A 56,089-nucleotide genomic window follows, 5' to 3' on the forward strand; every position below is an offset into this window, starting at 1 on the left:
TCCGGCTGCGGACCAAGGTCACCCGGGGAGCCGGCAGCGCGGCCGCCGCCCTCGCGATGGTCTTCAAGCTCGTCGAATCCGCCCAGGCCCGCTGGTGGGCCGTGAACGCACCCCACCTCGTCGCCCTCGTCCGCGCCGGAGCCCACTTCGAACGCGGCCACCTCGTCGAACGCCCCGAGACTCACGCAGCCTGAACAACCTCAACTGATCCACAGGTCTTGACTATTACTCGCCCAACCCCACCGGCCCCAACAGCCCTGCTGGCCCAGGGCCTTACGAGCCATCCGTTCCTGGCTCACCCCCGCCATCACCCTCAACCGATGGTGGCAGGCCTGGACGGACACAGACCCACCCTCCGAACTCCAGGCCCTGACCGACGCAGTCACCACCGGACACGGCATTGACCTTTACCTCCGGATTTAACGAACTACCGGTAGCCGGTTGCGGGAGAAAGCCGGGGACCGGAAGGGTGCCGAGAACCTCTATCGGGAGGCTGCCAACCACGGCAGCACCGAAGCCCTCTTCCCCTTGGCTGTTTTGCGGGAGCAGGCAGGGGACAGAGAGGGCGCGGAGAACCTCTACCGGCAGGCCGCGGACAACGGCATGTCCGACGCCCTGCCCCGCGTGGTCACGCTGCGGGAGAGAGCGGGGGACCGGGAAGGCGCTGAGAACCTTGCCCGTCAGCTTGCAGACGACGGCAACCCCGAGGGGATGAGCCGCCTGGGCCGCTTGTGGGAGGAGGCCGGGGACCGGGCGAGTGCCGAAAACCTCTACCGGCAGGCCGCCGAACGCGACAGTAGCTTCGCCCTGAACTTCCTGGCCATCCTGCGGGAGCAGACAGGGGACCCGAAGGATGCAGAGAATTTCGCCCGGCTGGCAGCCGACCTCGGCAGCCCCGACACTCTCTACCGCCTGGGCCGGCTGCGGGAGAAGGCAGGGAATCGGAAAGGGGCCGAGAACCTCTACCGCCAGGTCGCCGACCGCGGCCACGCACGCGACATGCCTCCGGGAAACTCAGCCTTCGATGCATGGTGGCCCGATGGTCTGGACCCAGATGGACAGCCCACACCGCCATGGCAGTGATCGCCAGTTGTGACACAGGCCAGACAGCCGCCGCATCAAGACGAACCGGCGCGGTCGGGACATGGCACTCACCAGTCGTCGCGGGCCGGGTTCGCGCATTGGTCGGGGGCTCGCGCCACCCGGTGGCGCTGCTCGCTTGGATCGGGCAGGTGGGGCGGGTGGACAATGTCTGGGTGGAGGCGTTGGAGACGACGGCACAGGTTCGGGCGCGGATGAGCCTGCAAAAGAGCCGGAATACCCAGGTGGAGCTGGCATTGCGTCGTGCGTTGCATGCGGCGGGCCTGCGGTTTCGGGTGCATAGGCGGCCGGTGAAGGGGGTGCGTCGGGAGGCGGACATCGTGTTCGGGCCGGCGCGGGTGGCGGTGTTCGTGGATGGCTGTTTCTGGCATGGATGTCCGGAGCATGGCACCTGGCCGCGGCGGAATGCGGATTTTTGGCGGACCAAGATCGAGGGGAATCGGGTACGGGACGCGGACACCGATGAGCGGCTCGGACAGGCCGGGTGGCTGGCGGTGCGGGTGTGGGAGCACGAGTCGCCGTGGGAGGCGGCGGAGCGGGTGCGTGCGGTGGTGGAAGAGCGGCGCCGACGGCGTTGAGGCCCTTCTGCCGGAGTGGGGTGGGGCGGGTTGCCTCGCCCCACTCCAGCGGGGGCTTACATGAGGTCGTGGAAGTATCCGGGCACCGTGCCGGTCGGTGTGCCTACGAGCATGGCCCGGTCGAGGAGGCTGTTGTTGGTTTCGCAGCTGGTCTCGGGCAGCAGGACGCAGGCGTGGCAGGCGGCGAGGTTGACGTTGTCGACGCCGGTGGCCTCGGACTCCATGCACAGCGGGTCGTTGGAGCACCAGGCGGTGCGGGCGAGGGCGGCCTTGAGGGTGTGGGCCAGGCGGTCGGGTTCGCCCTGGGCGACAATGCCGCCGAGGCTGCCGGCCGAGTCGCTGGTGGCGGTGTAGAGCAGCAGGCCCGCCATGTTGTCGTCGCAGTACAGGCGCTCGCGCAGGGCGGATGTCGGGTAGCCGCCGTCCAGGCTCCACTCGTTGATCAGAATGTGTGCGAGGGTGTGGAGCAGGAGATAGCGCGGGGAGACGGGTGAGTCGATTTCTTCCGCGTCCTGCTGCTCCCCTCCTGCGGTCTTGGACGCACAGGTGCGGCGCCTGAGAAGCGTCAGGTGATTGTCGCGAATGCGCCGCGCGCGGGCGATCACCGTCTCATCGGTCTCCCAAGAACGCAGCCTGTTCTCGTCCAGGCGCAGGAACACGCCCTCGCCGATCACCTCCACGGCCGGAAGCCAGTCGATGTCGTCGGACAGGGTCAGCGGCGCCATGCGGTGGGCGGGATCCGCCTCGGAGGGCAAGTCACCGCGCATGAACGACGCCAGGGCCCGCACCTCGCGTAGCCGCTTGACCAGCATGGTGTCGCGCAGCCCCAGTGGTTGCAGCACGGCCGGGGAGCCCAATGGCTTTTCGCATACGAAGGGCTGCCATTCGGCCGTGTACCGCTCGGGGTTGCCGCGGACCAGCCGGATGTACTCCTCCTGCCGCAGCGCGCTGCGGGCCTTCGGTGTGGGAGTGTCGTCCTGGTCGGCCGCTACATCGTCGTCCTCGATGGCCTGGACGAGATGGATGATGTCTTCTGCCGTCGCGTTGACGCTCTTGAGCAGGGCGGCGTGGTTCTTGGCGAACCAGCGGATGGTGTCCTCGGATGCGCCGAGGAGTTTGTGCTTCTCCACCAGCTTGTGCAGGCCCTCGCCCCACGGCGGGATGGACAAGGCGCTGGCGACGAGGGGATGCCATACGGCGGAGGAGCCTCGCTGCATGGCCCGCGGTGCCTGGTCGCACCCTTCGGGGGGCACCTCCTTCAACCACGGGCGGCCGCCCTCGCAGCGGATGCCGAGATCTTTCAGGACGCGGCTGCGGAAGGCGCCCTCCATGGATACGTCCGGCACGCCGCAGCTGCAGGAGACGACGACCGACCGCAAGGATGCGGTGCTGCCGTTGGTGCCCAAGGAGAGGGTGCCGCCGCACAGGCCGCCTGTGTGGCCGCTGCCGCGGTGGACCCACCGCCAGTACGGAAAGTCCGAGATGTGGCCGTTGTTGCATGCCAGGACGAAGCGGGAGGGCACGAGGTCCTCCTCGCACGTCCCGCAACGCGCTATACGGGGCGGGGAGTTGAATTTGTAGAACGGCTGGAGCGTGGCGCACTTGGGGCACGAGTACATGTTCGGGAACCGGCGGACGTGCACCCCGTCCGTTGCTCGGTCCGGGTCTGGGGCGGGCGGCTGGCGGAAGGAGCGCACCTTCAGCAGGCGGGCCAGGCGACGCTCCAGGACCTCGGGGGCTTGGGAGACGTCCCAGGAGTCGAGTCCGGCGACGATGAACGACTCGTTGTCCACGGCGATCATCGCACCGACACCATAGGTCGTCACCATCTGGGAGCGTCGTACGCCGCCGAGCTTGCGGGGGCGGACGACGGCGGCGCCGGTGCCGCGTCGGCGGCGCGGGGGAGGGGGCGGGGTCATGGTGGTCAGTGCTCCAGGAAGAGGGTGGATTCGGCGTCGACGTCGCGAAGGCTCCACAGGGTGGACCAGCCAGCCGTTTCGGGGTCCTCGTCGTCGAAGCCGGCGAGGAGGGCGGGTTGGTGGGTGCCGCGCTTGGCTTCGTAGACCAGCTCGGGGTGGTCGGCTGCCTCGTTGAGCCACCATTGCACGAACTGGTCGAAGCTCTGGGCCGTCGCCTTGCGCTCGAGATCGTTGACCGCGTTGACGCGGGCGAGGATGCACGGGCGGACGAGGGCGTTGAGATCGTCGACGAATCCCGCGATGTGGGCGGCCGCCTCGTTGGGGCGAGCGGCGGGCAACAGCAGTCGGGCCAGGGCGACGACGACGGCGTGCAGTCCTCGGTCGCGGGCGCGTGAGGAGAAGGGGGTGACGCTGGTCGACTCCACCTCGCGGTACAGGGCTGAGTGGAAGGCGGGGAAGCTCTCGTAGTGCGAACGGTCCCGGGAGCGAGCCGAGTTGTACATGACCGCGACCAGGCCGGGGTGGCGGCGGCCGACGCGGCTGGTGGCCTGGATGTATTCTGCGGTGGTCTGTGGCTGGCCCATGACTGCCATCAGGCCGAGCCGGTCGATGTCGACCCCGACGGAGATCATGTTCGTGGCGAGCAGCACGTCCAGCGTGTCCGCTTCGGGCAACTGTCGTTCCAGTTGGCGTAGATGACGGGGGATGGCGCTGGAGTCGGCCCGGCTGCTGAGCTCGATCAGTTGGGAGGCGAGGCGGGGTGTGGCCGAGGCGCGGGCGCCGAGCAGTTCCAGGCGGTCTTGGACGTCGTCGAGGACCTGCAGCTCGGCGGCCGACAGCAGACGCAGGCTGTTGAAGTAGCCCACCAGGGTCCAGTATGCGTCCTTGACCTTCGGATCGGCGTCGGTGCGGGCGGCGGCGTCCAGCAGGGCGGCGTAGGTGCGCACCAGGAGAGTTGCCTGGCTGGTGCTCGGGGTGAGCAGCCCGATGTAGCGGCGGGATGCCTTGTCCTTGCGTGGGGTCTCGACGGCGAACCAGGAGTCGCGTGCGTCCAGGCCAGCGGGCGGGAACTGGGCCGTGCGACGGTCGAACAGGGCTCCGACCTGCTCGGTGGCCCGGCGGATGGTTGCCGTCGATGCCACCACCTTGGGCTTGTCCGCCAGTACGTCCACGGCCGTCTCGTACAAGCCGGTCAACGTCCCCAGCGGGCCGGAGATCAGGTGCAGTTCGTCCTGGACGATCAGCTCCGGCGGGCGCGGACCGCCCGGCTCGTCCCGGTTGAACAGCGCGGCCGTGGCCGGGCGCCACGGCATCGAGGCGAACTTGTCGACGGTTGCGATGACAAGGGTGGGATGCGCGTCGTAGATCGCCTCGTCGACCAGGTGGACGGGCAGTCCGGCATCGGTGTGGAAGGCGCAGCTCGTACTCGGGCATCGCACGATCATGCGGTGGGTGCTTGCGCGGACCTCGTAGTCGAAGGCGGTCAGCGGCTGACCGCACCACGGGCAGGCCTGCAGCTGGACCGGGTTCTCCTTTTGCAGGGACTTGCCCGGCTCGCGGCACAGCTTGTCCAGGCGATCCTGGGCACTGTCCAAATCGTTGGGGGTGGCCGACTTGCCCACCCACATGCCCAGCGAGATGGGCTCGATGCCCAACTGCGCCTCGTGCTCGGCGCGCACCTGCTCCATCGCGCAGATCAGTGCAGCGGCCCGCTCGAACTGCTGGAGCGTGAGCAGACGCAGGGTGTAGCGCATCACCACGGTCACCCCGCCACCGCGCGCCCCGTCGCGCAGTCGGCGCCAGAACGTGGTGAACGCGATCAGCCCGAGGTAGGCCTCGGTCTTGCCGCCGCCGGTGGGAAACCACAGCAAGTCCGCGACCTCGCGGTCCTCATGGTTGGGATCGACGATGCCCTCAAGGCACAGCAGCATGAACGCGATCTGAAAGGGACGCCACCTGCCTTTCTCGACCTGCGGTTGACCCCTTCTGCCCTGCTTGATCCAGGCCGTGCGCGCCCGCTGCTGCGCCATCGCCTGGTTCGCCCACCGAAAGGCGGCAAAGACATTCGGCTTGCGGTCGTCGCTGAGCAAGGCCACACCGCGCCGCATCCGCCCCAACGCCAGGCGGCACAGCTCCAGTTGTTGCCGCGCCGCCGCCTCGTGGGGTGTGCCGGCCAGGGCGCGGGCTTCTTCTTCGCGCGCCTCGATCCACTCCTGATACCCCTGAAGCAGGCGGGTGAGGGCAGCCACCACGTCCTCTTGTGTTCCCTGGCCCAGGCCGTGCATGGTCAGCGCCCGGTCGTCGATGTGCGGGTTGGAGTCGGTGAGCAGCACGTCGTGCGTGGGCACGAACTCGGTGCGCACCGATGCGACTGCGGCTCGCTTGGGCAGGGGGGTGCGCAGCGGCGGCGCCTGCCAGTCCCAGGCGACCGATGTGCCGTGGCCGGTGGCGAAGACGGGGGCGTGGCGATGCAGAAGTCGGCTGAGGGCCTGCTCGTCGTCGACCGGGCCGCGGCGGGCGGGGCGCTCCACGAAGGGACGGGTGCCCTCCGCGCCGTGGACGCTGACCTCCGGCTGGAAGAAGCAGTAGGCGTCCTGCAGATCGAACTCGCTGGCCGTCAGCGTGTTCACCACCGTCACTGTGACCGTCACCGTGCCCTCGACAGCTGGGCGCACCAGAGCCCGCCATTCCAGGCCGTCGTACAGCTTGCCCTTGATGGAACCGGGCCATCGCACGTCGAACTCGCCCGGCTCGCACACCAGCACCTCGCGACGCCAGCGCTCCTTTTGCCGTTCGGTGCTGCGGGCCTCGCTACGGCGCGGCTCGATCCGGTGGCCGGCCTCGTCCTCGGGAACGTAGCGGGCCGCCGTGACCGTGACCGTCACCTGCGGGGACTCCGTCGCATCGACGGCGAAGGTCAAGCCCATGGAGGAGGGCTTGCGCAGATTGGCCAGCGCGATGCCCAGGTCGGTGGCGCCCTGCTCGACGTCGTCGCCAGCAACGACGTCGGGCGGGGTGTCGACGCCGTCCTCCTCGTCGAGCGTCAGGGGCCGCTGCGCATCGATGTCGTCGGCGGAGGGCTGGGGGAAGAGGACGCCGATCGGATAGGCGGTGATCGGCGCGTCGTCGGTTAGGACCTCCTGTTCGGTCCCGTGCGGGCCGAGCAGGTCCTTGCGCAGCGCGGCGCGCAGGTCGGAACGCAGGTGGTAGTGCGCCGTGTGCGGCGACGGTGCGGTCACGGGTGGTGGTGTCCTTCCGGGACGGATTCGGCGTGGGTCCAGTCGAAGCGGCCCAAGCCGCACAGGCGCGGGGCGAGCCAGACGCCCCTGTCGCCCAGGCCCAGGCGCTCGGTGAGAGCGGGGAAGCCGGCGACACTCTCCACGGTGTCGATGCGCAGTCCGGTGACGCGGCACGGCCACCGCTCGACCTTCCACCCCGCATTGATCTTCAAAAGGCGCCACAGGTCGTGGCGGAAACGCTCGGAGACGACTCCGATCGGCTGGCCATCGTGGAAGATCCCATACGGCGGGGTCTCGACATCGGATGCGGGCAGGTCGTGGAGTCGGCGCAGCTCCACCGCGTCCCCGCCGTGCACCCGCTCGCGCAGGTACTGATGGAGGGCCGGGGGGTCGCTGACCGGATCGTCGGCGCCCGCGGGCGTGGCGCGGCACACGTCCAGATCGCCCGCCTCAATTCCGGAGCGCGCGTAGGACTGTCGGCCGCCGACGTACCACCGATCGGTGGGCTTGTGCTTGCGCATCATCCAGGTGTGCGGGCGGGCGAGCCGGTAGACGTCGTCGCGCGGCCGGGTCATCGCCACGTACAGCAGACGCGCCTCGGCCGGCGGGTCCGCGTGCTCCCCGCGCCATTCCGACGGCGCGGGCGGCTCGACGATCAGGACACGGTCGAACTCCAGACCCTTGGCCCGGTGCACGGTGGAAATGACGAGTGGATGGAAAGGGGGTGCGGTCAGTTCGTCGGGCAGCCGGCCCTCGGCAACGGCGCGGCGCAGCGCCTCGAGGTCGAGGGTGCCTCGGGGACCGGCGGCGCAGCGCCGCAGCGCATGCCACGTGCGCGACGCATCCCAGGCGGGCGCAAGCACGGCCAGGTCGCGGAAACGGTCCTCGGTCAGCTGGGCGGCGCTGGTCGCCAGCAGCAGCTGGGACACCCACGCCGGTGTGGGACGCGAGCGGGGCGAGCGCTGGATATGGTGATCCACCCCCAGCGTGTGCAGCCGTTCCGACAAGTGCAGGACCTGGCCGTTGTCACGGCACAGGATCGCGGTGGTGCCCTCGAATTGCCGCAACGAGGCCAGGGTGAACGCATCATCAAGGGGGCCGAAGTCGGGGACGAGGGCGAGGTCGGAGCGCAGCTGCGCATACACCGCCTCAGCTTCCTTCGCCGCCTCGCCCCTCTCGGCCGGCAGGGTCTGCAGTCGCGGCCCGTACGGCAATGCGATACGGGCCTCTTTGGTGCGGGCGCGGAAGTTGTCGGCGAGGGTCACTTCGACCAGATCGTCGCCGAACGAAACGCGCACCCAGCGGAAGAAGAGATTCGTCTCGTTCGCACGCTCGTCGGGGTCGGCGACCTGGAAGCCGTAGATCGCCTGCGCGGCGTCGCCGACCACGGTGAAACCGCAGTTGTCCGCGTACCGGTCGAGAAGCGCCTCGACCATGTCGCGGCGCACGCCCACGAGGTCCTGCACCTCGTCGATGACGACGTGCGCGGGCACCCCCTGCTCCGAGGCATCCAGCACGCCCCGCTCGATCGCCTCGGTGGCCATCGCGATGCGCTGGTCGAAGCTGGTGCCGCCCAGGTCGTCACGCTGGGGGTTTTCCAGCAGCAGCACGGACAGCGCCCAGCCGTCGAAGGTCTGGGCCCGCACCCGACGAGCGGTGGTGGCGAGCTTGTCGACGCGCTCGCGCAGCTCGCGCACGGCGGCGCGCGAGAAACTCAACACGAGGATCTCACCTGCCAAAAGCTCCTCAGTGCCGGTCAGATGCTCCAGCCGGTAGGTGAGGGTGGTCGTCTTGCCCGCGCCCGCGCCCGCCGTGACGAGCGTCCTGGCATCCCACGGCTTGGTCACGACGGACAGCTGGGCGGGGGTGAGAGAAAGGCCCACCCCTTCCGAGACGGTCACTGCTGTCCCTTCTTCCACAGGTACTCGAACTCGGTGAAGGCAAGACCCGCGTCGTAATTCACGATGTTGTCGCGCACGTCGAGGATCAGGCAAGTGCCCTTGCCACCGTTGCGGGGCCCGCGAAGACCGCGGCCGATCATCTGCTGGTAGCTGTTGGCGCTGTAGACGGGACGGGCGATGACCACTGCCCGCGTCGCCGGCGCGTCGAATCCCTGCGTGAGCACGCCGTAATTGGTGATGACACGGATCTGGCCTCTGCGGAAGGCCTCCACGCGCTTGCGCCGCTCGGCGGTCGGAGTCGCCGAGTCGATCGCCGCCGCCCGGATGCCCCGGTCGCCGAGCTTGGCCGCAAGGAACTTGGCGTGAGAGACGGACGTGGCGAACACCAGCACCGGCCAGTCCTCGGGCATCGCCGCGATCTCGTCCAGGAGCATCTGATTGCGGGCCTCGTCCTCGGCCAGACGTTGCTCGGCACCCTTGGGCAAAAAGCCGTTGAACTGCTCGACGGTGCGCAACTCGTCCGGGCTGAGCTGCATCCGCGCACCGTCCAGCTCCCGGTGCTCGACCTGCGACAACACGCCCAGCTGCTGCAGACTCGGAATCGGCTCGCCCAGGAAGACCCCCTCATCCAGTCGGCGATTGCCGAACCGCTGAGCGAGCTGCCGGGTACGTTCGGCGTCGTTGCGGAACGGGGTGGCGGTCAGACCGACCAGGTGACGGGAGGTCTCCCAACGGGTCAGGCCGAGCTGCTCGAAAATCTTCGTGTACTCGGGCGACGTCGCCACATGCGCCTCGTCGACCAGCGCCAGGGACGCCCCGCGCAACCACGCGTACTCGTCCGTGTGCAGGCACACCCGCAACTTCGCATCGGTCGCCACGACCAGATGCGGGCGGCCGGTGACCGGGGTGGCGGAGTTGCTGCTCCACAGTCGGTCGATGACCAGCGGCTGGTCCGCACCGACCTTCTCCCACACGAACTTCCAGGACTGCACGGCCTGCTCGCACAGCTCCTCGGTCTGCGCGATCCACAGGATCGGCCCCGCCGGGGTGCCCGCCTCGCGGATCCAGCGGATGACGCCCTCGGCCGTGACACGGGTCTTGCCCGCTCCGGTCGGCAGGCTGAGCATGGCCCGCTGCGGCGTCGGCAGCGTCAACAGCTCTGTCAGCTTCGACGCCAGACGCTCCTGGTAGGCGTGCAGAGCGGGGAATTCCGTAGGCCCCTGCGCTTCCTCCCTGGCCGGCGGGGAGGGCACGCGCGTGCCAGCGAAGGAGTCGGGAAAGCCCAGATCGGTCACGAACCGCAGTGCCGAGGCGCTGCCGTCGAAGTAGCGCGGTGCGTTGGCGTACTGGGCGGCGATGTCCTTGGCGTGCACCCGCAGCACCGACTCGTCGTGCGCGTTGTAGGCCATCTCGGCAAGCCGGCGTGCATCGGGCTCACGACCGGTCTCGGAGATCTCGCTGACCAGCAGACCGGTGGGCAACTCCCTCTTGATGTCCTCCTCGTCGATCATCATGGCGATCTTGTCGATGACGCTGTCGCTGCGGCGGATAGCGGCCAGGCGGGCCTGATAGGCGCGGTCGGCCTGGTCCGCCTCGTACTTCTGGATCAAGGCCCGGCACCCGGAGACCCCCATGTGCCAGCCGAACTCGCGGTCGGCGATGACGAGTGCCTCCTCGACCGACAAACGGTCGGGCACCAGCACCGTGTGCTCCTGCCGGGTCCCGTCCAGCGGCTTGGTCCGGCTGCCGTTGGGGGTACGGACGACTTCCTCCAGCTCCGAACAGCGCTGCAACATCAGACCGTTGGCGCGGCTGCCCAGGCGCTGGCGCAGCGGCGGGTACTCGTCGACCAGCGGCACCGGCAGGCCCACCGGCACGACGCGCACCCGCTTCTCGACGACGTCCGAAACCCGCCGCATCCCCCACTCGGTGATCATGAACTCGGCCTGCTCGCGATCGCCTTCGGCGTCGACGAGGAGCGCGGGGTGCTTCTCCCGGATCAGCTCCTCGTACTCGGCGCGCGACAGGGCCACGGCGATCTCGTTGTCCGGGCGCATCTGCCAGTCCTCGCCCACCCGGCAGCGCACCGTCTCCTCGACCACCACCAGTTCCAGGGCGACGCGGATCAACGTGGCGTACGTGCGGCCGACCAGGGCGTCGTCCTCACTGCTCTTGGCCAGCTCCAGAAGGTGGGACCAGCGTCGCGGCGCGACCTCCTCCACCGAGGTCGGCAGTCCCAGACGGCGCGCCTTGTCCTGCTCGAGCTGGGTGGCAACGGGCAGGACGTGCGCGTAGGCGGCAAGCTGCGGGCCGACGGCGTCACACACCGACACCAGTCCCTTGGAGGTGTGCACCGTCCCGCTCCGGCGCAGCAGCCACAGGATGGGGGAGGGGACCCGGGTGCGGGTGCTCACATTGCGGCCGATCTGCCGCGTCCAGGACTCCACGAGCCCGTCGGTCGGCACGGCGTCGAGGAACGCGGCCCTGCCCTCGGACGAAAGACGCTCGAAGAGGTGGAGCGGACCGGCCGTCGGCGAGCCCTCCAGACGCACGGTACTCATCTGTACACGGTGGGCCGTGGAGTCGAGGCTTTCCAGGTACGCCTCGTGCAGGGCGCGGTGGTAGGTCTCGAACCAGGGGTCCTGCTCGGGGTGGTGGCCCCGCGCGGGGCGGTCCTTCATGCCCAGTTCCCGCAGGGTGGAGGCGTCGTGGACGGACAGGTCGACGGCGATCTCCGCGTCCCGAGAGCCGTCCGCTGGTACGACCTTGCCGGGCAGCAGGCAGTCCCTCATGGGACGAAAGGCGCCGGCGACCGTCTTGACGTGCAGGATCTCGTCGTGCTTCGGCACCTTCGCACGGATGGTCAGCACCTGCGCGCTGCCGCCGGCGCTGCGCAGCAACTCCCAAAAACGGGCCCACGAGTCGGCGGTGTAGCCGGCGAAGCCCTGGTCGAGCACGCTCTCGAACCGGCCGCGGCTGTCCGCGTCGCGGATCCCCACACGGTCCAGGTGCAGGAGCAGGGACGGGTCGGAGGCGATCCGCTCGTCGACGTACACCAGGTCATCGGGCAGGCCGTCGATGCCGGAGTTGCGAAAGACGCTGCCCGCAACGGGCGCGACGAAACCGTGCCCGGCGGTCAGGACGATCCGCGCCCGGCGGGCATCCTGCGTCTGGTCGGACGGCAGCTTGTCCAGGAGCTGGGACAGCAGACGGATCGCGGCGGCGGAGGCCTCGACGGTGCCGTCCTCGACCAGCGCCTCCAGCCAGTCGCGCACCGACTCCACCGGCCTGTCCGCGGCGGTCAGGAAGTGGGTCAGCTTGCCCCGACGCCCACCCACCTCCACGGAGTGGTGCACCCAGTTACGGGGACGACGGGGATACGCACGCCACAGCTCCAGAGCCTCCTTCGGCAGCCCCTCGGGGTGGATACGCAGCTCGGCCGGGATGCGCAACGTGCCGTCCTGGTCGGGCAGGGACGGGTTCTGGGCCGTCAACCTCCACACGAGTTCGGTCAGTCGGGCACACGCCCAGTTCGGCGACTCCTTGGTGCGGCCGGGCAGCAGCGGGAGGTAGGCCGCCGGGTCCTCGGGCTCGGCCAGCTCCGGCAGGGAGCCGACCACCAGGTTGGCCGCGACCCGGAGCAGCTCCTCGTTGAGTGCGCTGCCGGTGAGCAGGTTCTGCCGGTCCTCGTTGGTCTTCCAAGCCGCGTTGAGCGCACCGCTGAGCGTGGTGGCGTACTTGGTCGGGAAGAACGACCAAAACCATCCGCGCTCGTTGGGAACCTGCCGGATGCCCTGGTCGTTGACCTTGTACTCGGGTACCGCCCAGGAGACGTCGATGGTGACGCGGGCGTGCAGTTCACCGGCGGCGTTACGGGACTCGTCCGTCACCTGGTGCGGCACCATGAAGACACGGAACCTCTCCACCTGGGCGGGGGAGCCGCCGCGCGCCTCACGGACGGTGTGCAAGGCACCGTCGTGCTCCACGGTGATCTCGCGGCGCACCTTCGGCATCACGCGGACGTCCTCCAGCACCACCGTGCCCACATGATGGGAGAAGAGCTGGAACAGACGCGGGAACTCCTCGCGGGCGCCGTCGTTGCGTCCCCGGCCCGCCTGATGGATGTCCAGGCCCAACCGCTCCGCCGCGCCCGGCAGCAGGGGCAGCCGTACGACGGTCGTGGCCCAGGTCAGCAGCGCGCGCAGGCGCTCGTCGCGGGCGCACTCCCCTTCCACGTCCAGGCGCCGGGCCAGGCGGAGCACCGGGGTTTCGCCGACCGTGTCCACCGGCGCGAGTCCCCGCTCGGCGCGTCCCTTGTTGACGGCGGCGAGGATTTCGGCCGCCGACCAGTCCGCGTCGAATCCGAACGACCCGGAGGTGCTGAAGAACTGCGGGGTGCGCGTCACCGACAGGACGGACTTCACGCCCACCCCGAAGCGGCCGATCTGCCCGCCTCGCTTGCGGGAGACGCCCATGCGCAAGATGGTGTCCGCGCCGTCCGGCGTGATCGGGGTTCCCTCGTTCGCGCAGTACAGGTGGTGCTCGGTGAGGATCACGTGGATTTTGCCCCCCTGCTGCTCGCGCAGTTCGTCCGCGGCGTTCTGCACCAGCTCGAAGAGCTGCCGGTCCCCGTATCCGCCCTGGTGGATGCGGCGCTCGCCGTTGGCGTCCTCCTCGACACGGTCGGGATTGAAGGCGTAGGTGCCCAGGGCGAGCTCGGTGAGCTCGGCGATCTTCGTCAGGACGGCTCTGTCCGCGTGACTGTTCACGAAGGTGTGTACTCCTCGAAGACGGCTGGCGACCCCGGCACCGACGGTCGACCACGAAGCGGGCCTTGGGCCGGGTGCCGGAAAGGTGTACGAGACGGCGGCCCGAGCCCTTGTGGGCCGGGGGAGCGCTCGGCTCGGGCGCACTGCCGTGCGCTTGTGGTTGCGTGAAGCGTCGGGTCTGCGGTAGTTACGCGAGCGCGAAGCGGCCCGACGGTCGTCGAAGTGGTCCTGCGAGGAATCGATGGTTGTGCACGAGTAAGGCCCCCCTTAGCCGTGTTTTGGCATTCCGACAAAAGCGGTGCACCACTAGGGCTTCCCCAAGCCCGATCGGGGTGCTCTCCTCGTCGTCGGCGGGACGCTATACCCGTGTGGCCTGCGATGTCCAGTCGCTTCGGGCAACTTCTGAGGTCCCGTCAACTGGCAGTGGCGTTGTCAGTGGCGCCTGCTATAGGGGCCACCGGCAGGGCCGTCGTCTATTGGTTTTTGACACGCGGGTGGATGTCAAAGACGCCTGGTAGCATCCCCGGCATGCCCGCATCGGGATGAGCCGACGAGACCGACGGAGGTCGACCCACCGCCATGACAGGGCAACAGGCAGAAGCGTTCGGGCCGTGGCTCGGACGGCAACTGCGGCGCGCGGGCCTGTCGCAGGCCCAGCTCGCCGTTGAGCTGGGCAAGACACGCGCCGCGGTCTCCGCGTGGATCACCGGACGCGCCGAGCCACGCGAGGACGTCAAGGCGCACATTGCGCAGATCCTCGGCACCGATCTGGCCTCCCTGGTGACCAGGACGGCCGACGTCCCCCTCGACCTGCCCCTGGTATGGCAGCACCGGCCGGCCCACGCCGACGGCGGCCGCGAATACGGCAATGTCGCCGCCTTCGCCTTCGACGCCGACCTGTCCGTCCTCGCGCGCGAGGCCACGCAGAACTCACTCGACGAACGCTTCGAGGCACAACAGCCGGTGCGCGTGCACTACATGCTCCACGAACTTAGCGGCGACCACTTGGACGCCTTCCTCAAGGCCGTGCACTGGGACGAGCTGAGCGCGCACTACGAGCAGGCCGCCGCCGGTGGACAGAAAGTCTCCCGCGGGCTGCGCGCCGCGCTCAATGAACTGGCGGACAGCCGCTCCCTTTTGCTGTTGCGCATCGATGACTACAACGCTTTTGGCCTGACAGGCCCCGAATACGGCGATGGCCGCTACGCCGCGGTCGTGCGCCGTACCCTCGACTCGCACAAGACCGCTGGAGGTCGCGCCGGCGGTTCGTACGGGTTGGGCAAAGCCACGCTCTGGGCCACCAGCCGCTTCGGCCTCGTCCTCGTGAACTCCACGCTCGGCGAGGCACATGAGGGCCGCACTCACCGCCGCGTCGTGGGGCGTCTGGACCTGCCGTGGCACACCCTCGACGGCGAGGCCTATGCGGGACCCGCATGGTTCGGTGAGCCCGAGACCGACCCCGAACGTAAAGACGTCGCCCGATCCTGGTGGGCCGACGAGTCCACCGTGCGCGACCTGCATTTGGAGCGCATAAGTGACGAGCCCGGCACGTCGTTCCTCGTGGTGGGCGCTCACGACGCCTCGGGGGATGCGGAGACGCTGCAGGAGATGCACGACAAGTGCGTGCGCTCCCTCGCCGACGGTTTCTGGGCCGCGATGATCGGTGGGCGCGACGCCGGCCCCCTGCTGGAGGCCCGCGTCACCACGCTGCGCAACGGACAGGTGGTCATACCCGAAGAGCGCGTCGACCCTCACGCTCACCATCCGGCCCTCGCCCGCGCCCTGCAGGCCTACCTCGACAGTGAGACCGTTCCCGAACTCACCGCCGGTGATCACGTCGCCCACGCCGAGGTTCCCCTCATCGTCACCCCTCTCAAACGCACCGGCCGCGCCCGTGACAAAGGCCGCGAACACCTGGCCGTCCTGCTGCTCACCCCGGCCGACGACGCCGACGAGCGCTTCAACCGCATCGTGTGCATGCGCGGCAACCGCATGACGATCACCGAACAGCGGCCCCGCGACCTGCCGCTGGGCACCATGCCGTTCCAGGCCGTCCTTTTGGCCGGCTACGCCACCGGCCGCACTGGCGAGGACGTCGACCTGGCGGAGGCGTTCCTGCGGGCCTCCGAACCGCCCGAGCACGACCGCTGGGACCGCACCGAGGAACTCACCACCAGCTACGAGCGCGGCGCGCTCAGCCGCATCAAAGAATTCCGTCACGGCATCGACAAGGCGGCACGCTCCCTCGCCGTCCGTCGCGAGGCCACCCGCAGCGGCGGACCGAGCGTCCTGCGTGAACTGCTCACCCTCGAGACCGACACCACCGCGGGCGCCGGCCCACGCCGCACGCAGTCCTTCCCCACGGTGCGCACCCTCAGCGCCCACCTGGAAGACACCGGGGCCTGGAACGTCACGGTTACCCTCAAACTCCCCGACGCCGACGACCCCTGGCTGCTCACCCCCGTCGCCAAATTCGACGTACGCTCCGGCGGCAGGCCGACCATCGACTGGTCGCTGCTGGTCGGCTCGGAAAGCTGCCGCGCCGAAGGCGGCCACATCATGGTCGAACCCGGCGTGCGCACCGCCGTCTTCACCGGCGTGACCGACCCCGCCACCCACCCCGTCAAGGGCGCCTTCGCACGCCTGGCCGTCGACATCCTCCAGCCCCGCAAAGGCGCCGCGTGAAATCCGTCTTCCCCTACCCGACCCTGTTTGGCGACATCGCCTTCGACATCACTGCCGTCACCGTGGACGGCACCCCGCTGCCGTACGCTCAGGTGTCGACGAGCGAACGCACCGTCGCCCTGCACCGATCAGGCCGCAAACACTGGACGCGGGCCACGCTCCACCTCAAGGCCCGCCTCCCCGAGCCCGAGCTCGCCGAGGGGCCCTTCACAGACCTCACCTGCCTGGCCGTCCTCACTGAAAAGGCCACCAACACGCGCACCACCGCCCGCCTGGCCCGCACGCCCGGCGGCGACTGGCACGGCACCATCGACCTCGGCAAAGACCACCACCTGCGCCACGCCACGCTCACCGTGCACGCCATCGCCACTGTCGAGGGTGTAGCCGGCCGACTGGTCGGCTCCGCCGAACAGGACTGGTATGTGGACCTGCGCGAGTCCACCCCCATCCGACGCCGGGAGATCGACATCGTCGAGGTGGACTTCCGCGACGGCCCGCACGAGTGGCTGCGCCCCTTCCACGAGGCACCCTGGATCGTCGAGACCAGCGCCGACACCCCGACCGTCTACCTCAACACCACCGCCGTCGAAGGCCTGATGGAGGTCCTGACCGCCAAGGGGGGCACCACGGCCGAACGCGTGCTGCGCGACATGACCGCCAGCCACATCGCCCAGGACGCCTGGACGGCCATGTTCCACACCGCCATCAGCGACCTCGACGTCGACGAGGACGGCACCCCGGTCATGCCCACGGGCTGGCGTGAGGCTGTCGTTCGCACGATGCTCCCCGATGTCCTGCCCGGCCGCCAACCCACCGACGCCCTCTACGACATCAACGAGCGCCGCACCCAGGGATTCGGGTGGTCCCAACTGCAGAGCGCGATCCAGTACGCGGCCGGAAAACGCAGCCGCGTCACCAAGAAACTGACCAACGCGGTGCGCACCGTCGACCGTACGGACAAGGGCGGGAACTGATGCCCCGAGCCACCCCCCACGACATCCCCCCGGTGCTCGGCCTGCTCCCCGACGCGGTCGTGGCCAAATACCTCAGCCACGCCATTCAATCCGGGCAGGAGACACCGCCTCAGGTCGCCCTGCGCAAGGCCGCCACCCTGCTGCCCCCCACCGAGGCACGCCGGCACACCGCCCCCCTCCGGCAGCTGCTGGAGGAGGCGATGCGACGCTTCGACGACCAGCGCACCGCTGCCGATGCCTGGCTCGCCCCCCGCCTGCACGCCACCCTGCGCCTGACCCGGGCCGAGGCCGCCGACGGCTGGCTGTGGAACTACCTCGCCCTGCTCGTCGCACCGGACTACGTCCTCTGGCGCCACCAGGGCACCGAAACCACCGCCACCTCCCGCTTCAGCGGCGCGCACTACACCCAGGCCTTCTCTCGTCTGTGGTGGGCGGCGGAACTCTTCCGCGACGGCGCCGACTACCGCCCGGTGGAAACCGCCTGCCGCGTGCAGGACGTCCTGAACACCACCCTGCGGCTGGACGTCATCGACCACCGCCCCACCGCTCTGGCGATTGTGCGGATCCTCGACCGCCTGATCGCCGACGGCATCCCACGCCCGGGCGATCACGTCAACGCGCTGTCCTCCGCCGTCAACACCGCAGGCAGCACCCTCGTCTACGACGTCCTGGCACCCGACCCCGGGGGAGAGGGGGAAGCCGTCCTGGACTGGATCGCCGAGGCCCAGGACGCCCCGGCTGTACCCTTTGAGCGGCTGCCGGACGGGCCCGACGACGGACGCGTGAGCGCACAGTCCGTGGACACCCTCGTCGCCCTGTTCGACAAACTTCTGGCCGAGGCCCCCAGGAGACAGCGGTCAACCCTGCGACCGGCGGACCCCAGCGTCATCCCGTAGCAGGCGACCGAGGCCCAGCGCCCCGGCATGTGATCAACCTGCCGTGCCCGGTGCTTGCTCCGTGCCGGAAGACGCGGGAGGCGTCCAGTTCTCCAAGCGCTTCCACACCTCCCGGCCAGGTGGCTCGAGCCCGAGCGCAGCGCTGAGGATGTGCACGCCCAGCCGCGGCGGGATGGCGTTCCCGATCTGCTGGGCGATGGCGCCGCCGCGCCACGGGTACGCCCGGGGGAACGACTGGAGTTGGCCCGCCTCCTGATGGGTGAAGCGGCCGATGTCCCTGCCGTCCCGGGTCTGCAACCGGTTCCGGGAAATCTTCCCCGTGACCGTGGCCGACGGGGTCGTCGCCTCGCGCCGGCCGCGCGCTTTGGGATCCCCGCCGGTCCCGTAGTTCGACACGACCACGAAGTGGTCCTTGCGCCCCAGGGCCTTGCCCATCGATACCCATGGCTCAAGTTCCGGGGCACCCACGGAGGCCGCAACGCCCTTGCGGTAACGACGGTGGGTGGGCTCGGGAAAACGTGGACGCTCACCCAGACGCGCCAGGAGCACGGCCCGGCGGCGGGTCTGCGGCACCCCGTACTCCTCTGTGTGGAGCACGAAGGCGCGCCGAGGCGGCTTGGCCGGTCGGCGCGCACCGGTGACCTCGCCCAAAAGCAGCTGGCCATCCTCCTCCGGCGTCGCCGGCTCGACCCGGGGGAACTGGTAGCCGATCCGTTCGAGAACTTCGCCCATCGCCTCCCAGACGGGAAGCACGGCGGGCACCTGCTCCAAGACGATGGCCTCGTACGGCTGCTCCCGGAAATGGGCCTCCAGCGCCCATTTCAGCGGCTGCAGAACCAGCGCGGTTCGCTCGTCGTCGAAGCCCTCGGCCTCCTTCATGACCAGGTCGAGGCCTTCGACGTCCTCTGCCTTGCCCAGCTTGTCCACCAGCGACAACACCAGGTCCAGTGCTCGGCGCCCGGCGCCCGAGCCGGCCACGGTGAAGGTCTGGCACGGTGGCCCGCCCGCCAGCACGGTCGCCTCGCGCACCTCCTCGCTGTTCGGGCCATAGTCACGAACATCGCCGTGCACGGTGAGCAGGTCGGCGGCCTGCCGCGTCTCGAAGGCGTCGTCGTCCCACTCGATGCCAATGGCCTCCTGATCGAGGATCTTGGCGGCCATGTCCAGACCTCCGGGGCCCGCGAACAAGTCCACGATACGCAAAGGTGCAGATGAGGACTGGTGAGGCTGTGCGGCGGTCATGATCTGGGAGTGTATAGCGACCCGACCGGCGGCGGAGCCGCACCTGCTCACCGAGCCACGAGGGCGGCCCGGATCGACAGCCCCAGAGCCTCGGCGAGCGGAGGCGGGGTCGCGTTGCCCACCTGCCGGTAGCGGGCGGTCTTGCGCCCCATGATCTTCCAGTCGTCGGGAAAGCCCTGCAGCAGGGCGACCTGCTCCACGGTGAGCGCCATCATGCCCTTGCGCCCCAATGCGGGGTCCCAGTGGAAGTCCGGCCCCGGCACGGCATCCGCGATCGTGCCGCCGTCCACGCCCATGCGCGCCCACGCCCGCTTGGAACCCGTCATGCCGAGATCGGGGCCACCGCGCTCCCACGACCCCCCGACGATGGTCGGGGCCAGACGGTCGGCCTGCGCGGCCCACTCGGCCGCACCGTCCCATCCGCCAGCGGCCATCGACTCACCCAACGCCATTCCCACCGTGAGCGGCGGGTCGAGCAGGCGCTCGGGGGTGCGAAAGCGGCCCAGAGCGTCGCCCTTGAACGCAACAAGCACCCCCACCTCCCGGTCCTGCGGAACACCGTAGTCGGCTGCGTTCAGGACGAACCACGCGTGCTCGTAGCCGAGATGCCCCAGCTCCTGCTGCACGAAGTCACGCAACGGCGCATACGCGTCCTTGGTCACCACATCCGGCACGTTCTCCACCAACACAGCCCGCGGCTGCACCCCGTACACCAGCTCGATGGCCGCCTTGAACAGGCCCAGTTCGATGGCACTACCGCGTGAGCGGTTAACCGCTGCGGTTCCCTTGACTCGGGGAAGCCCGCCGGCGAGGAGGTCGACGTCGTACACCTGCTGCTCTTCCGCGGGATCGAAGGCCATGAGATCGACGGCCCTTACGTCCCATTCAGGGCGATTTGCGCGGAGTGTTTCGCAGGCCACCGGTCGGTCGTCCAAGAGCAGCACCGGGTCGAAACCCGCACGTTCCAGACCGAGCGCGAGTCCCCCCGCGCCGGCACAGATCTCCAACGAACGCAGGCGCGGGACGAGACGGTCGGCACGATGCTGCTGTGGCGGTGCCGGCTTCTCGACATCGTCGAACCCTGCCATCGTCATGCCGCGTGCACCTCTCCAGACCAAACATAGGGATCTTGGCGGACGGTGCCGAGACTAGCCCGACACCCTCGGCGAGTGGCGCGGCCATGTGCCACAGGTCCGACGCACCATGCAATCCCGCCCTGGCCGACCGGCGGCGGAACAGGACACAGTCAGAGTGGAAGACTGGCTCCATGCTGCGCGAACCCTCCGAAGTGGAGATCGACGAAAACGGCCGAGCCGAGATCCCCATGGGCATCCTGGTCGAGGCTGGCCTGACCCCCGGTACCCGAGTCCTTGCCTACAGTGCCGGTGACGGCCGCATCGTGCTGCGCCGCGCCGAGGACGCGTTGGCGGAGTTGGCCGAAACCGGGAATCTGACCTGAACCAAGACCTCTCCGGGCACTCTCCTCGCGCAGCAGGCTTCGGTGCGATGACCCGCCCGGGTGCGAGGTCCGGGCGGTTGCGCGCACGTGCGCAGACGGAGGGCGCAAGAGCACGAGGGGTGGCATCCGCAGCGCACCACATCGCCAGACCTGCGACCACTCCCACGTGCCTGAGTCACCATCCGCGGAGGGTGACGTCCTCCTTGCTTCCCTCACGAGCACGTGGACGGGTTTTCCAAACTTGCAGCCTTCCCGGTCCCACTCGGTGATCAGGTGGGTGACGACGAGGGCGGCGGCGTGCTGGGCGCCCTCGGCCGGGTGAGCGCTCGTGATCGTCCCCCGCCACCGTTCGGGGTCGTCGCCGTAGGAGTGCCGGCCTGCCGAGCCGCGCGGCTCATCCACGCGGTACACCCAGTTGGTCTCGGTGCTCATGGCGCCGATCCTGTCACCTGGGAGTTCCCTGTGCCGTTTCGGGTCCGCCCCCCTGGCAGAGCGCGGGTCGACCGGCTACGACAATTGCCCCGACGTGTCCGAGATGCGGGACGGCACCTTCGTCGTCATCGGGAAGGTCGTGCTCGCCGACCACGACCCGGCTGCGCGGTCACCGTTTTGCTCCCATCCCGTCGTCGGCAACGGGAGCGAGGAACGGGCTCGGGGTTCCGTGGCAGGAGACGAGCAGGTCCTCTCGAGCGCGTGTGCAGGCCACGAACAGCAGGCTCAGTTCGGTGGCGATGTCTTCCTGGTGTTGTTGCGGGTCGACGGCGATGGGGGTGATCGCGGCACGCATCGGCACAATGCCCTCGCTGACGCCCAGCACGGCGACGCAGCGGAACTCCAGTCCCTTCATCCGGTGCATCGTCGCGATGCGTACCCCTGCTCCGGGTGCCGAGCTGCCCAGGACGTGCGTGAGGAGGCTGGCCCGCTCCAACGCGGTCGCCACGTCCCGGCCCAGCTGGATGAAGCGCACGGCCACGGCGATGTCCTCGGGGGCCACCCCCGAAGCCGTCCACTCGGCGATCCGGGCGACGGCCGCGGCGATCTCCTCGGCCTTGGAAGGGTGCGGCGCGAGGGTGGGGCGGCGACCGTGCAGAGTGGAGCGGTAGCCGGCCAGCGAGGCGTCGTCGTCGACCGAGTCGACGGGAATACCGGTGAGCAGGGACGAGGCCCAGTCCAGGATCTCGTGCGTCGTCCGGTAGTTGATTCGCAACCGGTGGGAACGCCCGGTGATCGAGATGCCCAGGGACCGCAGCGACACCTTGTTGCCGTAGATGCGCTGATGGGCATCGCCCGCGATGAACAGGTCGTCGCGACCCTCCGGTACGAGCGCACGCAGAAAGCGCCACTGGGCCGGGTGGAGGTCCTGTGCCTCGTCCACGATCACGTGACGGAATGGCGGTTCCGCCTGGTCGGTCAGGCGGCTGGTGGCTTCCGCGCAGATCTGCAGGAAGGTCCGCTCGCCCAACTGGTGCAGTTGCTGTTCGAACGCTTCGATGGCGCGCCACGCCTGCAGTCGTTGGATGGGCGGCAGGGCCGTGCCGCGTCCGTGGCGGGGGGCCTTGAGGTAGGCCTCGGGGTTGCGCAGGTCCTGGGCCAGGACGACATGGCGCCACTCCTGGTCCAAGAACACGTCGGCGAAGTTGAGGTCCAGCCGCCGGATGATGCGGGCCCAGCGGGCTTTGATCTCCTTTTGGTCGGTGACCAGCTTGACGGGGCTGCCGCCGTGCGTGCCGCGCACGACGTCGTAGGCCAGCGCGTCCACGTTGATCACGGTGATCTTCGCACGCAGCCGGTCGTCGGCAATCAACAGGCCCAGGCAGCGCTCCAGTTCCACCGCCAGCGCCCGGGTGTAGGTGGTGAGCAGGATGCAGCCGTCCGGCGCGTCGGCCGGCAGCCGCCGAGCCAGGTGCAAGGCGCGGTGCAGGGCGACCACCGTCTTCCCGGTGCCCGGGCCCCCGAGAACCTGGGCGGGACCGCGGTAGGACTCCTGGTAGGCGATCCGGTACTGGCTGGGGTGTAGGAACACGCGCCAGGCATCGAAGGGCCTCTCCAAGATCTCGCGCAGCTCCTCCGTGCCCGACACCAGGGCGATGCGGCCGCGCGCGTGGGTCATGGCCGCATCCAGGGGATCGGCCGCCTTGTCGGTCGCATCCCGGGACGCCGTCGCATACACCTGCACCACCTCGCGGTCCACGGCCTCGGGGGACATCCCGCTGGCCAGCCCGAGCAGGACGTCGTACTGCTGCTCGGGAAGGACCCGATGCAAGGCCTCCAAGTGAGCCTCGTCGGGGATGAGCCGAACAATGGGGATGATCTCGGCGTCGACGCCGAGGCTGCGCAACACCTTGTCCGGGTAGGCCGACTCCGCGAACAGCCGCGTGCCGTCCTGCCGTGTCGCCGCCCACAGTTCGGTGGTCGCCCGCTCCAGGGCCACGTCGTCACGCATCTCGATGCCCTGACTGGCCGCGTTCACGGAGGCGCGATGGTTTGCCGCCCAATGGTTGGCCTTGTCGTGCGGCAACACCTTCAGCAGCAGGTAGCCATCCCCCTGATCGGATTTGAGGACGACACCGCGCCAAAAGTCGGTGATCCGGATGGTGCGCAGGCGCGGATCGCGCTGGTGCGTCAGTTTCTCCAGGTGGAGCCCGGCGTGCGTGGCGGCGGCGAACTTCTCGAACACCTCGAAAACGCGTTTTTGCACGTGCTTTTCGAGTCCCGCGAATTCCATCAGGAAGTCGCGGTGTATGCCGAGCCGCGCCATGACGCCCCCCGTACCCTCACCGTCGATAGTGGCGATCACTGTACTGACCATCCGGGTGGCACGAGGAGGAGGGCCCCGGCCTGGGCAGAGGTGAGGCCCTGGCCTAGCCGCTGGGAGCTCAAGCTGCCTTGGGGGTGCGGGCTCGGCCGGCGACCGCAGTCGCTTCCGCACCCCACCGAGGCGGCGTACGCGAAGGCAGGGACGATGAGGTCTCGCTGGCGAGGCCCTCCAAGGCCAGGGGTCCGATCCACCCGACCGGCGTGAAGTGCTCGCCGGTTTTGGCGCACCTACGGTCACTCTTGTCGTGCGTTGTGCCGGCTCTTCGACGACGCGGTACCGGGCATCCGTCCGTCCGCCGTGACGGTCGTGGATGCGGTCAGCGGGTTTCCCCGTGCCAGCGGCGCCTCCCGCATGGCCGTGTGTGTCCGTGCCATCCAGCACTTGCCCGCCCCCGGACACATCCTCCTCCTCGACACCGGCGGACAGGTCGTCTTCGCCGCCTCCCACGGCCTCCGGCCGCTGCAGCGCGGCAGCTTCCAGGGCGACATCCCCACCATCGCCCAGGCCCGGGCCGGCCAGGGCCGCGCGCAGGGACGCACCCAAATCCGCTACCGCGACGGCATCCTGGGGCGAGAACTGCACGCGCAGACCGCGCCGATGGACGGCTACCTGGTCGCCGTCCTCGTCACCGACTCGGCGCCCTGGCGCGCCTTTACGCCGCCCACGAAGGACACCGGCCCCCAGGCGCGCGAGTACATCTGCGAACACTGCGACGAGGAGTTCCGCTCCTTCGAACCCGCCTGTTCCGTCTGCGGCGTCCCCCGCTGTCCCGAATGCGACCGCTGGGCCTGCCCGGCGCGCGTGACCGAACGACTGTGCCAGGGATGCTTCATTCGGCATCCGCCCGCGATGTTCGCCGACGGCGCCGACCGCTGCCTCGACTGCTCCTGACGCCCCGCCAGTGCCTTCAGGACACCCTCGTTTCTCTACCCGCGAGTTACGTCGTCCGTCCCGGGCGAATCACCCCACACCGGGGTGACGGGACCCGGCGCCAGCTCCGGGACCCCGTCGGGCAAGGCCGGCAGAAGAAGAATCATGGCCATCCAGATCACCGCGGTACGCCTGTCCGGCGGCACCACGCACCAGCAACATCACTCGCTTGTGGTGGACCAACCCGGCGACCGCCAAGACCGGCGACAACACCCGGGCGGAGATCGTCACCTGGATCGAAGACGAAAAGGGCCAGGCCTACACAAGCGACGCCGGCGGGCACCGGGCGGAGGTCGCCGTGGTGACCCCGCCGCGCCGCGAGAAGTACCTGTAGACCCGCGCCGATGGCGTGTGGACCAACAACCTGCTGGCTCTTCCTCGCCGCTGAGCAGTCCTGCCCCCGGGTGAGCAGAAAGGCGGCCGCCGCCCTTCCTGCTCACCCGGGCGGCGGATCGCGGAAGCGGTGCGGGCCGCCGGAAGGATCGAGCCGGCCACCCACGACGTGGGGCTGACCATGCCCGGCCCGCGGCAGGGGCACGGTCTCCTCGCCCCTGCGGTTCGCGTCCGTCTGTCGGGCGTTCGACATGCTCGAGGACTTCGAGGCGGCGATCACGGAGCTCCTGGAGCAGAGACCGAACACCCTGCCGTCCGATCGCAGCGGCGTTGTCAGTGGCGCGTGGTACATCTGGCCTGAGCAGTGAACTGGTGTGCTTTTCCCGTTAGTTGATCAGTATTGAGCGAAGAGGTAGGACATGGTCGAGACGGAACTTCCAGGGCAGGGGGTGGTGTTCTGGCCGGTGGGCACGGGTGACTCCACCACCATCGTGCTGGGCGGCGACCTGGTGATGCAGGTGGACCTGCGGGACATGAAGGCGGCCGACGAGGACGACGCGGTGGTCGCCGCCGTCATCGACCGTCTGGAGGAGACTCTCCCGCAGCCCGATGGAAAGACGCCCTACCTGGCGGTCTTCGCCCTGACCCACGCGGACAAGGACCACTGCTGCGGGTTCGGTGACCTGCTGGAGAGCTCCGTTCTGATCGGGGAGATCTGGGCGACGCCCCGTCTGTGGCGGGAGCTGTCCGAGGACAAGCCCATGTGCGAGGACGCCCGCCGCTTCCAGGAAGAGGTCGAGCGTCGTGTGGACGCCACCCTGAAAGCCGTCGAGGCCGGCAAGGAGCCCGCGAGCGGGAACCGGGTCCGGATCATCGGATACGACGAGGACCGCAAGGACCACTCCTATGCGAAGCTGCCGGACGAGTACTTCACCTTCCCTGGCGACGTGATCACCAAGGTCGACGGCCGGGACGTCGAGGACCGGTTCGAGGCGTTCGTACACGCACCGTTCAAAGACAACTGCGCCGGCGACCGCAACGACACCTCCCTGGCCCTGCAAGTGCAGTTGAAGGCCGATGACGGCACGGTCGGCCGACTGCTGTTCCTGGGCGACCTTGCCTACCCCATCATCAAGATGATCTTCGAGAACAGTGAAGCCGCAGGCAACTCGGACCGGGTGGACTGGGAGGTGCTGCTCTCTCCGCACCACTGCTCCAAGAAGGTCATGTACGCCGACGACGAGGACGGCAAGGAGGAACTCAAGCAGGACATCCTCGACCGGCTCCAGGCGCATGCCAGCGCGGACGCCCGGGTGATCTCCAGCTCACGGCCCTTCCGCGACAAGGACGACAAGGGTGGCGACCCGCCGCACCTGCTGGCCCGTCACGCCTACGAGTCGATCACCGCCTACCCGGTGCTGTGCACGGGGGAGTACCCCTCCAAGGAGGAGCCCCGCCCGGTGGTCTTCGCTCTGGAGCAGGGCCTGGGCCTCGAACTCGTCGACGTCACCGACCTGGAGAACAAGGCCCAGGTGCTGAAGGCCGCCAGCGGGGGACGTCGGCTGCTGGCCGCGATGGGCACCACTCGCTTCCCGGCCGCCACCTTCACTGCCGCAGCCGGCCTGCCGCACCAGCGCGGCACGGACGCCGCCCGCGCCGGCGTGCAGCAGGCCAGGGGCGACAAGGCCGAACCGGCGGTACAGGTCGGATTCGGTGCCGCGTGAAGGACCGCACCACCCCGGAACTCGCCGAAGGCCAGCAACTTGCCCTCGACCAGCTTCACCGGATTGCCCAGGCGTCCCAGGGATCGGTGGCGGTCACACACGTGGCAGCCTTCGCCGGCCGGCCCGGGTCCGTCGAGGCTCGCATCAGCGTCGGCTGCGCCAACCTGCCGCGCACCCACGGCGGCCTGCGGCTGCGCAGCGTGGAGGCGGTCACGCTGCTTATCTCCCCGGACTTTCCCATCACCGCCCCCACCGTGCAGACAAGACATACCCGCTTCGCGAGTGCCCCGCACGTCAACTGGGGCCGTCACCTGTGCCTGTACCGCTCGACGGCGACCGAGTGGGATCCGGCCGACGGCATGTACGGGTTCATCAACCGCCTCCTGGACTGGTTCGAGGCGGCCGCCGCGGGAGAACTGGATCGTCCCGGCGACCCCCTGCACCCCCCGAACGCCCTGACCGACCACACGGCGGGGCTTCTCGTGATCCGCCGCGACGCGCCCGTCGCACGACCAGACGGGCCATGGCTGGGCGCCGCCGTACTGCACCAGGTCAACGAGACGCGATGCGACGTGGTGGGCTGGCTCGCCGTCGAGGACCTCTGGCCCGAAAGTCCGGAGCAGCTGCGGGAGAGCGCCGCTCTCCCGGCCAGCGCCCGCGCGTTTCTCGCCCCCGCCGTCGTCACCACGAAGCACCTGACGTTCGAATACCCGCTCACCGCGAGGGAACTGGTCGATGCCCTGGCCCGCGACCACCTTACGCCACGCCTGCTGCTGGGGCTGACGGGAATCGTCGCGGACCGCAACCGCACCCTGCTCCACCCCGACGGTGACGCGTCAGACGACGAGGACACTCCAGCGGCGCCGGTGTACCTGCTGCTGGGCACCCCTTCCCGAGGCATCGCCGGCGACGGGCCGCGCCAGACGCACCTGGTGGCCTGGCACCTGCCCGACTTCGCCGACCGACTCGGACGCCTGACCGCCGACACCGCCCTCAGCGACCACCCCCGACTCATCGAACTCGGCGAAGAAGTCATCCAACTCGGCACCGACTGGCTCACCGGGCTACGCACCCGGTGGATGCGTGTCTACGAGGCCCGCCCCGAGGTCACCGTCCGCCGCGACCACAACACCCCGGCAGCCTGGCTGCACGGCAAACGCATCCTTGTCCTGGGAGCCGGCGCACTCGGCGCGCCCGCCGCCGAGTTCTGCACTCGCGCTGGCGCCGCCCACATCACCGTCGTCGACCAGTCTCTCGTGCACCCCGGCATCCTTGCCCGCCAGCCCTACGCGGATGCCGACATCGGCCGTCCCAAGGCCGACGTCCTGGCCGCCCGCTTCAATGAGATCGCCCCGCACGTCACCCGTATCGAGCCCGTCGTCGCCGACATCACCCGCCGCTTCTCCGCCCTTGACGTGCACTCCTTCGACCTCATCCTGGACTGCACCGCCAACCGTGTCGTGCGGGCTTACCTCGAACGTGCCCGCCGCTGCGACGCGAGCGCATGGCCGCACCTGGCCACCGTGATGATCGGCCACCAGGCCACCCGCGGCATCGCCGCACTCTCGCCCCGCTCGGCCACCGGCGCAGGCACCGACGTGCTGCGCCGTACCGCCCTGGCCGCCCGCCAGGATTCCACCTGTGCCCTGGCCGACATGGTCGAGGACTTCTTCCCCACCGAGCCCCGCACCGAGCTCTTCCAGCCCGAACCCGGCTGCTCGGACGCCACCTTCACCGGCTCGGCCGCCGACGTCACCGCCCTGGCCGGGCAGCTCATCACCGGCATCCTCCACGCCCTCAACGCCCCGGACGACCGGCACACCATGGCCGCGCTCACCGTCCGTATGCCCGCCGGTCCCACCGACCCGCAGCCTGCTGGCCCGCGCTGGCTGACCTGGCCCAACGACACCCTCGCGACGGACGAGGCGACCGGCTACGACATCCGCATCGCCCCAGCCGCCCTCGCCGAGATGAGGGCCGAAGCCCGCCGGGGCGCCCGCATCCGCGGCCCGCGCGTCGAAACCGGCGGCATGCTGCTGGGTGCCATCGACGACTCCACCGGCATCATCTACGTCGACGAGGCCACCGGACCGCCCCCGGACTCCCTGCTGTCTGAGGCCTACTTCCAGCACGGCCTGGTCGGCGTCAGCGCCCACCTCGCCGCCCGCCGCACCGCGACCGGCAACATCAGCCGCTTCCTCGGCCTGTGGCACACCCACCCCCACTCGCCGGCACAGCCCAGCGCCACCGACCGCAGGGCCATGGAACTGCTGACCCTGCCCTTGGACGATGCCCCCGCCCGCGCCCTCGTCCTCATCGCTGGCGGACCGCAACCGGTCTGGGACACATGGCTCGCCACCGGCGACGGACCAGACCTCTACGCGCGCCTCGCCACCCGCACCACCGCGGCCACCACCCCACCAGAAGAGACGCTGCCACCCGGCCGTCCCGGCTCGGCCCGGTGGTGGCCCGGCGGCTACGCCACCCGCCCCACCACCGCTGACAGCACCGTGCCCGCCCCACACCGATCGGACGCCCCCCGCCCATGACCCGCACCCTCGGCCTTGCCCTGTCCGGCGGAGGCTCCCGCGCGGCCGCTTTCCACCTCGGCTGCCTACGAGCCCTGCACGATCGCGATCTCCTCGACCGCATCCGTGTCGTATCCGGGATCTCCGGCGGCTCACTCCTCGCCGCCCTGTGGGCCTACGGCCCGCAGGACTTCTCCGACTTCGACGCCCGCACCACCGACCTGCTGCGTTCGGGCCTGCAACTGGACATCGCACGCCAGGTGTTCACCCCCACCGCAGCTGTCCGCAACGTCACTGCGGCCGCCCGGGCCGGCACCCGCCAACTGCTCACCCGCGGCCCCCATGCCACCGTCGCCCGCCCCGCCAACCGCACCGACGCCCTGGCTGCCGTCCTCGCCCACAAGGCGTTCGGCACGACCACCATGGACGACGTCACCCACCCCGGCCTCGATGTCGTCCTCACCGCCACCGACCTGGCCACCACCAACGCCGTCCGTTTCGGGAGCACCCGCAGCGGCTGCTCCCGCTACGGCACCATCATCGAGCCCATCCACATCGCCACTGCCGTGGCTGCTTCCGCGGCGTACCCGGCGCTTCTGCCTGCCTTGGAACGCACCTTCACCTTCGAGCGCCCGGACGGACATCAGCAGCAGCACACCGTCCTGCTCACCGACGGTGGCGTCTACGACAACCTCGGTCTGTCCGTTCTGGAGCCCGGCCGTTCACCGCTCCACACCCAGCACGTTTACGACGTGCCTTTCATCATCTCCTGCGATGCCGGACTCGGAGAACTCACGTTGAAGACGCCGCACTTCATGCTGGGGCGTCTGCGCCGCTCTTTCACCGTAGTCCACCGCAAGGCTCAGGACTCCGCCCGCGCCCGCCTGCACGAATGGGCGCAGAGCGGGCGCATCGATGGTTTCGCCCTCGCCTATCTCGGGATGAAGGACGACCGTCTGCCCGCACCACCCGCCGACCTCGTCCCGCGCACCGCGGTTACCTCCTACCCCACCAACTTCGCCGCCATGGCGCGCAGCGACTTCGAGGCCATCACCACCCGCGGCGAACAGCTCATGCGCACCGTGCTGCCGATGTACCTGCGCTGAGCGCACCGATTGGAACCCCGCACCGAACCGGTGGCAACAGCAGGATTCGAGCTGAGTGCATACGGACATTGGAAAGCAGAGAAGCCAAGCCCATGAATACTGAACAGCCCCACCGGCGCTTTGGTCCTCGCTTTGTCGTCGAGCAAAGGAAGCGCTACAGCAAGCGCCCACCGGAGAACCGGATGCTCTCCTACGACCTGGCAGTTCTGGACGAGTACGAGCCATGGCGCATCTGGCTGGACGAGCAACTCGGTCTCTTGCCGCAGACCACCGCTGAGAACTTCGCCGCGAACCTGTGGCGCGACCAGAACTTCTGGCCCGACATCATCGAGCTCGCTGCCGGCGCAGCGCTGCGCCGACGGGGCTTCAATGTCGAATTTGAGCGGCGGTGGGGAAACCTGACACCGGACTGGACCGTCGTCAACGAGGACGGCACGCCTCTTGCCCTGGTCGAGGTCCTCACCCATAGCCCGCAGAAGGGAACAACCGCGAAGATCAAGGCATGGCACGCCCTGGTAGAGCGGTTGAAGCAGATCCCGGTCCCCGTCGTGCTCACCGTGGCCGGGGACCCCTCACGCCCGCTTCAGGCTCCCGACGCGGGCACCGCGAAAAGGATCGCCCAGGATCTGCGGCGGGTACTGCTCTCCCCTTTGCATCAAAGTGCCTACCGGAGCCAGGGCTACACCTTCCTGCTGCAGGCCGACCCGACCACAGGCCAAGCCATGCGTCCCCCCGGCATGCGAACAATCCTGGTTCCCCCGAGCAACATCGCTGGTGTCGTCTCCGCCCAGTCGGTCGCCGCTGGCATCGAGAAGAAGGTCAGCAAATATCGCGCCCTGGCCCAGGAGACCGAGCTCCCGCTGATCATCGCGGCAGGCGCGGACAAGTTCACCGGCCTCGAAGTCCAGCACCTCGACGACCTGCTGCGCGGCGCCCCCACACTCAGCATGCAATTCAACTTCGGCGATTCGTTCATCCACCACCCGATAGAAATCGATCCGTCGAACCCGCCGCAATGGATCATGCCGTCCGAGCTGGCCGGCGTGCTGTGGGTGAGCAACGAATTCCCCTTCACCACAGCCTGGCGCCTCAACCCCGCTGCGGCGACCCCCGTACCACTCGCGCTCGCCATCCAGGAGACATAGTTCTCTGCTGCCAGCGTAGGTCCCGGGGCTCGGCGGTTCGGGGTGTTCGCCGCTGCGTACCTGGTGCGCACATCCGTAATGCTGCTGTGGGCTGGTGTGGTCGGGTTTGGGGCCGGGGCGCGTAGTCCCGTGGTTGGGTTCGTGGTCGGGCGCCCAAGTGCCGTGGTCGGACTTGTGGTGGGGGGTGCGCATTCGTCAGCTGCGGTTGTGCGCAGCGCGTCCGTCTGGCCGGGGTGGCTGCGCAGCCGTCGCTGCCGTGGCGGTGACGGCGCGGCGACTGGTCATTCCACGGCGACGCCAGCCGCAGGTGGCAGTGCTCGGTGCTGACGTGGCCAGCCGGGCTGTCGTGCCGGGTGGTCCTGGATGGCCGGGTGGCGCTGTGCGCGTTCGATCCCCCGTGTGCGGTACGAGCCCTTGTCACGGTGGGGCCGTCGCGGCCGTGTTGGTGGTGGGGGTCCAGCGTGTGGTGGGTGAGGTGTTGGTGTCTGCTCCGGGGCTTTCTCACCGGTTGTGTGGGGGTTGGGGGAGTTGTAGGGCGTGGTGTTGTCTGCGGGCTGGTAGGTGACGGCGTCTTGGAGTTCGGTGGTGTTCATGGGGTGGAGCCAGCCTTTGTGTACGTCCCAGCCGCGGGTGTGCAGGGTGGTGCCGGCGTCGGTGGTGGCGATCAGGACGGCGTCGTGGATGGTGCTGGTTTCCAGGGTGAAGGTCAGGAGTACGAAGAACTGCAGGTATTCCTCGGCGGTGTGATTGACGTGCCAGGTCCCTTGTTCGTTGGTCACGTGCAGGTCGGCGTTCATCTCCGTGCCGTCCGTGCGTTCGGCCGTGAGGCTGAGTTCGTGGGTTCCTTCGCCGAGGGCCGGCAGCAGTGCGGTCAGTGCGTGCAGGGCGCGGCCCATGGCGGATGCTGTGGCGTCGTCGCGGGGCCGTTGCAGCCTTCGCTGCGGCATGTGAGTCCTCCTCGAGGGGATCGCGGGGGCTGAGGGAGTGGGGCGGGCCGGAGACGTCGCGCCGTCCGGCGGCGACGCCAGGGGCCGGGCCCGGCGGCTTCGTGGAGTGCGGCCGCAGGTGCGCGGGCCGTCCAGGACGACGTGCTGGACGGTGCTGTGCTCCGGGCGGGCGGGCGTGAGCGGTGCGGGAAGCGGAGGCATGCTTCACCCGCGTCGGCGACGCGCCGAGGGGCCACGTCGGCGGTGACGATGCTGTCGTTGCCGCGTGCGGCCACGATGGGGATCGCGTGGCTGTGCTCGCCGAGCGCGACCGGCAGATCGGTGGGGGCGTTCGTAGCGAGGACCGTGGCGGCCGCTGCTGCCGTCCGTGTGCTGTCCGGCCAGCGCTCGCGTTGTCTTGGTGCTGCACAGTGCGTGGTGGCGTGAGTGGGTTCAGGCGCGGAGTGCGCACATCGGAGATGCGGCTGTCGGGGCGGTGGGTTGTTCGGGCGTCTCGCCCGGTCTTGTTGTCGGGCGGGGTCAGAGCTCACTCCACGCCCGGGGTTCGCCCCCGGTCAACGGCACCCACACCGGCGCGGATGGTCCGTGCTTTTCGATGTCTTCGAGGATGGCGGCGCCGAGGGGGACTTCGCGGGCGAGGGTGGCGGCGATGGGGTGTTGGGCGGTCATGGCCTGGAGGTCGGTGATGCGGTTGGTGAGCCGGGTGCGGGTGGCGCCGGTGAGGATGAACAACAGGCGGGGGAAGACGGGGTACCAGCGCTGCCATGCGGGGCCGGTGGTGGTGGGTCTGCGTCGTGGGGTGGGCTGGGTTTCGTGGAGGAAGAGGCGGGCGTAGTCGATGAGTTTGATGGCGAGGCGTTCGCTGCTCATGGTGGTGCGGTCGACTTCGATGAACGCGCGGAGTTTGCGGCGGTGTTCGCCGTCGACGGCGGTGTAGTGCAGGACGGCGTCGGCGACGAGCCGTTCGCCGTCGCCGATGGGGTGGGCGACTTCGGGGGTCCAGTCCCAGGGTCCGTGTTCGTGTCCGAGTTGGCGGGCGTCGGCGGCGAAGGGCAGGTGGGCGCGTGTGACGGTCAGGGTGTGCGGGGTCTTCAGGGATGCTGCGGTGGCCGTGGTGATGGGGTAGGGCGGGCGTCCGCGCAGGAGGGGCAGGTCGCGGGTGAGGCGTGCTCCTTCGGGGGTGAGGTACCAGGCGTGGGTGCGGGAGCGGTCGGTGGCCTGCAGCGGGGTGAGGTCGGTGAATCCTGCGGCACGCAGTTTGTGCAGGACGTGGGAGACGACCTGGCGGGAGCCGCCCGGGCGGAGCATCTGGCGCAGTTGGCCGGTGGTGGCCATGCGGTGCAGGGCGAGTGCGGTCAGGACCTGCAGGCGCAGGGGTTCGGCGGGGCTGGGGGCCAGCTCGGCGGCCCCAGTATCTGAGGGGGGAGGGGACATACCCCAGGAGGCAACCCCCTGCCCCCGACCGGATCTCCGACCATAGGGCCCCGACCGGGGTCACAACACGGGAACACTCACCCTGATCGGGGTTGTGGTCAGGGCTCCACGGCCCCGACCACGGTCCCGGCTGCGCGAGGGTCTATCGCCGTCACGTGACTGCGGTTGTCGACGGCTTCGGGAGGTACTCACCGGGCCCGGATCTCGATGACGAGGGGAACGGGAGGCACTTGCCGATAGCTCCTGACGGTGGGACGAGGACCGCCACCTGCGCCCATGTCCAGCGCCCCTTCTTCTGGGGCACGAGCGGGACAGGGCGTCTCGCCGGTCGGCACCGAGCGGCTGTCCGAGGTGGGGGTCCGGTTCACGTTGTGTGGTCCGTGGCTGTGGGGCACGGGCACTGGTCAGATCTCGAAGAGTGCTTCCTTCTGTGGCGGGATCGGAGGGTCGAGTACGGCGCGGAGGCGGGTGATGTCCTGGCGCCACTTCGGCCAGTTCGCAGCTTCGCCCCACTGTTCGGCGAGTTCGGACCGGTGGGAGACCGTTTGGTCCAGGGCGTCGACGGCGAGCATGCGGAGGTCTGCGGGCAGCTGTGGCAGCGGCTTTGACGGGCCGTAGTTCGGGCATGCCGCAGTGCCGTCGGGATGCTGGGCCACGACCAGGGCTGCCGCGGCTACTGCACGCTCGCCGTCGTAGATACCCAGGAAGTCCCCAGGCCCGGCGGCGCGTTTGAGTACGCCCCGGATCATGGCTTCGCGTTCTTCCGGTGCGGCCTTGTCCAGGTCGCCGGCGAAGTCGGCGGCGGTGTCGTTGTCGAAGGGGCCGGTGTCCCAGGTGCCCATGTCTCTCCTCGCGCGGTCGTCCGGGGGGATCGTCGCACTGGCCACTGACAGTGCGCCCAGGAGGCGAGCAGCACCCGCTCGCGCAGGAGGTGGAAGCCGGCGCGTCCGCGCATCTGCCGCTTGATCATTCTGATGCGGTGGAGACGGCGACTGCGACGCCGCCCGGTTTCCAGAACAGGGCCAGGCCCGCAGTGACGGCCGCAAGGTCGCGTCCGAGGCCGTGGTTGAAGGTGTCCGTGCCGGGCAGGTCATCGGCCCGGCCCCCCGCAGTCCACTCGGGAACCGTTCTCGCTGACACCTGGTGAGTATCTGCCCGAAGGATCGGACGTGCCCCAGAACGTGAGCCGGCCCCCCAAGTCATCGACACGACGTGAGCAGCGCCTTCCGAACCGCCCGCGAAACGCTGGGTTTCGTCATCGACAGAGCCAGCGAGGCCGGCGCTGCGCGTGGTCGCCCGGCCTGGAGCTGGAGGTGAGTGATGGCCGGTCCCGCAGCAGCAGGGTCTGCTGTTGCGGGGGAGTGGTGGCGTGCCGCGCCGTGCCGGCCGTCGTGTGATGTCCGGCCCGAGAGGAGACCAACTCCCTGTAGCCGGGGCTGTGTTCACGGGGCGGCGGATTCAGCGGGGTCCGCTTGCCGCCGGGGTGTCACTTCCTTCTGCGCTGGGCGGCCTGCTCGAGGATGCGGCGCCGTGTCCAGCGGCGGCGTCCGTTCTGGCGTCCGGCATTCCCGGCGGTGGCATCGGTGGTGTTGAGGAGGGGGAGGTTGCCCTGGGCGAGGCTGCTGCAGAAGGAGCCGACGGTTTTGTATCCGAGGAGTTTGGCGGCTTGGCTGGCTCCGAGGAGTTCGTTGGGGTCGCCGTCGGCGGGGACGTCGGGCAGGGGTGGCGCGGGTGTGGTTCCGGCTCGTCGTCCGCGGCCGGGCCGGGTGGCCATCCACTCGTTGAGGGTCTGTACCTTCCACAGCTGCCGGCGGTAGGGGCTGCCGGCGGTGCCCATCTCTTCGACGGCGTCGGGTTCGGGGAAGTAGCCGGGGTGGTCGCGGACGAAGGTGGTGACCTGGCTGGGGTTCTTGTAGCCGAGGTAGCGGGAGGCGTCCGCGGCGTTCAGCAGCTCGTCCGGGTCGCGGGAGGGCGGTGTGTGTCCGGTCAGCCGCGCCCGTGCCCGGTGGGCGAACCATTCGGTGATTTCGGTGTGGTCCCACAGGCGGGCGCGGCCGCGTTTGCCGACGGGTTCGGGGAAGGCCGTGCCGGCCGTGTTCTCGGTGCGGTCGGTGTGGAACTGGCTGATGCGTGCGGGGGTCAGGCAGTGTTCGGCGGCGATCTCGGCAGAGGTGACGAGGCGGGGCTCGCGGTGCGAGGTCATGGCAGAACCTCCCTCTGCAGGTCAGCGTGTGCCAGCCGGCCCGGCTCGCAAAGAAAATAATGGCAGAAGTTGCGGGGGGAGGTCCAGCACGCGGCTCAAGGCTTCCCGCCGGCCGCGCAGTCGCCGCCCTCAGTGCTCACGACCGGCGGCTCTGCTCTTCGGGGATCAGGCAGACGCCGCGGCGGGCGGCGGCTTCGGCCATCTCCACATACGCGAGGGCGGCCGGTGTCATCTCCCACTCGGCCAGGGCCAGCAACAGGATCACCTCGCCGCGGTCCTGCGAGCCGTCACACGGCATCCCGGCCGCTTCCGCTGCGAGCACCAGTTCCGCAGTGGGCGATCCGTCGAGGCGCGCCGATACCTCCTGGCGCAGTGTCTGCAGCCCTTGCTGGTACAGCTCGTTCGCCTCGGCGAGGAGTAACGCCAGGTCCTCGTCCCGGCTGGGCGGTGTGGCCGCTGCGAGGTCGAGGATGCGCTGGGTCGTGGTCATCGTGCCCAGTATCTCCCGTGAAGGGCCCCTGGGTGGGTAAGGCGGTCGGGTGGCAGGGTGGTTGGCATGAGTGATGAGCCTGTTCGGGAGTCGGTGGGCGTCAGCATGCGGCCGTGTGACTTCTGCGGTCATCCGGTCGTGATGGACTCGGTTGACGAGTGGGACTGTCCCGTGTGGGCTGAGGCTGAGGGGGAGCCGGCTGAGGCCGGCCAGGGTTCGGAGAAGGTTCCTTCACGGAGCATGGCGAAGAGGAGGTCGGCCCGGCGTCTGTCGATGCCTTCGGGCCCGGTGACAGCCTCCCAGGATCATCAACAACAAGGGGGAAGCCAAGCCCCGAAGTAGGTAACGGGGGCGGTGTGGCCTTCAGTTGCAGCTGCCGCAGCCGTCGGCGCTGTGCAGGAACTTTCCGGGGCCGGTGCGGGCCGTTGAGCCCAGGTGGGGGCTTGCGCAGGGCGGCGTGGACGTCGCGCTCCCTCCGCTCGAGGTCTGCGTTTTCCTCAACCTCGATGCCGGGGTCGGGGGCGGCGCGGCGGCGCGTCAGTTCGATGAGTCCGGTCATGGTGATGGCGGGTTGAACGGCAACGGCACCTGGCGGACGCGCTCGACCAGCGCGTACAGCTTTGCGGGCCGCGAGCGGCGCCCGGCGGTCAGCAGCAGATCGCGGTGGCTGGCCAGAGTGCAGGCCGAGTACGAGCAGCGGCTGCAGCCACGCCGGTCCCCGGCGCCGGGTAGGAGTCTTAGCACCAGTGGGAGGGAAGCCCGGCACCGATCGCGCGCTCTGCGACCTCCTCGGTGCTCACCGGGTGGGCGGCCAGCCATTCATCGACGACGCGGGCGCGGCTCCTCTTTCCCGTGTTCTGCGCGGGCGTACCGGTCGGCCAATGTGGCAGGTGCTTCCACTGACGCTGGTCGGCGCATACGCAGTTGGAGAACAGCCCCTCCGCGCCACCATGCGGTGACAGGTCCCGCGGCATGCGACCGCTGAATCTTCCCGAGCGCGCGCTCTCGGAATGCTTCCGTGCACCTTTGCGGGCGTTGGCATGCGATTCGCCGGGCGAGGGACGGGGCATGGTTCCCGCTGATGTGTGCGGGGGCACTGGTTGGGGGCGGGGCTATGACGGCATTCAGCGATACCGCATCCGTTGCGTGGAGCGCCGGACCTCTGACGCCGCTGCGCGAGTTCGCAACGTCGCAGCTGGTGGTGGCGGAGCCAGACGCAGGGATGGAGATCCTGGCTGAGGCTGCTGATGACGGCTTCGTGGTGATGTGCGAGCGCGGCGTCGGGCCGGTCGGGCTGGTGCGGACGGTTGAGTTCACCGGTGGGCCGAGCGTGCCTGCTGGTGTGCTGGTGACCGCTCCCAGCACGCTGTTCGGGGCGCTGATGCCCCCTGGGACAATGAGTCTGCTCGACCTCGACGACGACCCTGCGGGGATTGTGCTGGCAGACTCGTCGGGTGTGCCCGAGGCGGTAGTCCCGCAGGAGGCCGTCGACCTGTTTCTGGCCACCTTCCCGCCCGGTGCCCGTCGCCTTCTGGGGCCCGGCGGGGAGGCAGGTGACAACCGGTTCCCGGCGCTGCCCGGTTCCCTTCCACTGCTGTACCGGGTGCGCTGCCGTGAGCCGGGCTGCGGCCGCCTCGTCGAACTGTTGGAGTACAACCGGCTCGCTCCTCCGCAGTGTGTCGGGGGCGGCGTGCCTCCGCACGCCGTCCGGCTGCGCTGACTCCCGTATTGCACTGCTCCGCATCCGTTGCGCTCCGGGAGGTCGGCCGATGCTTCCACTGCCCGCGGTACCGGTGGACCGGAGGTTCCTGCTCACTGCCGTGCTGCCGACGCTGACCCTGAGCGGGAGCCTGCTGTTGTTGTGGGGTTACGCGCACGGCCTGGCGGACACGCTTGCCGGTTGGGGCAGGTTGGATGCCGGAACACGCTGGCTGCGCTGTGCCGGCTTCGCTGTCGCGATCGGTCTGTTGTCGCTGCTGACATCGGCCGTGCAGCCCCGGTTGCTGGCGCTGTTCTCAGGTGAGTGGCCCACGCGGGTGGGCCGGGCGCTGGCCGGATGGCGTGCCGGTGCCCACCGCGCGCGGCTGCGGGAGCTGGCCGTGCAGGCCGGGCCGGGATCGGCTGTCCGTGTAGGGCGGGTGCGGCGGGCGCTGCGTGAGGTGTATCCCTCCCCTGCGTTGCCCGATGAGGTGCTGCCGACCCGCCTGGGCAACGTGCTGCGGCACGCCGAGCAGTACCCGCGGCGGCAGTACGGGATGGACCCGGTGGTGGTGTGGCCGCGTCTGCAGCCGTTGGTGGCCGAGCCGTCACTGGTCAGCCTCGCGGCGGCCCGCACCAACTTGGTGCTGCTGATCACCCTCAGCTCGGCCGGGGCGGTGTTCGCGGTGGCGTCGGCCGTGGTGATGCTGGGGTGGGGCGGACCGTTGCGTTCTCTGGCCGTCTGCCTGCTGGCGGGATTGGGGGTTGCGGTCTTGGCGCAGCGTGCGGCGGTATCCGCGGCCGCGCACTACAGCCTGCATCTCAAGGTGGCTTTCGACCTGTACCGGCACTCGCTGCTGCAGCAGCTTGGCCTGGAGCCTCCGGAGTCCCTGGATGCGGAGATCGCGCTGTGGGAGCGGCTTGTCCGGTTCTGGGACGCGGGGATTCATTACGACCTGCCTGAGGAGGCCCCATGACGCTGGATGTGCCGTGGGTGTTGGTGCTGTCGGTGCTGGCGGCGGTTCTCACGGTCCGGTTCCACTGGGGGCGGGTCGGGCTCGCCGTGGACGAGCCGCCTCTCACGCGGGTGGAGCTGGTCAGCCATGCTGCCGGGGCGTTCATCGGGACCACGGCAAGCTGGATCGCGGGGGCCTGGGTGCTGTTGGTGCCGCTCGAGGCCGTCGTGGGCTGGGGGAGTGCGGGTGCGGTGGTTCTTGCCGCTGCCGGGGTGCTGGTCGGCTCCGTGGTTTCGCCGGGTCTGGGTCTGGGCGCCGTACTCGTGTATGGGGTGTGGCATCCCGTTCCGCAGCTGACTGACTGGTGGGCGGTGCCGCTGGTGGTGGGCGCTGCGGTAGGCACGGCGCGGCGGGCGGTGGCACGACGGCGGCGCGGCGTCAGGGCCGGTGACGACGTCGGGTTGCCGCCGCCGTCTGTCGGGGACCGGGTGGCTCGGGCCTTGTTCCTGCTCGCAGCCACAGGTCCGGTGGCTGTGGCGGTTTTTGTACCGCTGTCGGGGGCGGACGCTGTGGACCAGGCATTGCGGCTGGTGGGGGCGGCGCTGATCTCCGCCCAGCTGTGGGCTTACGACCGTCCCGTCGGGACGTTGACGCGTCCTGCTCGCCGTCAGGCGTATCTCGTGGTCGCCATTGTGGCTGCGGGTGCTGTCGGCCTGGCGGCTTCATCGGCCGGCGCGGCTGCGGTCGAGGCATGGCGGTCTGTGCCGGGGCCCGGTGGGCTTGCCGGGGGAATCCTTCTCGTGGCCGTGGATCTGGCCTGTGTCCGGGTGATCGTGGCCGCGGTGCGCAGGGTGCACCCGCCTGTGGGTTTGCGGCTGGGCGCGACAGTAGCGGCGTTGCTGCGCGGCGTGCCGCTGCAGTATGGCCTGGCCGTGTTCGCTGCGGTGACGCTGTTCCACCCGGCGCCGGATCTCCTGCCCGGTGCGCTGATGCTGGTAGGGGCAGAGGCGTGGGAGCTGCGAGCACGGGGTCTGCATCGCGACAAGATGATGTTCACGGCCTTGGACACGCTCGTCCTCGACTTCAGCGGGCGCGATGCGCAGGCGGCACTGCGCGGCTGGATACGCGACGGCTTCCTGCACCGCCGTGGGCACGGCGACTACACACTGGTCGCGGCGTTGGCCGTCCGCGCCGTCCAGATCGCCCGGGGAACGCGTGTGCTGCGTCCGCCATCCGCGCCTGCCTGGCCCAAGCACGCACGGCAGCTACTTGCCACCGCCGAACAGCTACTGGACATGATCGACAGGGAAGTTGTGTCGGGGCTCGGCCCGGAGGACGCCGCACGGCTGCGACAAGCCCAGGCGTTGGCGCGGGCCCACTGCGCGGTCGCCCGGGCGAACCTGCTGATCATCCTCAACGAGCGGGACAAGGCCGTCGCCACCTGGCACCAGGCAGCCTCCCTGCAGCAGGAGGCCGGTGCCCCGAACTCGGCTGCCAGTACCTGTGCCATGACGGCTCTCCTGCTGACCGGGCGGCTGGAGCAGTACCAGCAGGCTCTGGACGTACTCCAGGAGCCGCTGGAGCGCGACGACCTCGACCCTCTGGTACGCCGTCACCTGCTGATCGCCCAGGGAGGCGCCTTCCTCGGCGCAGGCGACGTGGAGCGGGCCGCACAGTCGCTAGAGGCTGCCACGGCCCTGCGTGACGCGCCCGGTGCCGGCCGTGCGCTTTGCCGGGAGGTCCTGCCCGGCATGCGCCCCGGCAACGAGGTCGCCGTCCTGCAGGAGATGTTCCAGCAGTCGGAGACGCTGCTGGAGTGGGCGATCGAGGCGCAGCACTCTGGAACTGGCCCGGCGGGCGCCGAGGCCGTCGCGGCCGCCTATCGAGACGTTCACCCTCTGTTCGCGGTGCCCGCCATGCGCTTCACGCTCTGCGCGGACAACCTCCTCGCCGGGGGCAGGCCGGCCGCGGCCCGGCGGATGGCTCAGCGGGCCGCGCGGCGGGCTGAGCGGGATGGCCGCCTCACCTGGGTGCACCAAGCCCGCCTCCGGCTCGCGATGCTCAGCGACAGCCCCGGAGCCGCCTATGCGGAACTCCTCCCGGCTATCAACGCTCTCGAGGAGATGCGCAGCCGGGTACTGGATCCCGGCCTCCGGGTCGGTGCCCTGGACGGTGAGGACGCCTACCACGCCGCGATACTGCTTCTGGTACAGCGCCTGGAAGGTGGTGACGGGCACGCGGCGTGGCCGCTGCACCCCGCTGTCGAAGCGTTCGACCTAGCGGAGCGTGTCCGCTCACGCGTGTTCTTGGAGCTTCTGGGCAGCAGTGCCGCCGTCGCGCCGCCACCCGGGCTCGAGGACTTGGTCGCCACCCAGCAGGAGGCCGAGGACGAGTACCAGGAAGCCGTGCTCGAAACCCGCTCCGGGCGGGTAGACCCCGGCAACCGGATCCGCCGTGCACACGACGCGCTGGAACGCGCCTGGAAGGCCGTCGCCGCCACCGGACCAGCCGGCGTGGAGTACGCGCAGTTGCGCCAGGGCATCCCGCTGCCCTACCGGGAGATTCAGTCGCTGCTGGACAGCGAACCGGGGGTCGTACTCGCCCAGTGGTGCCTCACCCCGGCGGCTGCTCTTCTCTTCGTCAGCAGAGCGCATCGGCGCGAGCCGGACATCTTCACCATCGATCTGACACGCCAGGACGTCCGCGATGCCGTCAACGCCTGGCGGGCGGATCCCAGCTCACCGAGTGCGGCCCCTCTACAGCAGCTCGTGGCCCCCCTCGCCTCGGCAAGCGCCGAGGGTGAGCTGCTGTGGTTGGTGCCGCACGATGCGCTGCACCTGATCCCGCTCCAGGCTTTGGAGGTCGACGCTCGCCCGCTCATCGAACGCAACCCGGTCTGTGCCACACCCAGCGCCTCAGTCCTTCGGTACTGCCGCAACAAGGGGACCGGACAGCTGCACACCGCCGTCGTACTGGCAGACTCCCGTGCCGACCGGCCCATCGCGCACGCTCGGGCGCAGGCGCAGGCGATCGCCGACCTCTTCGCTCCGCACGCCGAAGTACATGTAGGCGAGGAAGCCACGGTAGAGGCCCTGCGGACACGAGCATCAACAACATCAACGGACCTCTGGCACATTGCATGCCACGGCGAGTTCGATGCATCCCGGCCGATGCGATCGGGAGTGCTGCTGGCACCCACGAGCGACAACGAGGGGCGGCTGACAGCCGCAGACCTGTTCCAACTGCGGCTGGAAACCGAACTCGTGACGCTCAGCGCATGCGACACCGCGCTATCCACGCGACTCACCGGAGACGAACTCATGGGCCTCACCCGCGCACTGATCCACGCTGGCGCGCCATCCGTGCTGGTCAGCCTATGGTCCGCCGACGAGATCTCCACCAGCGTCCTGATGCAGGCGTTCTACCGGGCCTTGCCCGACGGCAAGGCTGCCACACTGCGGCACGCCCAACGGACTGTCCGGGCGCTGACCGTCGCCGAAGCGATGGCGCACTGCGAAGAGCTACTGCAACGACTGCCACCCGCCAGGGCCTCCGCCCGGACGATCGCCCGCGACATCGCCGACCTGCAGTATCTCGCCCGGGACTTCGCAGCAGCTGCAGCCAGTTACACAGCGCTGGCCGACACGTCCCCACCGGGGGACGAGGAGCACGCGGAGCTTCGCGCCATGGTGACCCGCTGCCGACGGGCCCAGCGCACTGGTCTCGCAGTCGACTATGCGTTGCGCCCCTACGAACACCCTCACCATTGGGCTGCGTTCACGCTGGTGGGCGACTGGAACTGACGGCCCCCACCGCGCTCGGGGCACTGACCGGGCTTCAGGTTGAGGGCCAGGATGCGTGCCGGTCACAGCGTTCGAAGAAGACCTGCCTGACGATGTGTTCACCATCGGCTACCGGGTGCGGGGCCCTCGCCTGGAACGTCGGTTTCAGCGACCGCCGGGCAAGTGATCCGCCTGCTGCTCTGCTTGGCGGCCTTCGGCGGGCAGTCGGCGTACGGGGGTGTGGGGGTCTGCCGCGTGTCAGTGCAGTGTTTTGATGGCGCGCAGGATGAGGGCGCGGGCGTCCGCCCCGTACACGGCCATGCTGCGCAGCCGTTCGAATGTGTCGAGGTACTGGGCGACCTCGCTGGGCTGGGTCACGTTCACCTCTGCGGATACCAGTTCGATGGAGACGAGCCGCTCGTCGTGGATGTGGAAGGTCTCCTCGGGCCAGTGGGTTCGCCGGGCTGTCATCGGGATGATGCCGAGGGATACCGCCGGGAGTGCGCCGGCGGTGAGGAGGTAGCCGAGTTGTGCGGCCATCGGTTCCGGATCGGCGATCTGGCAGTGGAGGACGGGCTCTTCGACGACCACGACGAAGCGGTGGCCCTGCTCGTGGATGATGCGGGAGCGTTCGACCCTGGCGCGGGCGGCGTCGGCGCTTTCCTCGGCGGGCAGGCCGTGGATGTTCGCGGCGACGGAGAGCACGGCCTGCGCGTAGCCTGCGGTCTGGAGCAGGCCGGGTACGAGGCCGGCGGAGTAGAGGCGGTGGCGCTCCGTCTCCCGGAAGGCCTGGACGCGGCTGTCCTGGAGGTGTCGAAGTCCGGCGCGTACCTGGTCGCGCCACTGCCGGTACATCGACTCGGCGTTGACTGACTGCACGACGAGGTCGTGCGCCTGGTCGCTTGCGTGGGTGGCGGCGCACCAGCGGCGGATGTCGGTCGCGGAGGGGCCGGTGAGGGCGTTCTCGATGCGGGAGGTCTTGGAGTAGTGCCAGCCGCACGCGGCCGCCAGTGCCACGACCGTCAGGCCGGCTTCCTTGCGCAGTTCTCGCAGCCGGCGGGCGACGGCTTCGCGTGCGGCCTGGGCGGAGGAGGAGGGGGAGAGGGGCATGAGCGGGTGGCGGGTGCTTCCTGATCAGTGGAACCGGTAGTGCTGGTGTGGGATTGCGCGCGACCAGACGGCGTCGAACGCGTCGGCGCAGAGCTTGGCAACGGCCGGCTCGTCGCAGATCTCGTGGCCGGCCATGGCTCCGTCGCCGGAGAAGTAGCCCCACCGGATCGTCTGGCTGTCGAAGAGCCAGAAGTCGTTGCCGGGCAGGGGGATGTGAGAGGCCTCGCGGCGGGGCAGCCACCGCACGTCCTCGCCCGCCTGGAGATTGACGGTCGTGGAGGCGTGCTCGTAGCGGATGTAGTCGGAAACGGGCTCGGACACGATGCGGGCCCGCCGCACAGCGACGCCACGGGCGACGGCCTGCGAGACGAGAGCGACCCATGGTGCCCAGTCCGGCGAGCCGGGATCGGTGTCGAGTCGGCCGGTCTCCAGCCAGACCCTGAAGTCGTCGGCCTCGGCCGCGACTGCGTAGTGGTCCCGCATCTCAAGGTGCACCGCCGAGCGCGTGCACCGGGCCATCAGTTCAGCGATCGTCGGCACGCTCGACGGCATCGCACGCCTTTCTGATCATGTGCACCATCCTGGCGGGCACCCGGACGACGGCCTCGCCGTCCGGGATGCCGACCGCGTGGCCCGGCACCTCGAACGCGGCGGCCTCCGCCGCGAGTTCGGGGCTCGGCTTCCAGCCCTGGAGGACGAGCTCCCCCTTCTCCTCGTCCACCCACACGGTCGGGGAGTCCGCCGTCTTCGTGTCGGGGTCGATCCCGATGAACCGTAGTGCCACGGTCGCCTCCGGCGCTCGATGTGCAGCTCTTTGCGTCACAGTCGGCCAGACCGGCGAACGGGTCAAGGGTGCGAACTCGTCAACTCTCAAGCTGAACGCCATACCTGCAAAGATCTGCACAGTACTCGCTGTGCGGCACGGCTCACCCCTAGCGTCGAAAGGCACAACAAGCCCCGGCGACCACGCGAACGGCCCCGGGCGCGCGGGTCAACCGGGTGGAGTCGACATGGCCGAGAGAACGCAGACCACAGCGCCCGCGCGCCACCCCGACGCGACGGATGCCCTACCGGTGGACACCGCTACGATGCGCGCGGCCGTCGCTCAGGTCCTTCCGCCGGATGTGACCCCCCTCGACCTCACCACGCTGCAGGCGCTGACCGGCCTGCTGGTCGGCCACATGCAGCTGCTCATCCCCAAGATCGAGCAGGCCGCCGCGCAGCTGCCCACCGACGATGTGCCCCGTTACGTTGCTCTCGTTTGTGTCCGAGAGGCCCGCGGCAAGCTGGCTGCCCGCCGCGGACTTGAGCCCTACGACAGCGTCACGCACGTGCGCAGACTCGGCCGATTGCTCCTGGCGCTGTGCGACCACTACGAGACGCTCAGCGGCATCCGCATGTGCCTGGCCTGCGACCAGCCCCTCAAGCCCAGCGAGCCGACGCACCCCATCGACCAGGGCAGCAAATGGGCAGGACCGGCCGTCTCCGGCCGGATCCACGAACGCTGCACCACCACCCTCCATACCCACTGACCAACAGTGCTCCGCCTGCTCGGACACACTCCGCCACCAAACGTCGGGCTCGCCGCCGGTGACGTTCTGGCCTGCCGTCCACGCGCCCGTGCCTCGCTGCGCCGGCCGGTGGCGTCGCCGCGGCGGGTCTCCAGCCAGGGCGGCGAGTCAGTGAGGTGGTCGCGGCGTCCATCGGGATGTCGGGGCAGCGGCATACAGGCAGAGTGCCCGTGGCCATGTAGAGGGCGGCGGTGCGGCCGAGGCCCATCCCGTGCGCGTGCGGGGTGGTGAGCAGCTTGGCGATGTAGGCCGTGGAGTCAGCGCCGACACGCCAGTGCTACACCTTGGCCGGGGTGTACTCGGCGTTGTTGGGGCTGAGTTGGCGGGCGGTGAGTGCGGCGCGTGGGGCTCGCTCGGGCAGGGCGTGCGTGGGTGGGTGTGGAGTGTGGCGGCCTTTGGGGCGGGGTGCGGTAGTGGCAGGTGGACCGGTGGGCTGCGCGGGGGCGGGCGAAGTGGGAGTGCCGGCCGGCGGGGAGGGGGGTGCCGTCGGCCGCTGGGGTGTAGGGGGAGGCAGGGCCGGCTGGAGGGCTCCTCTTGTGCTCCCACCAGGGTGGTGGGCTTGCCGGTAGCCCGGTGGGCCGCAACGACGTCACCCAGCTCGTGCCCCTCCTCGACGCCATCCCGCCCGTCCGGGGCAGGCCCGGCCGGCCACCCGCAAACCCCAGTCGCTCTTCGCCGACCGCGGCTACGACCACGACATCTACCGCGACCGCGACCGGGTCCGGGCCCGCCGGATCATCCCGGCCATTGCCCGACGTGGCACACCCCGCGCCAGCGGCCTGGGTGTCTACCGATGAGGCGTTGAGCGTACGTTCGCCTGGCTCCACGGCTTCAAACGACTGCGCACTCGATGGGAACGGCGCGCCGACATCCACGAGGCCCCGCCTGCTGCCTGATCACCCACCGCCAAGCACTGTCACTTACCTGACCAGCTGCCGGGAGGCACGTCCGCCAGACTGATCGCGTGAACCGCGACGATCTGGAAGCCGCACTCGATCGACATCACAGCCCCTCGGCACGTGCCGCGCTGGCCGAACTCCAGGCAGGGGCAGACTTCACGATCTCCCGAAGCTCTGCCTCCGCACGCCAGCTCTGGGCTATCTGGTCCGCCCGGCACGAAAACTTGCTCGACGATGGAGCCGCCCCGTGGCCCGGACTGGCCGAAGCCGTCGACAGCCTCCATGCCGAGGGGACAGGGCGGATCTACTTGGCTAACGTCATCGGGTCACAACAGCGGTTCATCGTCTTCCTCAGCGAAGACCTCACCCACTGCATCGCCTGCATGTAGTCAGCCACCTCATTGTGTTAGGCCTTCTTGGCCGTCTCAAGAACCCGTTCTTGTGCTCCCCGCGTCCTGGGCGTTGTGTGGCCTTTGCAGTGCGTGTCTGGGGGCTGGTGGGGGGTGTGCCGTCACAGGGTCATGATGATTTCGTCATGTACGGTGCGCGTGTGACCGGGCAGAGCGTCTACCGCTATCTGCGGGAGTTCCGTGAGGCTTTCGACAAGCCTGAGCCGCTTGCCTGGCCGGAGATCAGCCATGGCCAGCTGCTGATGATGATGGGCCCGAAGAAGCAGCATCAGCTGGTCGCTCACCGGCTGCGTACCCAGCTTGAGCCTCAGCTGGCAGCGGACCTGGTGCTGATGGTGGGAACCGAAATGGAGGACGCCAGTTTGGGCGTCCTGCGCGTGCCCGACCTCGTCGTGATCGACGAGGAGGAAGCCACCCGCGACAGCGACGCCATCGACCCGCGCCGCTCCCACCTGGTCATCGAGATCGTCTCGCGGTCCAATCCGGCCAACGACTACGAGGGCAAGCTCCGCGACTACCCGGCTATGGGAGTCCCGCACTACCTGATCGTCGACCCCCGCGACGGCAGCGCCGTCCACTACTGGGCACCCACCCGGCGCGGCGGCGAGCCGGCCTACGACAACCGGCAGCATTACCTCTTCGGGGAGACCGTCACGGTCGCCGGGTGGAAGATCGATACGGCCGGACTGCCCCGCTACGGAGCGGACGGCGGACTGTGAGTGACACCGCGGAGCTGGTGCGGTCCTGGCGCAGGCGGCGTGGGATGTCCCAGGCGCGGCTGGCCGAGCTGGCCGGGACCGGGCAGGCGGCGATCTCCCGGATCGAGTCGGGCAGAGACCTTCCCACCCTTGCCCTGCTGGAGCGGATCGCCGCAGCGCTGGACTGCCGCCTGACAGTGAGTTTCACCGCGGGTGGGGAACACCTTTCGTCCCCGCAGGCTTGCTGACGAGGGGTGGTGCGGGGACTGGATACGGGACGCCGGCCGGGTCCGGTGCGCGGCTGCGCTGCTGCCTGGACCTGCTCCGGCCGCGGCCCCCTGACGACGTGGCCGTCCAGACCAAGGAGCCGTCCAGGCCGGCTGGACGCCCGGCGGCTGCCGGACGCTCATGTCCTGACGGTACGCAGACGGCAAGTACTCCACTTTGTCCTCGGCAAGCCGGAGGATCACGGTCAGGTTCCTTGGCCTGCTGTTCTGTGGGTGTCGTTGAGGACTTTCAATGCCGGTGGGCCAGCAGTGTGGTGTCCGGCCCGAGGTCGGGCGGGGCGCTGTAGTCGACGTCGGGTTCCGGGGGGATGGGGTTTCCGGTCTCGCTGTCTGTGCAGTAGGCGTCGAAGACTTCGCCTGCGGTGAGGGGTTCGGCATCGCCCTGGCGCAGCCGCCATCCGTAGATCTGGTCGGGGGTGTTCGCGGCGGAGGATCGTAGGACCAGTCCTCCGGGGCTGCGGGTGGCCAGGCCGGCGGCGAGGACGGTGGTGAGTTCGAGGGTCTCGGCCTCGTCGAGCCGGCATGTGCCGTCGGTGTCTGTGTCCGCGTGGAGGACGGCGGCGAGGGTTTCGGGCGCTGCCGAGACGGTGCAGACGAGGTGGTGCTTGCCGGGCCGGGCGGTGCCGAGGATGCGGGCGAGCAGGCCCGACGCCTGGGTGAAGGCCGTCAGGCCGAGGTCTTCGCCGCATAAGGGGCAGGCCCCGAGCCCGTCCAGGAGCGTGGTGGCGTACTCCTGGGTGGCCTGGTGGACGGCTTCCTCGACGAGGGCGGGGATCAGGTCGGCCAGGGGCTGGCCGGTGTAGGGGATGGTGGGGCCGGTGGTGGCGAGGTGGGCGGTGAAGCGGGCACGGCTGGATGCGCTGTCGGGGGCGAGGCCGGTGCCGGTGCAGAAGTCGGCGTACGCCTGCGGGTCGAGGAGGGCGACCGTGGTGTGCGCGCCCTGGTCGGCGCTGGCTTTATCGAGTAGTAGCGACGTCGCTTGTCGATGGGTTTGGGAGGCGCCCTGTTCCACGGATGGGTGATGTCGACGAGTTTGGGAGGCACCGGGGTTCTTGCCAGGACAGCATCGACATGCTCCTGGTGAAAGGTGCTGGTCATGCCGCGGATGTCGAAGGTCGAGCTGTACGCGGCAATCCGGCGTGACCACCGTGGCGGCATGTCGATGCGGGAGCTTGAGCGCAAGCACGGCGTGACGTGGCGGACGGTTCGGAAGGCGTTGGACTCGTCCTGGCCGGAGCCGCGCAAGAAGCTGCCGCCCCGGGCGACCGGGCTGGACCGCTACAAGCCGGTGATCGACGAGATCCTGCGGGCGGACCTGGACGCGCCGCGCAAGCAGCGGCACACGGTCACCCGGATCTTCCACCGGCTGGTCGAGGAACACGGAGCCGACGTTTCCTACGGGATGGGCCGCTACTACGTCGCGGCCCGGAAGCCCGAGATCCTGGTCGAGTCGGGCAAGGCCCCGCTGGAGGCGTTCGTCCCGCAGACTCACCAGCCCGGTCACGAGGCGGAGGTCGACTTCGGCGACGTGACGATCCGCCTCGCCGGCGAGCTGGTGACCTGCTACCTGTTCTCCTTCCGCCTGTCGTATTCCGGCAAGGCCGTCCACCGCGTGTTCGCCTCCTGCGGCCAGGAGGCATTCTTCGAAGGCCACGTCCACGCGCTGCGGACGCTGGGCGGGGTCCCGCGAAGCAAGGTCCGCTACGACAACCTCAAGGCGGCCGTCGCCCGCGTGCTCGGGCTGAGCCGGGCGAGGGTGGAAGCTGACCGATGGATCGCCTTCAAATCGCACTTCGGCATCGAGAGCTTCTACTGCCGCCCAGGCATCGAGGGCGCCCACGAGAAGGGCGGCGTCGAGGGCCAGATCGGCTACTTCCGCCGCAACCACTTCGTCCCCGTCCCCGAGGTCTCCTCGCTCGCCGAGCTGAACGAGATGGTCGAGGAGTGGGACCGGCAGGACGACGCCCGCCGGATCGGCTCCAGGTCCCGGACCATCGCCGAGGACTTCGCGCTCGAACGACCGCTGCTGATGCCGCTTCCCGAGGAACCGTTCGAGACCGGGCGTCTATTCACCCCGCGGGTCGACCGCTACGGCCAGATCCCGGTCCGCACGAACCGTTACTCGGTCCCCATCCGGCTGATCGGCAAACGGGTGCGGGTCATCCTTCACGCCTCTCACCTGGTGGTTTACGACCAGAACGTGGAGGTGGCCCGGCACGAGCGGCTGATCGCCAAAGGCGCCGTCCGCCTGGACCTGGACCACTACCTGGAGGTCCTGGTCCGCAAGCCCGGCGCTTTCCCCGGCTCGACCGCTCTCGAACAGGCCCGTTCGGCGGGCAAGTTCACTCCGGTCCACGACGCCTGGTGGACCCAGGCCATGAAGATCCACGGCGAGCGGGACGGCACCCGCGCGCTCATCGAGGTGCTGCTGCTCGGACGCCACATGCCGCACGAACATGTCGTCGCCGGCCTGGCCGCAGCTCTGCGAGTCGGGGCCATGACCGCGGACGCGGTCGCGCTGGAGGCCCGCAAGGCCGCTCAGGCCGAGACCGAGCCCGCACCGGACGCCCGGAACCTCGGTCAGCCGCCGGCGACGGTGACGTCCCTGCACGAGTGGCGACTCGCGCATCTTCCGCCGGACACCAGGCCGCTGCCCTCGGTGTCTCACTACGACCAGTTGCTCCGACGCCGCCGCACCAGCGGCAGCGGCCATCGTGAGGGAGAAGCGCAGTGACCATGCCCCGCCAGCGAGGGTTGACCGAGCAGGCCGCCGACGCCGCGATCGACTCCGCCTGCCGCCTGTTGCGGCTGCCGTCGATCCGCAACGAGTTCTCCGACATCGCCGACCGGGCGATCAAGGACCAGATGACCTACCGCGGCTTCCTCGCCGAACTGCTGATGGCCGAGTGCGACGACCGGGCCCGCCGCAGGTCGGAAAGGCGGATCAAGGCAGCCGGCTTCCCGCGGGAGAAGTCCCTGCGGTCCTTCGACTTCGACGCCAACCCCAACATCGACCCAGCCACCATCCACACCCTCGCCAGCTGCGAATGGATCAAGAAGAGCCAGCCGCTCTGTCTCATCGGCGACTCCGGCACCGGCAAGTCCCACATGCTCATCGCGCTGGGCACCGAGGCTGCGATGAAGGGCTACCGCGTCCGCTACACGCTCGCGACGAAGCTGGTCAACGAGCTGGTCGAGGCCGCGGACGAGAAGCAGCTGAACAAGACCATCGCCCGCTACGGCCGCGTCGATCTCCTCTGCATCGACGAACTCGGCTACATGGAACTCGACCGCCACGGCGCCGAACTCCTCTTCCAGGTCCTGACCGAACGCGAGGAGAAGAACAGCGTCGCCATCGCCTCCAACGAGTCGTTCGGAAAAGCGCACATGTTCCGGCGAACCCGTGCCAGGTGCTGCCGAAACTTCACGGGTTCGACGGTGTCGAGGAGGCTTCCCGGTCGCCTCGATGTTCGCGCCACGCGGTCCTGAGGGCTTCGAGTTCGGTGCGGGGGAAGTGCTCACCCCACTTGCCGCGGTATGCGCTCTCGCCGTACTCCCTCACGACCTCGTCGAAGCATCGGATCACTGCTCGGGCCACGACGTCGATGTCCTGCTGGGTGGACCAGATCTCGGTCCCCTTGTTGTCGTGGTCACTGCCGTGGGCCAGCTCCAGTAGGCGAATCCACACGTCGGTGCCGTCACGGTAGAAGATCCACCGGAAGGCGGTGGGCTCGGCCTCGAACTGTGCTCGGGCCTCGGTTTCGCCGACGATCAGACGTGTCACTGCCGTCAAGAGGTCTTCGGGGGCAGCGGTGATATAGGAGGCCGTGGCTTCGGCTTCCGCCTGTTGGTCGCTGACGATGCAATCGGCCCAACCACGTCCGGACAGGACCCAGGCGAGACGCAGGTGGGCCATCCTCATTCCCTCCTCCAGTCACGGGTTCCCTGCGCTGATCACTGAGAGCCCCTCGCACACATCAGAGTCTGGGGCATGGAGAGACTGCTGACCAGCGGATTCTCTGACGCTGGCCGACGCTCAGTGATCGGGCAGGCGCCCGGGGTCGACGTGGTCGGCGAGATAGATCAGGGTGGCTTGCGGGTCCATGCCGAAGGCCGCGGCCACGAGCTTGGGGTCCATGGTGTTCACCAGGTCGACAAGCCGGGTGCTGCGGATCATGCGAGGTGGGAAGCCGCAGTCGTCAAGAACGTGGGAAAGATAGGCAGTGGAGGCCGGGCTTCGCCCGGCCTTGGTTCCTTTGGTGACCATGACGTGCGGGTTGTCCGTCCGCCATGCCTCGCGGTGGGCCAGGCACCGCTGCAGCACTGTCCAGGAAGCGGGGTCCAGGGGGACGGGCTGGGGCCGCTTCCCGAGCCGGACAGTGTTGGCCTGCTGGTCGATGTCGTCGGTCTTCAGCATCCGCATCTCGGAGCTGGAGGCGCCATGCAGCAGAGCGAGTATGCCCATCACTGCTTCATGCGGATGCACGTGCTTGTCGCTTGTCCACCGCCTGAACAGCTCGCGTTGCTGGTCGAGGGCGAGGGTCTGGCCGCGGAAGCCATTCGTCTCTTTCGCGACCAGCTCGCGGGTGGGGTCGACCAGCAGCAACTTCTGGGACCGCGCGAAGCGGAAGAACTGCCGCAGCACGGTCAGCCGTCGTTTGCGTCCCTTGGGCAGGGTGGACAGGAAGGCTTCGACGTCGTGCACGTCGACGAGGGCCCAGGCGTTCTTGTCCCGCTCGTCGACCAGGAAGAGTGCGAGGTCACGCAGGGTGGCCAGGGCTGCCTCCAGGGTGTGATTGCTGCGAGGGCGGGTGCCCGCTCGGCGGGCTCGGTCCTGGGCCCGCATCCGGGAGGTGTTGAAGGCGGCGACGGCTTGCCGCAGCGGTTCGGGGACGGCCTCGATGCGTCGTTGTCGACGGCCGGAGGCGAGCCGTTCGGCATGGTCGGTGGGCAGGGCCAGGTGGTGGAGGGTGAAGAAGTCCTCGAGTACGCGGGTGTCGGCGTACTCCTCTGGGTGCTCCGCCGAGTACAGATATACGTGCGCCACTCGGTAGTCGATGGGGTGGCTTTAACGCTGTGGCCAGGGTTCCCGCTTGCCCTGGCCCCACTCACGGGTTCATCGGGGTAGGAACCGTGGGTCGGCCGTCAGGATGTACTCGCTGAGGCGTTCGCGGTTGTGGAAGGCGGAGTGTAGGAGAATGGCCAGGTCCGTTAGGGCCTTGAGGTCGGTGCTTGTGACCACGAAGGTGCCAGCCTCTGATCCGAAGTGGAGCTTGTCGACGTTTTCGGGCATGCGGGACCGGACCAGTGACTCGGCAAGGCCTTCCCAGCCGTGACCGTGGCTTTCCGCGTTCTGTTCCTCGAAAACGTCGGCGACCTTCTCCATGTCGCCGTCAAAGAGATAGAGGCAGTGCGAGCCGTCGGATTCACTGCCTTCGTCCAGTTGGAACGGGGCCAGAGCTGATGCATCGGTCATGCGGCGATGGTAGAGATCGCCGTGTCCCGACGCCGGTCCGGGTGGCTTGTCAGGATGAGCGAGCGTCCGTCCTGGCGGTGATCGCTCAGGCTGCGTCGTCTCGTTCTCGTTCGATGGCGGCGAGTCGGTTCTTGAGGCGGTAGCTGGGGCCGTTGATGGAGATGACTCCACAGTGGTGGAGGAGGCGGTCGAGGATGGCGGTGGCGAGGACTTCGTCGCCGAACACCTGTCCCCATTCGCTGAAGGTCTTGTTCGAGGTCAGGATGATCGAGCCCTTTTCGTATCGCTTTGAGATGACCTGGAAGACGAGGTTCGCCTCGGCTCGCGCGAGGGGCTGGTAGCCGACCTCGTCCAGAACAAGGACGGCCGGCCGCAGGTAGCTGCCGAGTTTGCTGGTCAGGCGTCCGGAGGATTCGGCGGCGGTGAGGTTGCGGACCATGTCGTCGAGGCTGGTGAAGTAGATCGAGTAGCCGGCCCGGCAGGCCGCGACGGCGAGAGCGACGGCGATGTGTGTCTTGCCCACCCCCGGTGGCCCGAGCAGGGCCGCGTTGGCCTTGGCCTCGACGAAGGAGAGGGTGGCGAGGTCTTTGACCTTGCGTGGGTCGAGCTCGGGCTGGAACGAGAAGTCGTAGTCATCGAGCGTTTTGTGGTGCGGCAGCCGAGAGAGCCGCAGGCCCTGGCGGAATCGGCGGTCGTCACGGACGGCGAGTTCTTCGGAGAGGACCAGGTCGATGAAGTCGAGGTAGCCCATCTTGGCCTCGTCGGCCCGCTGAGCGTATTGGGTCAGGGCCTCGGCCAGGTGGGGCAGGCCCAGCTTGGCGGCCGTGTTGCGGATGCGGGTGGAGACCAGCTCGCTCAAGACGGTTCCTTCGGCGTTCGATGGGTGGTGAAGGGGCGGGTGCCGGTCAGTTCGTCGTAGACCGACAACGGCCGTCGGCCGACCTCGACCTGGGTGGCCGCAGCCCGGTTCAGCAAGGCCAGCAGCGATCCCGTCTTTGACCCGCTGTCCTGCTGGCGGGGTGCGGGCAGGTCTCCGCCCGCTGTGACGCGGCGGCCGGCTCCGGTGGGCAGACCGTCCCAGTGCCGCTCGTCCACGACCCGGGCCCCGCGGCCAACTGCCCGCAAGTGGGTGGCCAGCAGGGTCTCTCCCTGGCGGTCAGGTGTGGTGGCATGCAGGGCGACCTGGGATTTTGTGGCCCTGATCTCGACCAGCTGTCGCGGGCGGATCCGTAGGGCCGGCACCGAGTAGAGGTTCGCTTCGAAGGCGACGAGGCAGTCTTTGCCGACGTAGCGGAGGTGTCGCTGGGCGACCACGTATGGAGTGGCCAGCAGCGGGCGGAGGGCCATGTGATCGCGGACCGCCCGCAGGCCGATGACTTCGCCGTGGGTGCCGTGGATCTTGGCCCGCCGCAGCGGGACCCAGGCGGTGAAGGCGGCGTTCATCTCCTCGATGGAGGAGAAGGCGCGTCCGGCCAGGACGTGGTCGCGGACGATCAGGACTTGGCGCTCGACCCGGCCTTTCCCAGTGGGCCGGTAGGCCGCCAAGACGTCGGGGTCGAAGTCGTAGTGCCCGGCGAATGCGACCGCTTCCGGATGCAGAGGAACGGCCTCACCAGGGGCGACGTGCCGACGGACCACGGTCTTGGTCCGGTCGTAGACGATCGACATGGGGACACCGCCGAAGTGGGCAAACGCCTGACGGTGGCAGTCGAAGAAGGTGGCCAGGTCCTGGCTGGTGGTGAAGCAGCAGAACGGATCCCGCGAGTACGACAGCGTCATGTGGAACGAGTAGACCTTCGGGATCCCGACATGCGCGAGGATCCTGCCCTCGTCACCCCAGTCCACCTGGGCCTGAGCGCCGGGCACCACCTCGAACCGGCGGTGCAGGCCGGCCAGCTCACCCGGGCTGATGCCCAGCTCCTCCGCGATCCGCGGCCTGGCCTCCTGCAAGTACATCTTCACGCGTTGGTAGTTGCCGGTGAATCCGTACTCCGCCACCAGACGCTCGTGGATCACCGCCCCCTTGAGCAGGATCTCAGCCCGCAGCATCGCATCGATCAGCGGCGCGACCTCGTCCACCACCCGCTGACGCGGCTGACCGTTCGCGGCCCTCCTCGGCGGCGCAACCGGAACCTCACCCGACAGGTACTTGGCGACCGTGCGACGGTTCAGCCCGGTCTCCCTCGCGATCTCCCGCAGGCTCATCGCACCAGACTCGTACAGACCGCGAAACCGCCTCAGCTCCAGCCACCGATGCGGGTCCAACACCACTGCCAGCCGCCCTCCGCCGATCCCCAACCGACGACAGCAGGCTCCCGGCCACGGCCCTTCAACGCATCAAGAACGGTGCACTCTCATTCGTACGAGGTGGCGCACGTTCACTTGTACGCCGACAGCGGGCGAAGGAGCCCATCGACCGTCCGGGCCTGCGGGATCTTTCCAGCAGGGCCTGGGGTGAGGTGGAGTGCCCGTCTTCCAGGAGTCGGCCGAGGTCGGTGACGAAGCCGCAGGCCCTGGCGGTGCAGTGCCGGGCGGCGACATGAGCGACGAAGTCCCCCAGCCAGGAGGGGGGATCGGCGAGCCGGTCGCGGAGGTGTTCCCCACGGATGAAGGGACGGCCAGGGTGCTTTTGCCAGCAGGCCGAGCACAGCCCCAGTCCGGCATGTCTCCGCAACTGGCCACACTCGCGGCAGGTCCTCGGAGGCTGTTTCTGTTGCCGGGGCCGTGAACAGTGGCCGCACCAACCGGTCGTCTCACGCAGATAGCCGGTCCTGCGGCAGC

Annotated in this window: 42 protein-coding genes and 4 pseudogenes; 25 read left to right on the plus strand and 21 right to left on the minus strand. The window is 69.2% G+C overall.

The genetic code is table 11. The features are described 5' to 3' along the window. The 4 genes and pseudogenes from ABT296_RS31870 to ABT296_RS31880 all read left to right on the plus strand — a co-directional run. Positions 1-194: pseudogene (locus ABT296_RS31870) on the plus strand (IS256 family transposase); the annotation flags it as partial. Positions 195-230: 36 nt separating this feature from the next. Then, positions 231-404: pseudogene (locus tag ABT296_RS38785) on the plus strand (IS701 family transposase); the annotation flags it as partial. 37 nt (positions 405-441) lie between these two features. Beyond that, entirely contained in the window at positions 442-1,083 is a 642-nt protein-coding gene (locus ABT296_RS31875) for a tetratricopeptide repeat protein (protein ID WP_351932411.1), read from the plus strand. 158 nt (positions 1,084-1,241) lie between these two features. Continuing rightward, the gene (locus ABT296_RS31880; protein ID WP_244173759.1) at positions 1,242-1,679 is read left to right on the plus strand and encodes a very short patch repair endonuclease; all 438 of its coding nucleotides are present in this window, start codon (positions 1,242-1,244) and stop codon (positions 1,677-1,679) included. Between the two features lie 56 nt (positions 1,680-1,735). On the opposite strand, the gene drmB is transcribed toward ABT296_RS31880, so the two are convergent. Genes drmB through ABT296_RS31900 form a run of 4 tightly spaced genes read right to left on the minus strand, consistent with a single transcriptional unit; the run spans position 1,736 to position 13,507 of the window. Beyond that, positions 1,736-3,598 (minus strand): DrmB family protein, encoded by a 1,863-nt coding sequence (gene drmB, locus ABT296_RS31885; RefSeq protein ID WP_351932414.1) that lies wholly within the window; start codon positions 3,596-3,598, stop codon positions 1,736-1,738. 5 nt (positions 3,599-3,603) lie between these two features. Then, entirely contained in the window at positions 3,604-6,837 is a 3,234-nt protein-coding gene (locus ABT296_RS31890; RefSeq protein WP_351932416.1) for a helicase-related protein, read from the minus strand. Further along, positions 6,834-8,738, minus strand: a complete 1,905-nt coding sequence (locus tag ABT296_RS31895) for a UvrD-helicase domain-containing protein (RefSeq protein ID WP_351932418.1) — start codon at positions 8,736-8,738, stop codon at positions 6,834-6,836. The genes ABT296_RS31890 and ABT296_RS31895 overlap by 4 nt, the downstream gene beginning before the upstream one ends. Beyond that, on the minus strand, positions 8,735-13,507 hold the full coding sequence (locus ABT296_RS31900; RefSeq protein ID WP_351932420.1) for a DEAD/DEAH box helicase: 4,773 nt from the start codon (positions 13,505-13,507) through the stop codon (positions 8,735-8,737). Before ABT296_RS31900 ends, ABT296_RS31895 begins: the two co-directional genes overlap by 4 nt. Before the next feature lie 579 nt (positions 13,508-14,086). Here ABT296_RS31900 and ABT296_RS31905 point away from each other — a divergent pair. Genes ABT296_RS31905 through ABT296_RS31915 form a run of 3 tightly spaced genes read left to right on the plus strand, consistent with a single transcriptional unit; the run spans position 14,087 to position 18,062 of the window. Beyond that, positions 14,087-16,192, plus strand: coding sequence for a helix-turn-helix domain-containing protein (locus ABT296_RS31905; protein WP_351932422.1), 2,106 nt, complete (start codon positions 14,087-14,089; stop codon positions 16,190-16,192). Continuing rightward, positions 16,189-17,166, plus strand: a complete 978-nt coding sequence (locus ABT296_RS31910; RefSeq protein ID WP_351932424.1) for a hypothetical protein — start codon at positions 16,189-16,191, stop codon at positions 17,164-17,166. The genes ABT296_RS31905 and ABT296_RS31910 overlap by 4 nt, the downstream gene beginning before the upstream one ends. Beyond that, positions 17,166-18,062 carry a DUF6339 family protein gene (locus ABT296_RS31915; RefSeq protein WP_351932426.1) on the plus strand — a complete coding sequence of 299 codons (897 nt, stop codon included), beginning with the start codon at positions 17,166-17,168 and terminating at the stop codon, positions 18,060-18,062. Before ABT296_RS31910 ends, ABT296_RS31915 begins: the two co-directional genes overlap by 1 nt. A 33-nt stretch (positions 18,063-18,095) precedes the next feature. On the opposite strand, the gene ABT296_RS31920 is transcribed toward ABT296_RS31915, so the two are convergent. Together ABT296_RS31920 and ABT296_RS31925 are read right to left on the minus strand one after the other, a co-directional pair. Continuing rightward, positions 18,096-19,304, minus strand: a complete 1,209-nt coding sequence (locus tag ABT296_RS31920; protein WP_351932428.1) for a DNA cytosine methyltransferase — start codon at positions 19,302-19,304, stop codon at positions 18,096-18,098. A 47-nt stretch (positions 19,305-19,351) separates the two neighbouring features. Further along, positions 19,352-20,392, minus strand: a complete 1,041-nt coding sequence (locus tag ABT296_RS31925; RefSeq protein ID WP_351932484.1) for a DNA cytosine methyltransferase — start codon at positions 20,390-20,392, stop codon at positions 19,352-19,354. A 179-nt stretch (positions 20,393-20,571) separates the two neighbouring features. Here ABT296_RS31925 and ABT296_RS31930 point away from each other — a divergent pair, with 179 nt between their 5' ends. Further along, complete coding sequence (locus ABT296_RS31930; protein WP_086693928.1) at positions 20,572-20,763, plus strand: AbrB/MazE/SpoVT family DNA-binding domain-containing protein; 192 nt, start codon at positions 20,572-20,574, stop codon at positions 20,761-20,763. Between the two features lie 601 nt (positions 20,764-21,364). Here the strand turns inward: ABT296_RS31930 and ABT296_RS31935 are convergent. Further along, positions 21,365-23,560, minus strand: a complete 2,196-nt coding sequence (locus ABT296_RS31935) for a UvrD-helicase domain-containing protein (RefSeq protein ID WP_351932430.1) — start codon at positions 23,558-23,560, stop codon at positions 21,365-21,367. A gap of 402 nt (positions 23,561-23,962) precedes the next feature. On the opposite strand from ABT296_RS31935, the gene ABT296_RS31940 reads away from it, so the two are divergent. From ABT296_RS31940 to ABT296_RS31970, 7 genes and pseudogenes are all read left to right on the plus strand, one after another. Further along, complete coding sequence (locus tag ABT296_RS31940; protein WP_351932432.1) at positions 23,963-24,472, plus strand: hypothetical protein; 510 nt, start codon at positions 23,963-23,965, stop codon at positions 24,470-24,472. A 208-nt stretch (positions 24,473-24,680) separates the two neighbouring features. Continuing rightward, a complete protein-coding gene (locus ABT296_RS31945; RefSeq protein ID WP_351932434.1) occupies positions 24,681-24,845 on the plus strand; it encodes a hypothetical protein in 165 nt (54 codons plus the stop codon). Positions 24,846-24,953: 108 nt separating this feature from the next. Continuing rightward, a pseudogene (locus ABT296_RS31950) lies at positions 24,954-25,212 on the plus strand (transcriptional regulator NrdR); the annotation flags it as partial. A gap of 51 nt (positions 25,213-25,263) precedes the next feature. Then, a complete protein-coding gene (gene mblB / locus ABT296_RS31955; protein WP_351932436.1) occupies positions 25,264-26,568 on the plus strand; it encodes an anti-phage 6A-MBL system MBL-fold protein in 1,305 nt (434 codons plus the stop codon). Then, on the plus strand, positions 26,565-29,117 hold the full coding sequence (gene cap2-3, locus ABT296_RS31960; RefSeq protein ID WP_351932438.1) for an anti-phage 6A-MBL system cap2_3 protein: 2,553 nt from the start codon (positions 26,565-26,567) through the stop codon (positions 29,115-29,117). The genes mblB and cap2-3 overlap by 4 nt, the downstream gene beginning before the upstream one ends. Beyond that, entirely contained in the window at positions 29,114-30,202 is a 1,089-nt protein-coding gene (locus ABT296_RS31965; RefSeq protein WP_351932440.1) for a patatin-like phospholipase family protein, read from the plus strand. Before cap2-3 ends, ABT296_RS31965 begins: the two co-directional genes overlap by 4 nt. A 92-nt stretch (positions 30,203-30,294) precedes the next feature. Further along, positions 30,295-31,347, plus strand: coding sequence for a hypothetical protein (locus ABT296_RS31970; protein ID WP_351932442.1), 1,053 nt, complete (start codon positions 30,295-30,297; stop codon positions 31,345-31,347). 281 nt (positions 31,348-31,628) lie between these two features. Here ABT296_RS31970 and ABT296_RS31975 read toward each other — a convergent pair whose 3' ends face one another. From ABT296_RS31975 to ABT296_RS31995, 5 genes are all read right to left on the minus strand, one after another. Then, positions 31,629-32,294, minus strand: coding sequence for a hypothetical protein (locus ABT296_RS31975; RefSeq protein WP_351932444.1), 666 nt, complete (start codon positions 32,292-32,294; stop codon positions 31,629-31,631). 519 nt (positions 32,295-32,813) lie between these two features. Beyond that, a complete protein-coding gene (locus ABT296_RS31980) occupies positions 32,814-33,728 on the minus strand; it encodes a replication-relaxation family protein (RefSeq protein ID WP_351932446.1) in 915 nt (304 codons plus the stop codon). A 404-nt stretch (positions 33,729-34,132) separates the two neighbouring features. After that, positions 34,133-34,570: a DUF4259 domain-containing protein gene (locus ABT296_RS31985; protein WP_351932448.1), complete on the minus strand. Its 438-nt coding sequence runs from the start codon at positions 34,568-34,570 to the stop codon at positions 34,133-34,135. 644 nt (positions 34,571-35,214) lie between these two features. Continuing rightward, complete coding sequence (locus ABT296_RS31990) at positions 35,215-35,931, minus strand: hypothetical protein (protein WP_351932450.1); 717 nt, start codon at positions 35,929-35,931, stop codon at positions 35,215-35,217. A gap of 136 nt (positions 35,932-36,067) precedes the next feature. Further along, a complete protein-coding gene (locus ABT296_RS31995) occupies positions 36,068-36,421 on the minus strand; it encodes a hypothetical protein (protein ID WP_351932452.1) in 354 nt (117 codons plus the stop codon). A gap of 1,114 nt (positions 36,422-37,535) precedes the next feature. Between ABT296_RS31995 and ABT296_RS32000 the strand changes: the two genes are divergently transcribed. Genes ABT296_RS32000 through ABT296_RS32010 form a run of 3 tightly spaced genes read left to right on the plus strand, consistent with a single transcriptional unit; the run spans position 37,536 to position 42,878 of the window. Then, entirely contained in the window at positions 37,536-38,141 is a 606-nt protein-coding gene (locus ABT296_RS32000; protein ID WP_351932454.1) for a hypothetical protein, read from the plus strand. A gap of 49 nt (positions 38,142-38,190) precedes the next feature. After that, positions 38,191-39,096 (plus strand): hypothetical protein, encoded by a 906-nt coding sequence (locus ABT296_RS32005; protein ID WP_351932455.1) that lies wholly within the window; start codon positions 38,191-38,193, stop codon positions 39,094-39,096. Then, positions 39,093-42,878: a CHAT domain-containing protein gene (locus ABT296_RS32010; protein ID WP_351932457.1), complete on the plus strand. Its 3,786-nt coding sequence runs from the start codon at positions 39,093-39,095 to the stop codon at positions 42,876-42,878. The genes ABT296_RS32005 and ABT296_RS32010 overlap by 4 nt, the downstream gene beginning before the upstream one ends. A 237-nt stretch (positions 42,879-43,115) precedes the next feature. Here the strand turns inward: ABT296_RS32010 and ABT296_RS32015 are convergent, their stop codons facing one another. The 3 genes from ABT296_RS32015 to ABT296_RS32025 are packed head-to-tail and all read right to left on the minus strand — an operon-like array spanning position 43,116 to position 44,751. Continuing rightward, entirely contained in the window at positions 43,116-43,967 is an 852-nt protein-coding gene (locus ABT296_RS32015; RefSeq protein ID WP_351932459.1) for a helix-turn-helix domain-containing protein, read from the minus strand. Between the two features lie 24 nt (positions 43,968-43,991). After that, positions 43,992-44,519 carry a DUF6879 family protein gene (locus ABT296_RS32020; RefSeq protein ID WP_351932461.1) on the minus strand — a complete coding sequence of 176 codons (528 nt, stop codon included), beginning with the start codon at positions 44,517-44,519 and terminating at the stop codon, positions 43,992-43,994. Further along, on the minus strand, positions 44,491-44,751 hold the full coding sequence (locus ABT296_RS32025) for a hypothetical protein (RefSeq protein WP_351932463.1): 261 nt from the start codon (positions 44,749-44,751) through the stop codon (positions 44,491-44,493). The genes ABT296_RS32020 and ABT296_RS32025 overlap by 29 nt, the downstream gene beginning before the upstream one ends. Positions 44,752-44,977: 226 nt before the next feature. Here ABT296_RS32025 and ABT296_RS32030 point away from each other — a divergent pair, with 226 nt between their 5' ends. The 5 genes and pseudogenes from ABT296_RS32030 (at position 44,978) to ABT296_RS32050 (ending at position 47,793) form a co-directional block, all read left to right on the plus strand. Then, entirely contained in the window at positions 44,978-45,499 is a 522-nt protein-coding gene (locus tag ABT296_RS32030; protein WP_351932465.1) for a DUF6415 family natural product biosynthesis protein, read from the plus strand. 618 nt (positions 45,500-46,117) lie between these two features. Beyond that, positions 46,118-46,466, plus strand: a pseudogene (locus tag ABT296_RS32035) (transposase); the annotation flags it as partial. A 36-nt stretch (positions 46,467-46,502) separates the two neighbouring features. Then, entirely contained in the window at positions 46,503-46,826 is a 324-nt protein-coding gene (locus ABT296_RS32040; RefSeq protein ID WP_351932467.1) for a hypothetical protein, read from the plus strand. Between the two features lie 161 nt (positions 46,827-46,987). Then, positions 46,988-47,566, plus strand: coding sequence for a Uma2 family endonuclease (locus tag ABT296_RS32045; RefSeq protein WP_351932469.1), 579 nt, complete (start codon positions 46,988-46,990; stop codon positions 47,564-47,566). After that, on the plus strand, positions 47,563-47,793 hold the full coding sequence (locus tag ABT296_RS32050; RefSeq protein ID WP_351932471.1) for a helix-turn-helix domain-containing protein: 231 nt from the start codon (positions 47,563-47,565) through the stop codon (positions 47,791-47,793). The genes ABT296_RS32045 and ABT296_RS32050 overlap by 4 nt, the downstream gene beginning before the upstream one ends. Before the next feature lie 268 nt (positions 47,794-48,061). Here ABT296_RS32050 and ABT296_RS32055 read toward each other — a convergent pair whose 3' ends face one another. After that, complete coding sequence (locus tag ABT296_RS32055) at positions 48,062-48,844, minus strand: DUF8829 domain-containing protein (protein WP_351932472.1); 783 nt, start codon at positions 48,842-48,844, stop codon at positions 48,062-48,064. Positions 48,845-48,937: 93 nt separating this feature from the next. Here ABT296_RS32055 and istA (ABT296_RS32060) point away from each other — a divergent pair, with 93 nt between their 5' ends. Together istA (ABT296_RS32060) and istB (ABT296_RS32065) are read left to right on the plus strand one after the other, a co-directional pair. Then, positions 48,938-50,566 carry an IS21 family transposase gene (istA, locus tag ABT296_RS32060; RefSeq protein WP_351932486.1) on the plus strand — a complete coding sequence of 543 codons (1,629 nt, stop codon included), beginning with the start codon at positions 48,938-48,940 and terminating at the stop codon, positions 50,564-50,566. Next, a complete protein-coding gene (gene istB / locus ABT296_RS32065; RefSeq protein ID WP_351932474.1) occupies positions 50,563-51,321 on the plus strand; it encodes an IS21-like element helper ATPase IstB in 759 nt (252 codons plus the stop codon). Before istA (ABT296_RS32060) ends, istB (ABT296_RS32065) begins: the two co-directional genes overlap by 4 nt. On the opposite strand, the gene ABT296_RS32070 is transcribed toward istB (ABT296_RS32065), so the two are convergent. The 5 genes from ABT296_RS32070 to istA (ABT296_RS32090) form a co-directional block, all read right to left on the minus strand. Then, positions 51,257-51,748 carry a hypothetical protein gene (locus ABT296_RS32070; RefSeq protein WP_351932476.1) on the minus strand — a complete coding sequence of 164 codons (492 nt, stop codon included), beginning with the start codon at positions 51,746-51,748 and terminating at the stop codon, positions 51,257-51,259. The two genes, istB (ABT296_RS32065) and ABT296_RS32070, sit on opposite strands and share 65 nt — an antisense overlap. A gap of 120 nt (positions 51,749-51,868) precedes the next feature. Continuing rightward, the gene (locus tag ABT296_RS32075) at positions 51,869-52,879 is read right to left on the minus strand and encodes a tyrosine-type recombinase/integrase (protein WP_351932478.1); all 1,011 of its coding nucleotides are present in this window, start codon (positions 52,877-52,879) and stop codon (positions 51,869-51,871) included. A gap of 69 nt (positions 52,880-52,948) precedes the next feature. Continuing rightward, positions 52,949-53,308: an Imm51 family immunity protein gene (locus ABT296_RS32080; protein WP_351932480.1), complete on the minus strand. Its 360-nt coding sequence runs from the start codon at positions 53,306-53,308 to the stop codon at positions 52,949-52,951. A gap of 85 nt (positions 53,309-53,393) precedes the next feature. Next, a complete protein-coding gene (gene istB / locus ABT296_RS32085; RefSeq protein WP_351932482.1) occupies positions 53,394-54,167 on the minus strand; it encodes an IS21-like element helper ATPase IstB in 774 nt (257 codons plus the stop codon). After that, positions 54,164-55,606, minus strand: a complete 1,443-nt coding sequence (gene istA / locus ABT296_RS32090; RefSeq protein WP_502977376.1) for an IS21 family transposase — start codon at positions 55,604-55,606, stop codon at positions 54,164-54,166. Before istA (ABT296_RS32090) ends, istB (ABT296_RS32085) begins: the two co-directional genes overlap by 4 nt. Positions 55,607-56,089: the final 483 nt, after the last annotated feature.

Origin of the sequence: Streptomyces sp. NPDC000983, from assembly GCF_040299205.1 — a bacterium.
Lineage (GTDB): Bacteria > Actinomycetota > Actinomycetes > Streptomycetales > Streptomycetaceae > Streptomyces.

What these genes read in the sequence shown, in the direction of transcription:
- drmB (WP_351932414.1), bottom strand. Translation starts at nt 3,598, where the DNA reads ATGACCCCGCCCCCTCCCCCGCGCCGCCGACGCGGCACCGGCGCCGCC.
- ABT296_RS31905 (WP_351932422.1), top strand. Translation starts at nt 14,087, where the DNA reads ATGACAGGGCAACAGGCAGAAGCGTTCGGGCCGTGGCTCGGACGGCAA.
- ABT296_RS31915 (WP_351932426.1), top strand. Translation starts at nt 17,166, where the DNA reads ATGCCCCGAGCCACCCCCCACGACATCCCCCCGGTGCTCGGCCTGCTC.
- ABT296_RS31920 (WP_351932428.1), bottom strand. Translation starts at nt 19,304, where the DNA reads ATGACCGCCGCACAGCCTCACCAGTCCTCATCTGCACCTTTGCGTATC.
- ABT296_RS31925 (WP_351932484.1), bottom strand. Translation starts at nt 20,392, where the DNA reads ATGGCAGGGTTCGACGATGTCGAGAAGCCGGCACCGCCACAGCAGCAT.
- ABT296_RS31930 (WP_086693928.1), top strand. Translation starts at nt 20,572, where the DNA reads ATGCTGCGCGAACCCTCCGAAGTGGAGATCGACGAAAACGGCCGAGCC.
- mblB (WP_351932436.1), top strand. Translation starts at nt 25,264, where the DNA reads ATGGTCGAGACGGAACTTCCAGGGCAGGGGGTGGTGTTCTGGCCGGTG.
- ABT296_RS31965 (WP_351932440.1), top strand. Translation starts at nt 29,114, where the DNA reads ATGACCCGCACCCTCGGCCTTGCCCTGTCCGGCGGAGGCTCCCGCGCG.
- ABT296_RS31970 (WP_351932442.1), top strand. Translation starts at nt 30,295, where the DNA reads ATGAATACTGAACAGCCCCACCGGCGCTTTGGTCCTCGCTTTGTCGTC.
- ABT296_RS31975 (WP_351932444.1), bottom strand. Translation starts at nt 32,294, where the DNA reads ATGCCGCAGCGAAGGCTGCAACGGCCCCGCGACGACGCCACAGCATCC.
- ABT296_RS31980 (WP_351932446.1), bottom strand. Translation starts at nt 33,728, where the DNA reads ATGTCCCCTCCCCCCTCAGATACTGGGGCCGCCGAGCTGGCCCCCAGC.
- ABT296_RS31985 (WP_351932448.1), bottom strand. Translation starts at nt 34,570, where the DNA reads ATGGGCACCTGGGACACCGGCCCCTTCGACAACGACACCGCCGCCGAC.
- ABT296_RS31990 (WP_351932450.1), bottom strand. Translation starts at nt 35,931, where the DNA reads ATGACCTCGCACCGCGAGCCCCGCCTCGTCACCTCTGCCGAGATCGCC.
- ABT296_RS31995 (WP_351932452.1), bottom strand. Translation starts at nt 36,421, where the DNA reads ATGACCACGACCCAGCGCATCCTCGACCTCGCAGCGGCCACACCGCCC.
- ABT296_RS32000 (WP_351932454.1), top strand. Translation starts at nt 37,536, where the DNA reads ATGACGGCATTCAGCGATACCGCATCCGTTGCGTGGAGCGCCGGACCT.
- ABT296_RS32005 (WP_351932455.1), top strand. Translation starts at nt 38,191, where the DNA reads ATGCTTCCACTGCCCGCGGTACCGGTGGACCGGAGGTTCCTGCTCACT.
- ABT296_RS32010 (WP_351932457.1), top strand. Translation starts at nt 39,093, where the DNA reads ATGACGCTGGATGTGCCGTGGGTGTTGGTGCTGTCGGTGCTGGCGGCG.
- ABT296_RS32015 (WP_351932459.1), bottom strand. Translation starts at nt 43,967, where the DNA reads ATGCCCCTCTCCCCCTCCTCCTCCGCCCAGGCCGCACGCGAAGCCGTC.
- ABT296_RS32020 (WP_351932461.1), bottom strand. Translation starts at nt 44,519, where the DNA reads ATGCCGTCGAGCGTGCCGACGATCGCTGAACTGATGGCCCGGTGCACG.
- ABT296_RS32030 (WP_351932465.1), top strand. Translation starts at nt 44,978, where the DNA reads ATGGCCGAGAGAACGCAGACCACAGCGCCCGCGCGCCACCCCGACGCG.
- istA (WP_351932486.1), top strand. Translation starts at nt 48,938, where the DNA reads ATGTCGAAGGTCGAGCTGTACGCGGCAATCCGGCGTGACCACCGTGGC.
- ABT296_RS32070 (WP_351932476.1), bottom strand. Translation starts at nt 51,748, where the DNA reads ATGGCCCACCTGCGTCTCGCCTGGGTCCTGTCCGGACGTGGTTGGGCC.
- ABT296_RS32080 (WP_351932480.1), bottom strand. Translation starts at nt 53,308, where the DNA reads ATGACCGATGCATCAGCTCTGGCCCCGTTCCAACTGGACGAAGGCAGT.